The organism is candidate division KSB1 bacterium, from assembly GCA_022566355.1.
Taxonomy (GTDB): Bacteria; Zhuqueibacterota; JdFR-76; order JdFR-76; family DREG01; genus JADFJB01.
Window position 1 is genome coordinate 57,672 of the sequence record JADFJB010000002.1, and the last position, 57,671, is coordinate 115,342.

Below are 57,671 nucleotides of genomic sequence, written 5' to 3' on the forward strand. Positions count from 1 at the left end.
TACGGCTGCTAAAATATGCTCAAAAGTATAATCTTCTTCCAAGCCATGTTTTGGAAAGAATGCTGTTAAAACAAAAACTGATCAAAGAAATGATAAGTCAATCCACTGGAATAAAAGTCAGCCCCAATGAAATGGAAGAGATTTTCAAAAAATATAATTCTTCACCAATTTCTCAATCAGAATCGTTAAATCAGTTATTAAAGAGACCGGAAATACCATTAAACGCATTAAAGCATTTTTTCAAAATGGAAATTCCTGATAAGCGATTAAAAGAAGAGGTCGAGGAGCAAGTTGGAATTGATATTAAATATGAAGGCTATATTCGCCGTCAAGAAACGATGGTGAACAAATTTAGGAATCTTGAAAAGTACTTTATTCCGGATTCAATACTTTATGGAGAGGTTAATGCACTTTCGGCAGAATCTGTTGAAAAGCTTTCACAATATCGCCCAATATCTTTGGGACAAGCTTCTCGAATTTCAGGCGTCACGCCGTCCGATATTTCAGTGTTGATGATTTACCTTGCAAAAGGTACAATGAGATCTAAAAAAACAACAGAAGAAACAGTTGTTTCGTAGCGGGTTTGTTCTTTTAAATATGTTTCACGTGGAACAAATGAAGGAGCCTCTGCTTGTAAAGAGCCAACTAGAGGCGCTTGACAAAGGTATGGGGCTTTTAAATATTAATTTCTCATCCAAACAAAGAGATCAATTTAAAAGCTATTTAGAACTCTTGTATTTGTGGAATAAAAAAATCAATCTTTTTTCACAGCACGATTCAAACAGATTGGTTGAACGGCATATCTTGGAGTCTGTAGCTTGGACAATCAATCTCGAAAAAATGATAAATTCCCCGGTTATGGATATTGGTAGCGGGGCAGGGTTTCCTGGAATTCCAATAGCGATTTTGTTTCCGAATGTTGAGCTTGTTTTGGTTGAATCTAAGAAAAAAAAGGCAATCTTTTTAGAAGAGATATCCCATAGATTAGGACTAAATATTACGGTTTTTCCAGATCGCATAGAAGAACTTAACAGTCAAGTTTTTCATAAGGAACGCTATCCTTTGGTATTAGCAAGAGCCGTCACTTCATTAACCAAACTTTTCCAATGGGCCAATAAGCTGCTTCAAAAAAAAGGTAAGCTCGTGACTTTTAAAGGCGATCAACTAGAACAGGAAATGACAGATTTGAAAAGAGACCATTTAATAAAGAATCCTTTTTCAACAAAAATTGTTAAATACCAAACGCCCATTAATTTAATAAATAAACCCGAAAAGCAAGAGCGCAGGATAATCATTATTCAAAAGGAAAACTAGGTTTAAAGCGTGGGAAACGAAGTCTACAACGAATTGGTGGGATTAATCACGGAAGCCAGAAATCCAGTTTCGATGAAAATCGATGAAGAATCTATTGAAAACATCTTAAGAATTATCAATTCTGAGGACAAGAATATACCTGCCGTTATTGAGAATGAAATTCCATACATAAAAAAAGCGGTTGAACTTGTTGTTGATGCTTTTAAAAATGGCGGCAGGCTAATTTACATCGGTGCGGGAACAAGTGGTCGGCTTGGTGTTTTAGATGCTTCCGAATGTCCCCCAACCTATGGCACCCCGCCGGAAATGGTGCAAGGAATTATTGCCGGTGGCTATGATGCATTGGTAAAATCACAAGAAGGATCGGAAGATCGAAGGGATGATGCAAAAGTAGATCTCAAAGAAAAAAGGGTTAGCGAAAAGGATGTTGTTTGTGGAATTACAGCAAGCAAACGAACCCCATACGTCATCGCCGGAATTGAATATGCTAAAAGCATAGGCGCAAAGACCATTTTTGTAACTTGTAATAAAAGGGAAGAGGTTAAGCTTACAGTTGATGTCGCTGTTTGCCCGGTTGTTGGGCCCGAAGTGATAATGGGTTCTACACGGATGAAAGCCGGAACGGCCCAAAAGCTAGTATTAAATATGATTACAACGACAGCGATGATACAAATCGGTAAAGTGTATGAAAACATGATGATTGATCTGCAAATGAACAGCAAAAAGCTTGAGGAACGATCAAAAAGAACCATCATGATTGTAACAGGGGTTAGCTACCAAGAGGCGGAAAAAATTCTTCGTGAAGCAGGTGGGCACGTTAAAACAGCAATTGTAATGCTGTTAACCGAAACAGGAGAAGCCGAGGCGAAAAAGCTGCTAACCTTATCAGACGGCTTTGTAAAAAAAGCAATCAATTTGGTCCGAAATAAAAAAGGCTGATCTGTTTTGCTCCAGAGAATTAAAAAAACTTTATATAATTCAGCCCAGTTTAATCAAGCCATTAAAGCGATTGGTAGAAATCACAAAACAATAATTGGTGGTTTAAAGGGAGCATCCGTTTCTTTTTTCACAGATTATTTGGTTACAGAAGATCATAATCATATAGTTATAATTACTTCGGATCACGAACGAGCCGAAGAAATCTGGGGCGATCTAACTTCAATTTCCGCTGGTGAGGACATCCTTTATTTTCCATCGAGAAAAGAAAGCAAGCAAAGAATAAGTATTCCCCATGAACAAATTGGTCTTCAGTTAAACACGATTAACCAACTTTTGGACGGGACCCCAAATAAAATTGTAACAACGATTTCTGCGATTTCTGAGAAAATTCCAGGATCTGGCAGTTTGCAAAGTCAAAGGATTGTTTTGGAAACAAGTCAGGAATATGAACTTGAATTTCTAGTAGAGGAATTGGTCGAATTCGGATATGAACGAACCGATCTGGTTAGCAGTGTTGGTGAATTTAGTGTAAGGGGGGGATTGATTGATGTGTTTGCTTTTGAATCTGTTTGTCCGGTTCGTATTGAATTCTTTGGCGATGTTGTAGACACCATCCGAATTTTCGATGTCACTACGCAAAGATCAAAAGAGAAAATCCAACGGTTTTCAATTTTACCGCCGCCGGGCAAGAACAATGGACAATATGCTGAAGCACAAAATGATCTTTTGGATTTGTTGCCGGAAAAAACCATTTTACTTTTAGATCAACCGGAATTATTCGAACGGGTGTTCATAGGGTTGAAAAAGCCGATGGACAGGGATGAGAGTATTCAAGAATGGCAGGAAGAAGAAGTAGACAAACAATGGGAAAAAATTCAAGAGAAGTTTGAAAAATTCAAGACAATTCTTCATCCTCACCTTGGTTCACAAGACGGAGTTGATATCCATTTTCGAATGCTCGGCATGAATGATTATCGCGGTAATATTCGGGAGTTGCGAAAAGATATTAACCAATTCTATGGAGGGAAGCCGGCACACGTTTTTGTTTTGCTAGAAGAAAAATTTGAAGTAGAACGCATGCACGATCTTCTTCAAGAATTTGAACAAAACATTCATATTGGTCAGGCGGTTCTTCATAGCGGATTCCAATATGCAAACGAAGGCATATTTGTTATAACGGAAAAAGATTTATTTGGTCGTATACCACGCAAGCGGAACTGGGGTAAATACCGGGGCGGGACGCCGATCTCGAAGTTGAATACATTATCTCCGTCTGATTTAGTAGTTCATGTTGATCATGGGATCGGCAGATATACCGGACTGGAAAAAATAACAGTGGCTAATGCGGAAAGGGAATGTTTAAAAATTCGTTATAGAGATGGCGACTTACTTTTTGTTCACATAGATCAATTATGGCGGATTAGTAAATATTCCGGGGCGGAAGGAATGGTGCCTAAATTGAGCCAGTTAGGCGGCAAGGATTGGGAAAAGATAAAAGAGAGGACACGGAAATCGGTTGAAAAAATGGCCAAGGATTTGCTTCAATTGTATGCAACCCGAAAAACCAAAGAGGGGTTTGCCTTTTCTACTGATTCTTTATGGCAAAAGGAATTGGAAGCATCCTTTTTATACGAAGAGACACCAGATCAACTGAGCACCATTGAAGAAGTTAAAAAAGACATGGAATCCAGAGCTCCAATGGATCGATTGATCTGTGGTGATGTTGGGTTCGGTAAAACCGAAGTTGCTTTACGAGCCGCGTTTAAGGCGGTTTTGGATGGAAAACAAGTTGCCATTCTGGTTCCGACAACTGTTCTTGCTCAACAACATTATAGTACTTTTTGTGAGCGGCTTTCTCGATATCCTGTAGAAGTTGGTTTGCTATCCAGGTTTAAAACGACCAAAGAACAGAAAAAAGAAATAGAAAAATTAAAATCCGGCAAATTAGATATTGTTATCGGAACCCACCGTCTTCTCTCAAAAGACGTTGAATTTAAAAATCTAGGATTATTTATCATCGATGAAGAACATCGATTTGGTGTCAAGCAAAAGGAAAAATTAAAATCAATTCATAAGCTTGTGGATGTTTTATCATTGTCCGCAACCCCAATCCCGCGAACTTTGTATTTTTCTATGGCGGGCAGCCGCGACATGTCTGTCATTAATACGCCACCCGATGAAAGATTGCCTGTGATTTCCCAGGTTTTACCGTTTGACAAAAAAATTATTAAGAGCGCTATTTTGGAGGAAATTTATCGTGGCGGACAAGTCTTTCTGGTTCACAATGCTGTGCGGTCAATATATTCAATGGAAAACCTGATATTAAAATTAATTCCGGATATTCGAATCGCGGTCGCTCATGGGCAGATGTCACCTCATGAACTTGAGAAAGTGATGACTGATTTTGTTGAAAAAAAATATGATTGCCTCATTTGTACAATGATAATTGAATCGGGACTGGATTTACCGAATGTGAATACTTTGATTGTAAATCGAGCCGACAAACTTGGTTTGGCCCAACTATATCAAATCAAAGGAAGAGTAGGAAGGTCAAACCGGCAAGCATTTGCCTACTTCTTAGTTCCTCCAATTAAGTACCTTACACCAAGCGCACTCAAACGGCTCCAAACGATTGAAGAACATTTTGAGCTGGGAGCGGGTTTGCAAATTGCTATGAAAGATTTGGAAATCCGAGGCGCGGGTAATCTATTGGGTTCGGATCAAAGCGGGTTTATCAATGTGATCGGATTTGATCTGTATTGTAAATTACTCGAAGAATCAATTTCGAATCTAAAGAATGAAAAAATAGAAGTTGCAGAAAACGGACATTTAAAAGATGTTGTTATCGACGTTGATTTTGATGCTTATATTCCTGACGATTATGTCTCAATTGATTTTGAAAGAATAAACATCTATCAACGATTAAACATATCCAAATCAAAAGATGATTTGTTTGAATTGGACGAAGAACTAAGGGATCGTTTTGGTCAATTGCCTAAACCAGTTCGTACTCTTCTTGAGATAACTAGGCTTAGACAACTTTGCGCATCGTTGGGAATCGATAAGTTTAAAATTAGAAATCGCACCCTAACTGCTTATTTTTCAGATAGTTATTACACAAAAGCAAAGCAAAAATCATTACAGCAAATTCTTTCATTAATTCAAGCATCTTCACCGGAAAAGCTACAATTTTTGCATGGGAAGAAATTTGGTTTTAAATTTCAATTAAGAAGCACTGACGAAACGTCACTAAACGATACAAAAGAATTTTTTAAGAGGTTAGAACAAAATACTGTATAAATTTTATAAAGGGTAGGTGTATGAAAAAGAACTGGATTTTGTTGGTCATTTTAAGTGTGTTCATCGGAATGTTTTCCGGATGCAATTCTAAAAAAACACAAATCGTAGCCAGGGCTGGGAATAGTTTGATAAGCCTTGAACAATTTGAAAGAGAATATCTAGAGTCAAATTCAATTCGATCTCTTCAAAATGCTTCAGGGGATGACAAGCAAAAATTTCTTGATAAAATGATCGACAAAGAAATGAAACTAATGTTTGCCAAACAAATGAATATAGATAAAATTCCGGAAGTGAAGGATCAGATCGAGCAAGCGAGACTGCAGGCGGCATACATAGCGGCATTGGAGCAGCTTGTTATGTTCAAAATCATAAAAGAAAAAGAGATTCGGGAATTTTATGATCGTTCTGATAAAGAAATAAGAGTGCGACATATTCTTTTGGATCTACCCTCAAAGGATGACGCGGACTCTCTCACAAAAGTTGTCGAAAAAGCAGCTGGAATTATCCGGGAGCTTCGATCTGGTGGTGATTTCACTGAACTTGCCGGGAACTATTCAAAGGATGAATTTAGTTCGAAAAAAGGGGGAGATCTTGGTTTCTTAAAATGGGGAAGCATGGACAATAAATTTATGACCGCGGTGCTAAAATCCGGGAAATATCAAATCTATCCCCAACCAATTATTACCTCCAAAGGCGTTCATATTATTCAGGTTACCGAAAAGCGACCTGTTTTACAAAGGCCATATGAGATTGAAAGAACTGTTATCGTGCGAAATCTGTTTAATCGAAAAAGAAAAAGCGTAACGGCAGAATTCGAAAAGTTCAATCAAGAATTGGACAAAAAATATAACGTTGTTATTTTTGAAGAGAATATTCAAAAAATGCTCACTTTTATTTCAACGTCACCCAATGATTCTTTATTGCTAGAAAATTATGGAGTGAAAAATCCGGATTATTCATGGGTGTCATATGAATTGCGTTTCTTGCCACTTGCTCAATATGACAAGGAAACAAAAACAATGATCGGATTTTTTGAATTAATGTTCAATCAACAACGCGCACTAAGGCCCCAAGAGATCCGCACCGTCGAAATTGCAACAAAATTTTTACAGGACAAAATAAGATTTGATTTAACTTCGGAGATTGGTATCCGTCATGGCTACCTGGAAATACCAAATTACCGAAGACAATTAGATAGCCAGGTTTCTCAAATTATAACCAGATATTTACAGAATAGTTATATTAATAAAATTAAAAAGATTACGGATGAAATGGCGGAAGAATATTACAATAATCAGCCGGAAAAATATAAAATTCCCGCAAAAGCGGAAGTTCAAGAAATATTTGTTAAGGATTCTACCGAAGCCCAATTGATTTATCAATTGGCAACGGCCGGAAATGATTTTGACGTATTGGCAGAAAAATATAATACCCGGGCCAGGTCTAAAAATAAAAAAGGCAATCTTGGCTATCTTACTGAAAATAGTTTTGGAGAATTGGGTAAAACTGCTATAGAATTAAAACCCGGGAAAATTGCCGGTCCGTTAAAGTTGGATAATGGATATTCAATTTTTAGGGTTTTAAGTCATGAAAAAGAACAGATGCAATCATTTTCAAAAATAAAAACAAAGGTTCGTTCCGACCTGGTAAGAAATCTGCGAAAAATCAACCAGGAAGAATGGGAAAAAAAGATAAAAGGTATGGTTCGTGTGCGGGTTTATGAAAAAGTACTAGAACGTGCGCTAAAGCAGCATACTTAAGTACAAAGAAGAAAATGAATAAAAGTATTATTAATAAGCTCAAATCAATTTTATTAATTTCAACAATTTTGTTGTTCTTGAAATGCAATAAACCTGTCGATACCAGCCCGATGGTAGCTCAAGTTGGAAACACACCTTTGACACTCATTGAGATACAGAATCAACTGGGAAATAATGGTTCGGAATTGATAAGCACAGATTATTTGCAATCTTATGTTTATCGCTGGATTGACAATGAATTGATTTACCAGTCAGCTATATCTAAAGGATTTGACAAACTTCCCTTTATTCAAGAGGGATTGCAAAAATTGAAGCGAGACTTGGTTATCAGTTACTATATCGAAGACAAGATGTCGAATTTACCGCCGATTTCCGAAGAAGACATAGCTGAATACTATCAAGAAAATCAAGCGAGTTTTCAAAGAGATTATGTAGAATTTAGATATTACTATTTGATTTGCAAAGACAGGCAGACGGCACAGACTGTTAAAGCGGCATTAACCAAAGGAGAAGCGATTGAAAATGTTGTCCAGAAAAACTATCCGGAAAACATTTTCAACAATCAATGGGACAGCGGTTATATTCCAATTGAAAATGTAATTTTATCTTTACAAAGAAGCATTGCTCGCCAACAAACAGGGAGTTATATTGGACCGGTTGCAGGAGAGGGCGGGCATATTTTATATCAATTGGTTGAGAAACACGAAAGGGGTAGTTTCCGTGATATTGAACTTGTTAAAAATCAGATTATTCAGCGTTTGCGGGAAAGAAGGTATCGTGAAAGATTTAAGGAACTAATGGTTTCGCTTAAGAGTAATAAGAAAATTGAATTAAATCTGGCAACACTAGAAAAAGAAGTAGTGCCTGATACAACCGTAAAAAAGCTTGAAGGATCTTTATGAAACGAATAACTTTATTTTTTTATTTGTTTTTGTTTTTCGCAAACCATTCAATTGCCCAGGACAAACTTTTAGATGGCATTGCAGCGATTGTTGACGAAGAAATTATTTTACATTCGGAACTTACCCAATTTACCATTCAATTGGCCTTACAATTAAAAATTGACCTTCAAAAAGAACCTGAAAAAATTGACGAACTTAGAAGAGCCACTTTGGAAAATTTGATAACACAGAAAGTATTATTATCCAAAGCGAAAGAAGACACGGTTATTGTCGAAGAACAGCAGGTGGAGGAAATCCTAAATAACCAGATTCAACAATGGACACAACAACTGGGTTCCATATCAAAGGTAGAAGAATATTTTGATATGCCCATTGGAAAAATCAAGAGGCAATTCCAGGAAGATGTTAGGAATCGCCTCATGGTTGAAAGGACGCAGCAAATGTTTGTTCAAACAATCACAATAACCAGACAGGAGGTTGAGAGGTTTTTTAGGACCATGCAAGACAGCTTGCCGGAAACAAATGAAATGGTACATATTCGAGTTCTGTTGCGAGAAGTTCGCGCCGGTGGCAAGGGCAAAGAAGAGGCCTTTAAGAAAATCTCAGAGATACGTGATAGAATAGTAAACGGGGAAGACTTTGCTACATTGGCTAAGGAGAATTCTGAAGACCCGGGTTCGGTTTCTGCTGGTGGAGAATTGGGTTTGATTCAACGAGGTGATTTTGTTCATGAATTTGAAGAAACGGCCTTTAAGTTAAAACCGGGAGATATTTCAGAGATAATTGAAACAAAATTCGGACTTCATATCATTAAGCTAATTGAGAAAAGAGGAGAAAGGATAAATGTTCGTCATATACTCATTCAATTAAAGGCAGGCAGTAGCGACGCTGAGAAGACGAGAGCTTTTCTAGCTGCAATCAAGGATAGCATTCAAACAGAAGACGATTTCATTAAAATGGCCGAGAAATATTCTCATGATGCAACTTCTAATGATAATGGCGGCGACCTTGGATGGTTTGAGGTCGAAGGCTTACAAATACCTGAATTTAAAAAGGCACTCGAAGGCCTTGAAATAGGAGAAGTAAGCCAACCCTTTTTGACTGAATTTGGATATTTTATTATTCGTTTAGATGAAAAACGTGAGGGAGGCAAATTAAATTTAGAAGATGATTGGCAGCAACTGGAGCAATTTGCACTTAACCAGAAAAGCAGTAAAAAAATGCAAGAATGGGTGGAGGATCTAAAAACTAAAATTTATATTGAACTTAAAGAGCGGGTAAATTAAGAAAGGATTCTTATTTGATAACTTTAAGGGTTTATCGCTTTCACAAGGCTCCTCTAACACGTGGGGAGCCTTTTTTGTTTTTTTAAAAAATGAATATCTGTTGCGTGTTTTAGGAAAAAGAGGCAATTTAATAAAAGTATAAAATCAAATTTAAATCTAAAATCAAAAAGCGATAAATGGAAATCATTGGTTGGGTATTTTTTGTGTTAGGAATGTTGATCGGTTTGGTTGTGATCCCATTTGGATTTGCCGGAACGTTCATAATCGTTGTAGGCGCGTTGATATTGGGGCTGGTCACCCAGTTTAGTGAAATCACAGGTAAATTTCTTGGATTACTCCTTGGCATATCCATTGTAGTAGAATTATTAGAATTTTTTCTGGGTGCGGCAACTGCTAAAAAATATGGTTCTTCAGCATGGGGAATTTGGGGTTCTATAATCGGTGGAATTTTTGGCGCACTTTGGGGAACAGCGATTTCCCCAATACTTGGCACTATTTTTGGTGCTTTTGTTGGAGTTTACCTGGGTGCATTCCTTTTTGAGTACTTCCGTTTTAAGGATGCTAATAAAGCGAAGAAGGCTGGTTGGGGAGCATTCCTAGGTGCGCTAACAGGAAGATTTCTGAAATTCATAGCTGCAATTGTAATGATTGTAATGGTTGGGTACAAAGTCATTTAGTCCAAACATTTATAAAATAATAATGTATAATCCTATTAATTTACAATATTTTAGAACTGTTTTTATGTTAAGTCTAATTTTAATTGTTCATACAGAATTAAGCTTTGCACAAAACATCAACGAGGGTAGATTAACCATCGCCAGAGTCAAATACAGTGGCGGCGGTGATTGGTATAATGATCCGTCGGCTGTCCCGAATTTATTGTCATTCATAGAAAAAGAGACAGGAATTTTTGTCCGGAAGGATGAGGTAAAAATTTCATTGTCAGACGAGAAACTCTTTTCTTTCCCCATACTTTTTATAACAGGCCATGGAAGAATTCGATTAACTGAGGTTGAAGTAAGAAGGCTGCGGGAATACCTTACTCATGGTGGATTTTTATATGCAGATGATGATTATGGCATGGATAAATTCTTTCGTAGAGAGATGAAAAAAGTTTTCAAGGGTTATGAATTTGTTGAGTTGCCGTTTAACCATGAAATTTACAGTGCTCATTTTAATTTTACTAATGGTCCACCCAAAATTCATGAGCATGATGGCGGACCTCCCAAGGGATATGGACTTTTTTATGATGGACAAATGGTTGTGTATTACACTGTAAACACCAACATTTCGGATGGTTGGGTAGATCCAGCCGTCCATAAGGATCCTCCGCAAATTCGTGAGGCTGCTCTGAAAATGGGAACCAATATCATCTTGTGGGTTTTAATGCATTAACAGTTAAATTTAAAGAAAGGGTTGATCATGACGGATCACGATAAAAGTTATGAGTCAATTCTCCAATTTGTCTCGAAACAACGACGAAAAAAGGTCTTCATTCAAACACTGCAGGGGATATTCTATCTTGTTGGCTTTCTGGTTTTAACTTTAGCCATTGCCTCTTTCCTGGAAATTGTTTTTCATCTAAATGAAACAGTTCGACTCGGAATCGTTTCCGGGCTAGCATTCGTTGGAGGACTCATTTTTTTAACCCGATTTGTTTGGCCGCTTGTCAACTATATCTCCAAAACCAAAGCATATAGTTATGATGAATTAGCGAAGGAATTGGGAGCTCACCATGAAAGGTTGCATGACGAGCTTTTAAACAGCCTACAGATTTACCGAGATGTGAATGATAATCGCGCTCATTATTCCGTAGACCTTATTGCATCAGCTCTGAAGAAAACGTTAAAGCGATTAACACGGATTGACTTTTCTCATTTATATTCTTTCCGGAATATAAAAAAAGCTTTGCATGTTTTTACTGCCCCGTTGTTGTTATCCGGTGCGGCTTTAATCATCTTTCCGGATTCCTTTTCAAATGGATTAAATCATATACTTCATCCCACAACTCGCTTTCGAGCCCGTCCTGTAGAAGTTTTAACCGTATGGCCTGGTGACACAACAAAAGTTGAAGGTGACGATGTTAAAATCTCCGTGAAAATCCAGGGCACATATACAGAAGCGGTTAATATATCTTTGCGACAAGAAAACAGGACGACCACGGAAAACAAAAAGGTTTTCCCAGATTCATCCGGCATGTATCGGTTTGAAATCAAAGGCATTCGAAACACAACTTATTATTCCGTAAAAGCTGGCGAAGAAATTTCCCCCGTTTATAAAATTAATGTTCAAAAAAGACCGTTTGTAAAAAACTTAAAACTACAATTGATTTTTCCATCCTATACTAAAATGCCAGCCAGGTACCTGGAAGATAATGTCGGTGACGTTATTGCCTTGGCCGGCACACAAGTTAAAATTCATGCGTCGATTAATAAAGCTGTTCAATCCGGGCAATTAGTTATGAATCGCAAACAGCCAAGTCCTTTGAAAATAAATGGGAATGAAGTTCGTTCAGCGTTTGTCGTTCGTAATGAGGACACATATAAATTGGAAATATTGGACAACTTTGGCTATAGCAATTTAAGTCCGATTGAATATAGTATTCGTCCGATAACTGACCAGTTCCCGGTTGTAGAAATTCTAATACCTGGAAGGGACGTGGATTTAAGTGAAGAGCTTAAACTTCCAATTTCTATTGAAGCAGAAGACGATTTTGGATTCAGCAAATTGAGACTTTCTTACCGGGTTGAGTCCGGTATCCCAATGCCCGTCTCGAATGATACCTCATTTCAATATCTTGATTTAAGTACCGACAATCAACAAGACACAAGACTTAATGTAGATTATCTATGGGATCTATCGGATATAAATTTACTTCCTGAAGATATTGTCTATTACTACGCAGAAGTTTGGGATAATGACCGGGTTAGCGGACCCAAACGAAGCATATCCAGAATTTTCACCGCCAGGTTTCCATCCGTCTACGAAATATATCAAGAAGTAGCCAGCACACAGGAGGAAGATTTAGAAAAAATGGAAGATATTTTGGCCGATAGCAAGGAGCTGAAAGAGAAGCTTGATGAAATCGTACGCGAGCTACTGCAGCAGAAGCAGATTGATTGGCTTAAAAAACAGGACCTTGAAGAGATAGCCACAAAACAAGCTAAGTTACAGTCGGAAGTTGAAGACATTCAGGAAAATCTTCAAGAAATGATCGACAGAATGGAAAGCAATCAGATGTTGAGTATAGAAACTCTTCAGATGTACCAGGAGTTGCAGGAGCTTTTCCAAGAAATAATGACGCCAGAACTTCAACGAGCGTTGGAGAAATTACGGGAGGCATTTGAGCAGTTGGATGAGAACAAGCTGAGACAAGCCATAAATCAAATGCAACTTTCGCAAGAGAGAATACAAAAAAGTTTAGAGCGTACAATAAACCTGTTAAAACAAATGCAGCTTGAACAAAATCTGGATCAAGCTGCCAAGCTGACTGAAAACCTGGCCGAAAGACAGGAAGCATTAAATGAACAGCTGGAAAAAGGGCAAGAAAACGAATTGGCAAATATGCTTCATCAGCAGCAGAACTTGGAAAAAGATTCCCAAACTTTGGATCAAATGCTCTCCACCCTAAAGCAAGACTTAAAAGAACAAGCTCAATTTCAGTCGGAGATAATGGATTCCTTAATGCAAGAGATGCAAAAAGTAATGCAGGAAATGAATCAATCAAGGCAACAATTGCAGAAGGGCAATATGCAGCAGGCTTCAAAATCCGGGAAAATGTCAGAACAAGAATTACGTGATATGTTAAAACAACTTCAGAAATTGAAACGGGACTTTACGCAATCTCGAAAGCAGGAATTCATGCAAGAATTTACAAAAGCGACAGAAGACCTCCTTCGGCTCTCAAAAGCACAGGAGGATTTAATGAACCAGACAAAAGAGCTATCACCGTCGAGCCCACAGCTTGGCCAGGTTGCCGAAAGCCAACAACAAATGATGCAGCAAATGGGTCGTATTGCGAATCAAATGTATGAGTTATCTCAAAAGACATTTTTTGTGACCCCCGAAATTGGGCGCGCAATGGGAAAATCTATGGCCGGTATGCAGAGCGCTTTAAAAAATTTGGAGGATAGAAATACCGGCGGAGCACCAGGGCAGCAGGCACAGGCAATGGGAGGAATTAACGAAACCATCATACAGGTTCAGGGCGCTATGCAATCACTTCAGAACGCTTCCTCGGCAAGCGGTATTGATGAATTTATGCAACGCTTGCAGCAAATGTCGGGCACACAACAAGGAATCAACGAGGAAACCATGATGTTGGGACAAGGGAAAATGTCAGCGCAGCAACAGGCAGCAATGGCACGTCTTGCGGCTGAACAGTTCGCGCTTAGAAAATCTTTACAGCAACTTCAGCAAGAATTTGGCAATAAATCCGAAATATTAGGACGTATGGATGGTGTTGCCAATGAAATGGAAGAAGTAATTAAAGAGTTGCAACGCAAACAAGTAGCGCCAAGAACCATTGATCGACAAAGAAGAATTCTATCCAGGATGTTGGATGCACAGAAGTCTTTGAAAGAAAGAGAGTATAGTAAAAAGAGAAGATCCAGGTCAGGAAAAACCTATTTTGTTCGTAGTCCGTCCCAAATTGATGAAAAGATCAAACAACAAAAGGATCGGTTTTTAGAAGATCTATTGCGGGCACGGAAAGCAGGATATAATGATGATTACCTAGAGCTCATTAGAAATTATTTTCAGGCATTAATGGAAAAAGCGGAGAGATGACGTGGAGGGTCGTTTTTTAAATGGAATTTGCCAGGCGGCATTTATGGTTTGTTTGGTTTTAATTTTTAATAGTGCCGGCATGGCGCAAAACACAAATCAATCAGACCGCGGACAATACAGTCTCGGTCAACAATATGAAGCTATCGGTGATTTTGATCAAGCTCTTAAAATATATTTAGCGCTCCTGGAAAAGTATCCAAGGAATTTTACCTATTTCGATGCTGCAAGAAAATGCTATGTTAGCCTGAAGAAATATGACGAATTGATACAACTAATCGAAACAAGAATCGAATTGGAACCGCACAATTTTCAATATCAAATTCGTTTGGGAGAGACATATCTGCAAAAAGAAGACAAAGAAAAAGCTTTTTCAATTTGGAATCAAATGATCAACAAGAATAATAAGAATGCATCGGTTTATCGTATGGTTGCCAATACGTTAATACAAAACCGGTTATTTGATGATGGTATTGAAATTTACCAAAATGGACGCAACACGATTGGAAAACAAGGCTTGTTTTCACTTGAGCTTGCCCAGTTGCACGCCTATCGTTTTAATTACGATAAAGCGACAGGGGAATACATGAGATATTTGCGGTCGAATCCCCGTCAATTATCCTATGTGAAGGCGAGAATCGTATCTTTTAAAGGGAACAATGAAACCTACGAACAGGTAACCTCAACCCTGAAAAGATGGATTTCATCAGAGTCTGAAAACCAGGATTACCAAAGACTCATGATCTCTTTTCTTTTAAGTTATGAAAATTATAACGATGCTTTTTCGGCTGTGAAAAAACTAGAACAATTACAAAACAAATCGAAAGAAAAAGGCAAAACCGGCTCAGAGTTATTCAAGTTTAGCCAAATTGTTTTAGCAGAGAATCAATATAACCTGGCCGAGAAAGCTCTGAATCGAATATTGGAAGAATATTCTAATTACCCGGACAAAGCTAGAATCGAATATGAGCTAGCTCGAACCTTATATCTGCAAGGAAAATATAAACCGGCATTGACTGCCTATGATCGCGTGGCTATGAATTATCCCAAATCGATTTGGGCCATTGAAGCCATATTAACCAGCGGAGATATTTATTTAGATGTTTTGTTTTTGCCGGACAGCGCGGTTCATAACTTTAAAAAAGTTTTAGACAATTATGCGAAGTATCAGAATCGTATCCATACATTTATTAGACTCGGTGATGTTGAAATTGCGAGGGGGAATTTATCGGAAGCGGAAACTTTTTATTTACAAGCGGTTAACACTCCGTCTGGAAAAAATCAAAGAGTTAAAGAGAAAAACAATTCAAAAATTGAAGGACAGCTAAAGCTGGCGGAACTGGCTTTCTACCAGGGAGATTTCAAAAAGACACGAAAACATATTGAGAATATTTTAAAAAGGCCCGTAAGCAGCAGCAATGCATTTGTGAATGACGCCTTAGAATTATCCATTCGGTTGGACAACAATGAACAAAATGCTTCAGAAGCTCTAAAGTTATACGCCGAGGCTATTCTTTTTAAAAAACAAAACAAACTCGATGAAGCCAGCCAAAACTTTTCGAATGTTGCAGATTCATATCCTCAAGCCAAAATTGCCCCCCAAGCCAGGTTTCAACATTCTAATTTAATTAGAAAAACCGGGGATTTTCTTTCTGCTATCATGGGGTTTCAAGCATTGATCAGTAAATACCCAGATAATTCGCTTTGTGATCTGGCGCTTTTTGAGATCGGAACAATTTATGAAAACGATCTCAAAGACACTTCAAAAGCGATTGAGAATTATGAGACCATTTTGGTGAATTATCCGATGAGTATGCTTGTAGAAAACGTTCGGAAAAAAATCAGAAGTTTGGAAGGAAACCCGTGAAAAAACAGTTAGCCATATTACTATTTATACTGGTTCTAGACCCCAGCCATGTCTCAGCTCAAAAGATATTAATCCACATGGATTTACAGCAATCCGATCATCTTAAAGCTTATGGGATTGCATTTTGGACCCTTGAAAAAGGAATTAATGTTGAGTGGCTGTTAAACTATCGGGGGGGATCTTTTTTGATCGACCATTATCCTGAAATAGAAAGAGAGTTAAGACTTAGAGGAGTAGCAAGCGTATCTGTGACTGGAAGTGATGTGGCAAGGATTTATGATGCAATTGAAAAAGGAAACATGGAAGTTGTGCTGTTAGAAAAAGTACCCCGGATAGCTGTTTATTCGCCGCCAAGCAAACAGCCATGGGATGATGCGGTAACATTGGCACTGGCCTATGCTGAAGTACCATATGATCAAATCTGGGACAAGGAAGTTCTTCAAGGGGAGCTTGAAAATTATGACTGGCTTCATTTGCACCATGAAGATTTTACCGGGCAATACGGAAAGTTTTACGCAAGCTTTCGCAACACACCCTGGTATATTGAAGAAGTTCGAATGAATGAAACCATGGCGGCAAGCCTTGGTTTTAAAAAAGTTAGCACATTAAAAAATGCTGTTGCACAAACCATAAGAGAATCTGTGGCGCGGGGAGGATTTCTTTTTGCAATGTGTTCCGCAACAGATTCCTATGATATTTCATTGGCTGCTTCGGATACGGATATTGTATCTGAAGTGTTTGATGGAGACCCAATCGCACCTAATAGCCAATCGAAACTGAATTATGCCCAAACATTAGCTTTTGAGAATTTTAAACTTGAGATGAATCCTTTTGTCTATGAGTATTCTGATATCGATATTCCCTCAAGTGTTAATGCTTCCTTGCGTGGTGCCGATGCGGATGCGTTTACACTTTTTGAATTTTCCGCAAAATATGATCCTGTTCCGGTTATGTTAACACAGAACCATGTAAATGTAATAAAAGGATTTATGGGTCAAACTACCGGCTTTCGCAGGTCCCGAATCAAGAGTTCGGTGGTGATTTTGGGGGAGATTCCGGAGACAGAAAACATCAAATATATTCACGGCAATTTTGGGCGGGGGACATTTACTTTTTTAGGCGGCCACGATCCGGAAGATTATCAACATGCTGTGGGCGACCCCCCAACCCAACTTTCCTTGCATAGGAACTCTCCCGGGTATAGACTGATTCTGAACAATGTACTTTTCCCGGCGGCAAAAAAGAAGAAACGAAAAACCTGATCCTTTCTGTTTTACTTTCATATTATTAAATAACCGTTTTATTTTTTCACATTCTGATTTTTATAGATTGATTCGATGAAATTATAGGTTTTGGTGTAATCAATTACCTCCAGGTTGCAATTAGAAATGAATCCAAGTATATTTGATTTTTGAAAAGGAATTAAACAGAACTGATTGTTACGGATTATATGGCAACTCAAATTTATATAACAATGGGGGACCTTAACGGAATCGGACCGGAGGTAACTATTAAGGCCATTTCGGAACTATTTCCAAGCCAGAATGTGGTTTTTACGATTGTAGGTTCCGGAAAAGCTCTTGAGTTTTATTCAAGAACATTAAGCGCAAAACTAACAATAGAAGAGGGCCAACCAGGGAGCGATCCTTTGAAACTACATTTTTTAGAAGTGGATTCGGAAGATATGAATACCATTGAGCCGGGTCTTGTAAAAGCTGAAGCGGGAAAAGCAAGTGTTCAATTTATTCAAAAAGCACTCACGTTGATTGAAAACAACGACAAAGCAGCCTTGGTTACTGCGCCAATCAGCAAGCAAGCAATCTGGGCAGCGGGAATCGATTTTCCCGGCCATACGGAATTACTGGCAGACTGGTTTAACACTGAGAATTACACAATGATGCTTATTTCGAATGAATTGAAGGTTGGCCTGGTTACTACACATCATCCTATTCGGGATGTTTCCGATTTATTATCTTCCGATTTGATAATGAAGAAATGCATGACAATAAACCGCGATTTACAAAATCGATTTCAAATTAGAAACCCCCGCATTGCTTTGGCTGGTTTAAATCCCCACGCAGGTGAGAACGGTCAGCTCGGAACGGAAGAGGAAAAAATTATCAAGCCGGCCATCGAAAAATTAAAGCAGCAAAATGTATTTGTTGAGGGCCCGTTTTCATCAGACACTTTGTTTATCCCCCAAAAATTGCAGCAATATCACGCGATTTTGGCTATGTATCATGATCAAGGTATGATTCCGGTAAAAATGCAGGGATTCGGAAAGGCCGTTAATTATACGGCAGGACTCCCAATTGTAAGGACTTCCCCGGATCACGGAACAGCGTTTGATATCGCAGGAAAGGGGCTTGCGAACCCATCAAGTATGATAGAGGCGATAAAACTTGCGATCACATTGGCCGGATAAAAAAATGACTGGGGTTGCACCCTATGAAAAACTAGCCCTTATTTACGACCAACTGATGAAACATGTTGATTATCGGAGCTGGGCTAATTATATAAATAAATTAATCACGAAATATCATCCTAAGACAAAAACGATTTTAGATGCAAGTTGTGGAACGGGAAATTTATTGGCGATGTTGAGAAGGTATCCTTATGATTTTTTGGGATGTGATTTTTCCCTGCCAATGCTAAAACAGGCCAAAGTAAAAGGAAAGATAGAATCAATTCCAATATGGCGTTGTTCAATGGTTGATCTGGCCGTTCAAAAAAAAGTTGATGTAATTCTGAGCTTATATGATAGCGTAAATTATATCATGGAAATTGAAAATATTATAAAGTTTATTTCTAACGCTGAAGTTGCTTTACAAAACGGAGGATTGTTAATTTTTGATATTTGTACAGAACGAAATGCAATTAAGTATTTCTATAATTATTATGATCACGATTCCCAGAGAACCTTTAAATATGATCGCTGGAGCCATTACGATCAGAAAACCCATATTCAGCATACAGAGTTTAAAGTGCATTTTTACTCTGAGAAGAAAACATATTTAGAGAAACATAAACAAAAAATATACTCTATACGAGCCATTCTTGATGCAATTAATTCGACTTCTATGAAGCTCATAGATATTTACGATGGTTATACATTTCAACCGGCTAATTCAAAATCGAACAGGATACATTTTGTTTTAAGGCTCGATTATTCATAATGCTACATTTATATAATGTAACATATCAATACACGGGTGGTTACGGAGTAAAAGGAATCACCTTTTCGATTCAGAAGGGTGAATTCGCTTTTTTGGTTGGGCCATCCGGGGCTGGCAAATCGACGATTTTGAAATTGATAAATCTTGAGTGTCCGCTACAAACGGGACATATCATTTTGGATTTGGTGAATGCTACGAATGTGAGTCGAAAGCAAATTCCGTTTTTTCGACGTAAAATCGGAGTGGTTTTTCAAGACTTTAAGCTATTGCAAGATAGAAATGTATTTGAAAATGTGGCTTTTGCCATGCATGCTATTGGAACTAGACGAAAGAAAATAAAAAGCAGGGTTCTTGAAGTTCTAAAAGATGTCGGTCTTACACATAAACGACTGAAGTTTCCCCAGGAACTCTCCGGTGGTGAACAACAAAGGATAGCAATAGCACGGGCGATTGTGAATGAGCCATTTATCTTGTTGGCCGACGAACCAACCGGAAATCTTGATCATGATATCACAATGGAAATTCTTAATTTACTTAAACGGATAAACACCATGGGAACAGCAGTTCTAATGGCAACACACAACCAGGAATTGGCGGACCAGTTACGGAAAAGATCAATATTTATTAGAAACGGAAGACTTGAACTGTGAGTTGGTTTTATTCCTTAAAAGAAGGCGCTTCTGCACTACGAACTTCCAAGCAATCGAGTGTATTGCCAATTATTACCGTGGGGGTTTCGTTGTTTTTTGTAGGTTTTTTCGCATTTGCGATTGTGAAAGGCTCTCTTCTTATTGGATATTTTAAGAGTCTACTTACCATGGAACTCTTTCTTAGAGATGGAATAACAGAAGAAACGACAGCTGAAATTCAATCTCAACTAGTCAAATACCCGGAAATAGCCCAATTGCGATTTATATCCAAAGAGCAAGCATTAGAAGAATTTAACCAAGATTTTGGAAGTAATATTGAATCTGTATTAGGTGAAAATCCACTGCCCTCTTCTTTTAGAATATTAATAAAGTCGGAGTACCAGGAAGAAGAAATAATAGAAAAAGTTAAATCGCAAATTGAAACCATAAGCGGCATCGACGAAGTCGTTTATCGTTTTGATTTGCAGAAATTGATCTCAAAGTATATTCGGGCAGCTATTTTGTTCGTTTTAATTATCGGTAGCATTTTAGTTGTCAGTTCAATTATACTAATTTCCAATACAGTTAAGCTTTCAATTCTTACTCGAAAAGATTCCATTGAAATCATGAGCCTTATTGGTGCAAAGCAATCATTTATTCGTGGGCCATTTTTGATTGAGGGAGCATTGCAGGGTTTAATTGGTGCGATTTTAGCGATTTTAGGAAACATAATTCTTGTCAATATCATAAGAATATATTTCCCCCAATTGATGATGGATATTAAATACATAGCACTTTCAATTTTATTTTTTGGGGTACTATTTGGCAGTTTGGGAAGTTGGCTTGCTATTCGAAAAACTTTAAGGTGAAACCGAGATGATAAATTTTCGTAACTTGCTTGTTTTCTACTGAATAGGAGGTTTTAATCTTGACAACCCTGTTAAAAATTAGTAATATTTCCATTTGGATTTATTGAATAAATAAAAAGGTAGATATTAACCGTGGTTACTTTTACAAATCGAGAAGAAAACGTGCTCAAATATATCGTCGAAGATTTTGTAGCGACCGGTATTCCTGTTGGTTCAAAATATTTATGTAAACAACACGATCTTTCATTTAGTTCTGCTACAATTCGCAATATTATGGTGAAGTTGGAAGATCTAGGTCTTGTATTCCAACCGCATGTTTCCGCCGGGCGAATTCCTACGGATTCCGGATATAGAGTTTATGTTGATTGTTTGATGTCTATAGAGCAAATATCTCAAATTGAAAGGCAAAGAGTCTTAAAAGATCTGCGCAAAGTAGCTAAGGATTTTCATCAAATGCTTGAAAAATCATCGAAGATTCTTGGTGAAATCTCTAATCAATTGGGGATTGTATTGATGCCGAAAATGTTTAATGGAGTTTTTATAAAACTTGAATTAGTACCTATTTCTGAAAGAAGGATTTTGCTGGTAATATCCATTAAATCCGGATTACTGAAAACAGCCACATTGGAATTGGATTTTGATGTGACTCGTGAAATCCTGGAACTAACCACTCAAATCTTAAACGAAAGGTTATCCGGTTTAACACTAGATGAAATTAGGAAAACAATTAATAAGCGTCTGAAGAGTGTAACGACGGGTCATCTAGGTTTATTAAGTTATTTTAAAAAATCGGCAAACAAAATATTCGATTTTGATGATATGCAAGAATATTATTTTGGTGGAGCCAGAAACATTCTCAGGCAAAACGAATTTGCCACTACTGAAAAGTTTGATAATCTTATGGAATTTCTGGAAAGCAAGAAAAACACAATTCATTTCTTTACCAACCTAAATAAATCAAAATCATGTTGTGTTTCAATTGGTTCAGAAAACAGTTATGCCAAATTAGAAAACTTTAGCTTTGTTGCGTCGGACTATAATTATGGAAATGTAAAAGGTGTTCTAGGCATCATTGGTCCAACAAGAATGGACTACCCAAGAATGATTTCAATTGTAAATTATATGTCGGATGCAATCTCAAAATTTGCATCTAACAGAGTGCTAAGGATTAACTAGGAGTATTATCGTTTTATGAAAAAACACGAAGTACCCGAACAGGAAACCGATAACAATTCTAAGAAAAGTACGGTTTCCGGGAAAGCTGCAGGCAACATAAAGAAAAAGCGGCGAGAAAGCACAGACAAACAATTGGTTGAACAGCAAAAAAAAATACAGCAGCTTGATGATGAAAATGCAGAATATAAGGAGAAATATCTACGCTTGGCAGCTGAATTTGATAATTTCAGAAAAATGACACTTCGTGAAACAGAAAAAAGAACTCAGAATGTAAAGGATTCTGTAATTTTAGACGTATTATCTATCATTGATAATTTAGATCGCACAATCGATGCAATGAGCAATAAAAAGAAAAACGACCCTGTATATAAAGGGGTTCAACTGATTTATTCCCAGGCAAAGAAATTGCTGGAAAAGTATAGTGTCGAGGAAATAGGTTCGGTTGGAGAAGAATTTGACCTGGATCTGCATGAAGCAATGATGATGGTGGAAAATAAGAATTACCCTGCCAATGTGGTTGTTGAAGAACATCTGAAAGGCTATAAGATAAACGGACGGGTTTTACGTCATGCAAAGGTTGCTGTTAACAATGGTTGACACTCGTTAAGTATTAAAGATTCACAAAAACATGAAGTTTCATTAGATGACAAATAAAGATTATTATGACATTCTTGGTGTACGACGAGAAGCAACCGAAGATGAGCTAAAAAAGGCATATCGAAAATTAGCAATGGAATATCATCCCGACCGGAATCCTGGTGATTCCAGGGCAGAAGCTAATTTTAAAGAAGCAGCTGAAGCTTATGAAGTTCTCGGTAATTCTGATAAACGCCGGATCTATGATCAATATGGTCGTGCAGGATTAAAAGGAGGTATGGGTTCTGGCGGCGGGATTGATTTTGATTTGTCCGATGCTCTTCGAACGTTCATGGATGGTTTTGGCGGTTTTGGAGATATTTTCGGTATGGGTCAAGGACGATCAGGCAGAGGAAGTCCTGCAAGTGGAAGCGATCTTCAAATTCGTCTTAAATTGTCACTCGAAGAAATATACGAGGGTGTTGAAAAAAATCTACGGGTAAAAAAATTAGTCACATGTGATAACTGTTCCGGAGCTGGTGCGGAACAAGGCAATGGCGCAAAAACATGTTCAACCTGTCATGGAAACGGTAAAGTCCGACAAGTGTCGAGATCTATATTCGGTCAATTCGTAAATATAACAACTTGTCCCACTTGCCATGGTGAAGGGGAAATCATTTCGACTCCTTGCCGTAAATGTAAAGGTGATGGTAGAATTCGAGAAGATTCTACAGTTAAGATCAGAGTTCCGGCAGGAGTGTCGACAGGCAATTACATTACAATGAGAGGCGATGGAAACATTGGTCCCAGAAATGGCCCGACCGGAGATTTGATTGTCATATTTGAAGAAAAGGACCATGAGCTTTTTGATAGACATGAAGATGATGTTTTATTTAATTTACCCGTTGGATATTCACAGTTAGTTTTAGGTGATGATATTGAGGTACCTACTTTGAATGGTAAGGTAAAACTAAAAATACCGTCTGGCACTCATTCCGGTAAAATATTTCGATTGCGAGGCAAAGGCATCCCCAAATTAAACAATTACGGTCAAGGAGATCAACTGGTTCAGGTTTCATTAATTACACCAAACAAAATATCCACAAAAGAAAAACAATTGATAGAAGAGTTGTCTAAATTTGAAGAAGACTATATAAAAAAAGTATCTAAATCCGAACCGAAAAAGAAAAAAAGGTTTTTTTAGTAAAATTTAAATAAAAATGTTGTTCATTTAAGTAAAAAGTAATTGTATTTTAAAGGAATATTGTTTTTAATAATAAGATTAAATTTAGATTCAAACACTTACTTGAGAATTTTGGCATATCGCGGTTACAACTTCAAATTACTATAGTCCTCCTATTTGGACTTGCTTTTGGAATTCTCATACCCAACTTACCCGATTCTCAAGAAAAAGATCAATCCCTTCAAAACTGGACAGAAGAGGCAAATTTATTAAAGCTGAAAGTTACTGAAATTGAAAGTTTATGGTATGAACAAAGGAATGGGCCCACATCAAAGCCTACCGAGTTGTTTAAGGATAAAATCAATATCAATACGGCAAGTTCGGAAGAATTTGCCAGGTTACCTGGAATCGGTCCGATTTTAGCCCAACGGATTGTAAATCACCGTAATGAAAACGGCAAATTTGCTTCACTCGAAGATTTAACTTATGTTAAAGGCATTGGCAGTAAAAAGTTAGAAAAAATAAAGTCCTTCCTTGTGTTTAAATGAGATTACTACTTTGATGAACTTTAATTTTACTATTTTGAGAAACGGAAACTTACCTGAGGAGGAAAGATGATCCATCAAAAAAGAAAGGGCTCACTCATATACGAAATCTTGATCGTTATCCTGTTATCGTTGCTTGTGGGTACAATTTTGTACCCAAAATCTGTTTGGGAGACAGTAGAACAGGAAACAGATTTGTGTAGAGAGAATATGAAAAAAGTCCAAAATGCAGAAATTTTATATCTTCAACTTCATGTTTCACAGAAATTTGATTCTTCAATTGTGAATGTGATAGAATATTTAAAGAACGATTCCGCATGGGTAGCAGACACTACGATGTATGCACTGAGAGATTCATTTTTCGTTTCCACAATTAAAGATTATCTGACCACGTACGAAGAAGTAACTGATTCTACTGCAGCAGATTCTGCATTAAAATTGATACTTTCCAGATCTGACACATTATCTAACCCGGAAACAGTTGATGCTCTGATTGAAAAATCATTGGAGTTATTACATCTATGCCCATCTATTGGAAAACCGTATCATATTGGATCTGTGGATACTTCAATAATTAAAGTGTTGAAGGTTTATTGTCCATTGGATTCAACAAACATCGACAGCTTGAATGAGCGATTTACGTTTAGTTTTCTCGGAGGTGGAAAAATTGGAAATCATGGTTATATTGACAATGGTGAGACTTCCTGGAAGGAAAAAAAGAAGTGAAAATATTAATCAAGTCTTTTAATTAAAAGGTAGGTGTAAAGTATTATGCTAGGATTTTCTTTGCTTAAAAATTCTTTTCAGTTTGTTGAAATCGAAAATACCAACGGAAAACCAGTCATTAAACGGTTTGCTAAGCGACCGGCTGCTATCCCTTTTACTAATGAGAGCTTAATAAATAATGCTGCTCATAAAACTTATAAAGAATTGATTGATGAAGCTATTAAACAGTACGAGTTAAAAGGGCCAGTCATGGTGGCTCTTGATAATCAATTGGCATTTGTCAAAAAATTTTTAATAGATCGCGAATTGCGCCATGATCAAATAGAAGAGTTTATTTTATGGGAATATCGACAAATATTCCCGGATCAATCTTTAAAAGAGTATCAATTTGTTTATGAAAAAATTTCAAATGAATTTTTTGGTGATAAAGATGCTGTCGTTTCCGTAGTGTTTCGAAAGGATATTACTCAAGCCGTAATTAATTTATTTGAAAATCCCCAAATTGAATTAAAACATCTGGATTTAGATTTGTTTTCTGCGTTGAATGGTATTAAGCATATCTATAAGATTGATGAAAAGGATTTTGTGGTTTTAGCCGATATTCGTAAGGATACATTAAAATTACAGTTTGTCCGTAAAGGGCAATTCTTTGATTTTTATAAGATTACATTTAATTCTGAAGACAATGAACAATCAATCGCATCATTCGAATCCGATGAAACCTTATCCCGGCTGTTAAACAAAGAAATTCGCAGGAAATTGCTGGAATATCATTTGGATGAAGAAAAAGCGGTTGATTCTCTCTACCTTTTTGGTGAAAAGGCCTCACCAGATTTAGCAGATTATATGACAATAAGTCCATCTCGGGAAGTCGTTTTGGTAGAACCCTTCAAAATGCTGGAATTGGATCCGGAAATTAGTGATTTATCAACCAATGTTCCTCTTTCAAGTGAATATGCTATTAGTATTGGTTCTGCATTGCGATCCATCCCTGAATAAATACTGAGGTATTTATGTCTACATTAAATCTTTTGGAAGGAAAAGATCTTTCCAAAGAAGTAAGTCTGGAACCTGCTCCTGAATCTGTTTTGGAGGATCAACAAATTCAGCCACAGGAGGTTAAAGAGCAACCTGTGATAGCTGTAGAGAAAATCGAAGAACGTCCTGAATCTGAAACATCACATGAAAAAAAACAGCATGAATTTAGAAGATCTTCTCCATGGCCGATAGTTATGGGGGTTGTCGGAGGTTTGATTATTTTGTTGACAATTATTTTTTATCCCCGCGGATCGAGTGATGAAAAAACAAAAGATCAAACCCAACAAGAATCCTCTCAACAAGTGACATCACAACCACCAGGGATGGAGGAACCTGAGGGTCAACGGGTTGGAGATCCAGTGGATGAAAGTAGTACACCTGTTAGCATGTCTGAAGAGGACACAAAAACTGTAAGCACCAGAACGCCTGTTGCTGTTGCTCTTGATAATAAACGTCAACAAACTTTTGCGGGAATGATATTTTTGGATAATGTTCTTTCCTCAATGCCATCTGGAGTCAAATTGTCTTTTTTCCGGTATGCTAATGAAGATTATTTAGCTGAACTGGTATCAGAATCTGAATCACTTTTTTCGGATTTGGAGAACAGCCTGGATAGGTCTTCGGCAGAAACTTTATCAAAAGCATTATCCCAGGAAAAACAATTTGGTGCCTCCACGGTCTTAGTTCGACAAATACAGGGTTCGATACCTTCGAGTAGTACTTCTATAACAGCAACAGGATTACTTGAAGAAAGCCAAATTCAGTCAGGCTTAACCGCTAAAGCAAATCAAAGTAATTTGCAAATTCGGCAAATTGATATTTCTTCGGAAATATCAATCGGTAATACGATACGAAGACCCGTAACGGTTAAATTAGCCGGACAGCAAATCGCCGTGGTTTTATTTATCCGGGATTTATTAAGAAGTTACCAGAATATTGGTTTGAATAAAATCACGATTACCCAGGCTACCAGAGATTTATCCGATTCCCAGGTCAACTCTGTCCTTGATCTCGATGTTTTTTCGAAATAATCCTTAATTACCATAAATGAGAGTAGTTGCCGGAAAATGGAAAGGCGTTCATTTAAAAGCAGGTAAATTCGAAGATTTACGTCCAATTACTAACCGGATAAAAGAATCTTTATTTGGGATTCTCGGAGATCAAATCATTTCAACTAAAATATTAGATTTATATGCTGGTTCCGGGTCTATTGGAATAGAAGCACTCAGTCGTGGCGCCAGTCATTGTATATTTATTGAACGGTCACATAAAGTTGCTGATTTACTACTCAGAAATCTTCAGAAAATAAATATTGAACATAACAATTATGAAGTAGTCACTGCGGATGTATATAAATCCATTCAAACATTGGTTAAAAGGCAAGCTGAGTTTAACACAATTTTTTCAGATCCTCCATTTCGAACTCCAATTGCAAATCGTCTGTTGCATGCTTTATCTAAGACTAATTTGTTGAAGACAGACGGAACTTTGATTTTACGCCATCATAAAACAGAATTGATTTCAGACAGAATATACAATTTTGAATCAGTGAGAGTAAAAGCATTCGGAGATTCAATTGTGAGGTTTTTGAGACAGGTACTATGAAAAAGAAAATTGCCATTTATCCCGGAACTTTTGATCCAATTACAAATGGGCATATTGATATTGTGGATAGAGCAAGAAAAATGTTTGATGAAGTCATCATTTCGATTGCTCAAAACCCTAAAAAAACGCCTTTGTTTTCTGTGGAAGAGCGAAAAGGAATGATTCGGGAATCGATTGTTTCTTTGGAAAACATCGAGGTTGATGCTTTTGAGGGATTATTGGTCCAATATGCCAGCATGAGAAATGCTGTCGCAATTATCCGTGGATTAAGAGCTATTTCAGATTTCGAGTATGAGTTCCAGATGGCTATGATGAATCGTAAGTTGCGGGAAAATATTGCAACTGTATTTCTCATGCCACACGAAAATTATATTTACTTAAATTCATCAATTGTTAAAGAGGTGGCCTACTTCGGAGAAGATGTTTCACATCTTGTTCCTGAAATTGTTGTAAAGAGATTAAAGGAGAAATTTTCAAATAATTCAAATTCAGTACGTAAAATTTAATTCTTATCGAAATATAGCGAACAAGAAAAATTATTTTGAATACTTTTGAATACTATAGAAAAAAGTTGTTAATAGGGGTTTTTCTTAAATTAATGTAAAAACAAATCAAAAAATTAACTGAATAAAAAATGTGAATTTATCTAAAAGACTTTCAAAAATAGAACCTTCTGAGACATTGGCAATCACGAACCGAGTTCTCGAAATGAAGACGAATGGAGAAGATGTTATTGGACTTGGAGCAGGAGAACCGGACTTTGATACACCGGTGCATATCAGGCAGGCAGCTATTGAAGCAATCAATGCTGGCCACACTCGTTATACCCAGGCAACGGGGATTCCGCAATTGCGGGAAGCGATTTCATATCGTTTTAAGCAGGATAATGGAATAGATTATGGGCCTGATGAAATCATTGTTTCCTGTGGCGGGAAGCATGTATTGGCAACGGCTATTCTGGCAATTTGTAATGAAGGGGATGAAGTTTTAATTCCCTCTCCATATTGGGTCAGTTATCCGGCTATGGTATGGCTCTCCGGTGCAGAACCTGTTTTTGTTCCCACCAAGCCTGACAAAGAATTTTCTTTTGATGTGGAATTATTAAAAAGATCAATAACAGAAAAAACAAAAGTCTTTATGTTTTGTAACCCAGTAAATCCAACAGGTGCTGTTTATGGTGTAGATCAAACTGATCAAATTGCCGAAGTTTTAAAGGATACAAACATCATCATTATAACCGATGAGTTATATCATTCGATGATATTTGATGACATTAAGATCCGGTCTTTGGCCACCTATCCTGAATTGGAGGGAAGAGTTATTTCAGTAAACGGAGTTTCAAAAGCTTATGCTATGACCGGATGGCGAATTGGATATGCCGCGGGGCCACACAAATATATCTCACAAATGGGAAAAATTCAAAGCCATATGACATCGAACCCGACATCCATAGCCCAATGGGCGGCACTCGCTGCATTGACCGGCCCCCAGGATTGTGTTCGAGAAATGACAGCAATCTTTAAACAAAGAAGAGACTTTGTTTATAAAAGTCTTATGAAAATAAAGGGAATCGGATGTCATCGCAGCCAGGGAACCTTTTACATATTTCCTGATGTATCTAAGTTTTTTCCGGCACATGTAAATGATTACAATATTGAAAATGTGGTAGATTTGTGTAATTACATTCTTGAAACCCAAAAGGTAGCATTAGTACCGGGCAGCGCATTTGGTAGTCCAAAACATTTAAGAATTTCTTTTGCAACTTCTATGACAAGCTTACAACAGGCAATGGAAAGAGTTCATTCAGGATTACAAGATTTGTATGAACATAAAGAAAACTAATGGATTCCTTCGTTAAGTCGATATAAAATAAGGGAAAAGCCACTTTTTGGAACAGTTTTTGTGATATTATAGTTTGCAGTTAACGAGGAACCTCAAATAAGCAGTTTTAATGGTCCAATATTATTCAATGCATCAAAATGAAACAAGCCAAAGGTATGTAGCCCTGGGAGAGTAAATATGCAACAAACAAAACATTCCAATTCAATACGTTTTGAAGATAGAGAATTTCTTGTCGAAACGTGGTATGATTCGGAAGAACTAGATGTAGTAACTCAGATAACGGAAAATGGCCATATTCTGGATACCTATAAGTTACGAGTGAATGAAAACACTACGGAAGAAGAGACTCAATCACTGACTGAGGAAACTCATAAGAATATTTCTGTGGATTGGGAACTATTGTTTTATATGTACAAGAAAGTGAAAGGTTCTAACCACGTACAATCACTAAACAAGCTCGGATTGGTTTTCGAAATAAGAAACCTACTGACCGAAGCGATTGATTGTTTTCAAGATGCATTATCGATAGACGAAGATTATATAGAGGCCAATATTAATCTTGGCAATGTTTATACGAAGGCTGGATTATTTGACCAAGCAATCGAGTTGTTTAACAAAACCATCGAAAAAACTCCCAATTACCCCGATCTGCATTATTCACTTGGCGTCGCCTATCTTAAAAAAGAAGATTTTATTAATTCGATTAATTCTTTAGAACGTGCAATCGAAATAAATCCGTCTTATGATATCGCTCACTTCATGCTAAGTAAGGTATATTTATCGAGTATGAATGGTGAGCAACACACTTCTGATATGATACCCAGTCCTCTAAGGCAAAAGAAAATATTAGCTCATTTACAAAAGGCGGTAGATTTAAATCCGACTTTCGATCAATTCGAAATCCGAAAATCCATTGAAGAAATCCAAAATGGAAATTTTGAAGAAGCGATTCAATTAGTTGAGGAAATAGATTTCTTAAACCAGGATCAACAAAGCAATCATTTTGATGAAGAGTTTTATATCCGATTTATGTTTGGCGGTAAAGGCAAAGACGTCCAACTTCTCTCTGATTATATTGATGTACTTAAAGAGAAAATAGAAGAAAATCCGGGGTTTCCGGACCTTCGCAATAATTTGGGTGTTGCCTATCTAATTCAGTGTAGAAATATTTTTTTGAAAGCGATGGATCAATTTCGAACAGCGTTAAAAATCAATCCTTCTTATGTTGTTGCTAAAAAGAACTTGAAATTAGCGGAGAATGAGGGAAAGGGGTTTATTATCTTATTACGAGCACTGTTAAAATAAACCCGGAAGTGAATTATGAAAAAATGGATTTTTTTTATTTTTGTCATTGTTTTAGCCTTTGTACTAAAAGTTGCAGCACAAGAAATAGATAGCGTTTGGGTTACTCCTTTAAATTCAAAAATAGGGACGTACACACTTTACGAATTAACATTTACTTCTCCCGATACCATAGGTCAAAACGCCAGATTTTCTCTTACTTTCCCTCCGGAGTTTGATTTATCTATGGTTTCTTTGGCTGGTTCAAATACAATGAATGGTGGGTTTAGTGTGACGGTCAAAGACTCTATTATAGAAATAGGTAGAAAAGGTGAAGGTAAACCGGTGAATCCCGGCAATAAATTAAACCTTTTATTTAGTGTTGTAAAAAACCCGGATAAAGCAGATAACAATTATTTAGTGTTGTTTCGCATTTTAGACATCTTTGGGAATGCGGTTTCATCAACACAAAGCAAACCGGTTGTAATTGTAAATTAGATCTCTGAATTTAAAAGAAATTTCGGATTGGACACAAATGTACGCAAATTCATGGAAGAAGTTTAAAACCTTCTTTTTTGTAGCATCAATTGTTTTTGGCTTTTCATCGAATGTTTTTGCCCAGGATGTAACGGCTCAGAGTACTGAAGCGGGGATTATGACAAATTATACATTTGATCTTACTATTGCCGGTACGTTAGATTCTGCGGCAACTTTTACTGCTGTATTTCCTTCCGGATTTGATGCGTCAAACGTAATCATCGCTACTAGTTCTACCATGGATGGTGGATTCGATGTTACATTTGCATCAACCACCACGGTGAATTTTAAACGGGATGAAACAGGAACAGATGCAACCGGTGCTGGGCATAACGTGATCATTGGTGTTGTTAAAAATCCTACTGCAACAGGTGTAACTGGAACTATTGTTTTGAGTGGCAGTGCGAGTGCGAATGGTACTGTAACTATAACAGCAGGAAGTTTAACAAAACTGGAAATTCGGGATACAGCAGGTGGTGGTGGAAGTGTCCTTACATCTTGGAGCATGACTGCTGATGACAGTAAGACCTATCATGCTCATGGTTATGACCAGTTTAACAATGATCTGGGTGATCAATCTGCAACGTGGAGTTCAACGGGGACTTTAGCGCCGACAGTTTCAGAAACAGCAACCAGTACAACTTTTAGTCCAACTACGGCACCGGCAGAGGGCGGTATAATTGCAACTTCTGGAAGTGTAACTGCTTCAGTTGCTGTTACCGTAAGTGTTGGAGCAGTAAATACTATTGAAATTGTAGATGATGGCGGGACAGCCTTAGGAACTCAAAATATTACGACAGATGATGATCTTGCTTTATATGCCAAAGCACAGGACATAGATTCTAATGACATTGGATTTGTCAGTGTTACCTGGAGCTCTTCAGGATTGACCCCTTCCGTAAGCGGCAGTGGAACGAGCACAACTTTTAGTCCTACAGATGATTCAAATGGTACGATAACAGCTACTCATCCCAATGATACCGATCAAATTACAGTGAATGTTTCTGTAGGAGCACTAGCGAAACTCAGGTTACGTAGTGCGGCAAATAATGGCGGCAGTGAGTTATCAGCCCAGGCGATGGTTATCGGTAGCAGTTTACAGATGTTTGCGGCGGGTTATGATTTAGATGACAATTATATAGCAGATCAGGCTTCATCGAGTTGGAGTACGACAGGCACGTTGACTCCCACGGTAACCGGCACGGGGACAGACAAGACCTTTACCCCGACGACGGCACCGGCAAGCGGGACGATAACAGCGACAGCGAGTGGAAACTCAGCGAGTGTAGGCATAACAGTAAGCCAGGGCACAGTAGCGTCTATATTGATTCGTGATCAGTCCGGTGGACTAGGGAATGAAGTCGGAGCAGTGGCCATGACGTCAGATGAATCACGGACGTTTTATGCAGCGGGTTATGATGCCCAGAGTAACTTTGTATCGGATGTGACGGTGACCTGGAGTTCGGGTGGAACATTGGCTCCAGCGGCGAGTGGCAGCAGTTCGAGTTTTACGTTTAGCCCGACGACAGCGCCGGCGAGTGGTACACTCTCAGCAGATGATGGCAGCGGCCATACCGATGATACCGGCACGATCACAGTGACAGTTGGGGATCCAACGAGAATAAAAATATTGTCCGAATCAAGTGGTGAAAAACTTGAAGTTACTTCAGTTGTAATGACACCAGAAGAAACCTTACCAGTTCATGCATCGAGTTTTGATGCTGAAAATAATTATATAGAGGATGTGAATGTAAACTGGAGTGTAAGCGGAGATATCGGAACATTAAGCAACTCTTCTGGTTCTTCAACAGTATTGACAGCAACGACTAAAGGTTTTGGCCTGATTGCAGCAGTTCATGCGAGTTTGATAGGTGATGTGACTGGAACCATTGAGGTACAGGCAGGCAATCTTAACCACGTCCTAATCATGACTAAATCCGGTGGTCCACCTGCCGGAGCTTTGGAGTTTGGCAATATCACAATTACAGCGGATGATTCCATAACCCTTTATGCAGCAGGCTTTGATGCCGGAGATACATATTTGGGGGATGCAAATGTGAATTGGTCTTCTACTGACCTTGATCCCGTAGTCAATGCTTCGGACAAATCCAGTGTGGTTTTCTCACCAGTACAAGCGCCTAAATTCGGTTTAATTTCCGTAACCGTGGTTGGTGCACAAGGTGATCAGACCGGGACTATTAGTGTAAAACCAGGAAACCCTACCGGTACTATCGAATTAACCGCAACCCCACCCGTGTTACCGGCGGATAATACAAGCAAATCAATTATTCAATCCAATGTAATCAGGGACAATGATCTGAATCCGATTGAAGCAGGTACGTTGGTTACAGTTGCCACGGACCTTGGCACAATCACAAACCCACAAGATTTAGATCCACTACAGCCGGATATTCAAATTGCGGCAAATTCTTCAGGCATTATTTCTTTTGAACTTCAAGCTGGAATTCAGGGAGGGACAGCATTTATAAGAGCAAACAGTTTTAACGCTGCGGGAGACACAAAGGTACAAATCACCAATTTACGAATTCTTAAAATATCAGCTCGAAATTTGGTCAGCCAGGGTCAACAGGATGTAATAGTAACAATGACGGTAGAAAACATTGGCAGTGAGCAGGTTATCAATAGTACGGCCTCACTGTTTTTTATAGGTCCGGCGCCTGATTTTACAAGCTATGATGGAGATTATACAGGACGTACTCGAAGTAATTTAGTAATACCTGCAAACACTACAACAACCATCGATTTTACCATTGGTGTTAATAATGATGCTACAATCAATTCAGATATTACCATCGATGGAAATGTAAGCGGCTCTGTAAATTCGGTTACAGTTTCAACTCAAGGTGCAGACACTACTGATATTTGGCGTGTGGAAACCCCTGCCGATCTAAGAATTCTCAGTGTCTCAACAAATCCCGACACTATTTCCCAGGGCCAACAAAAAATGCAAGTGGAAATGAAAGTGCAAAACCAGGGGCAAGCGACTGCAGATATTTCAAATGCTACCTTAGCTTTTCGAAGTGGAGCGACAAATGTGGATAACCAGTATACTGTCAATGCAGACGGAGGGAATCCGATATCCATTATAGGTGGGGAAATAGGAACTTTCGAGTTTGAAGTGGATGCTACCGGAAGCGCTGACCTGGGTTCTATTACAATAGACGGATCCATTTCGGGTGTTGACCGAAATTCTAATGTTGAGATTAATGATACAGATGCAGACACATCGGATAGTTGGGTCGTTGTTAAGGCATCGGTTATACAAATTGTTTCGCTTCAACCATCACAATCCGAAGTTACTCAAAATCAGACTCGTGATTGGGATGTTTGGATGCATGTGAGAAATAATAATAATACCGGTGGTTCTACCGTACGGTTTGATAGCGCGCGAATCACAATTTTTCTTGGCACTGAAGTTACACATGAATATTCAATAAGTACTCCAACAAGCTTTTTTAGCGGTGGACAAAATTTAACAACATTAAGCCCGGCAATCATTGATTCTGTTCGATTCATAATTCAAAACACCGGTTTTACCCGAGGGATTGCGACAATACAAGGGGAACTGTATGTGACGGATTTAACAAGCAATGAAACAATACCTGCCAATACAAATGGGAACTCTGCGAGTTTGACAATTCAATCTCCGGCTATTTTAAGTGTCTTTTTTCTTCAATTAACACAAACGTCCGTAACGGTAGGTCAGGAAACAAATTGGGATGTAATTGCAAATATCCAAAATGACGGTGAGAGCACAATAAGAATAGACACCTTGGTGGCTAAAACTTTTTTGGAGTTTAAATTCCAATCCAATCCCATTAATGATTTTGTTATTATCCAACCGCCGGGTTTGGATTCGGGTGGATTTGATTTAATCGGTGGACAATCATCAAGCTTAGTTTTTACAATCGATAAAACCAGTAGTGACACTACCGGTTTATTTACGGTCAAAGCTAAAGTTTCAGGAACTGAGGTGAATAGCGGCCGTGAAATTAATGATGAATCTGATCCAAAATTCTTTATTATAGAAGAGCCGCCTGAAATTCTAATCAGTTCCACAACAGTAATTGCTCCAAATACTCCGGACATTAATACCGGTCAGGTATTTCAAGTAAAAGTTACGATAGTAAATGATGGTGGAGACGCAGTTAAATCGGTATTTGTTGGTTTAGAGCGCGATAGTCTTGGCCAATCAATTTTTAGTTCACCTTTTCTAATAGGAACCATTCCGGGAGATGGGCAATCAAGAGTCGCCACCTTTTCAATAACAGCCTCACAAGCTGTGGGTATGTCCGAAACATTTACAAGCGCCATTTTAAGCGCCAAGGAAGAAAATACCGGGAATCTGGCAACCATATTACCTTCTGTGGATTCAACAGCAACCATCAACATTGAAAAACCGGCAGGTCTGGATATTGTATCGGTAACCCCATCTCAGGATACAGTGCTAGCTGGACAAGGGATTCCTAATTTTTGGGATGTTATTGTCGTGGTGCAAGATACCGGCGGAGCCAGCATTACTTTTGATGAATTCAATAAGGACGATCTCGTCTTTCGGTTAAACGGTGAAATTCAGGATGATTATACTATAGATTCCCCTGAAAATTTAAAGGGTGGAGATCGAATATTAGAAACGGGTGAGCGGGATACATTGATTTATGTCGTCAGAAGCACAGGCGGTTTAAGCGGAACGGTAGATATTTCTGTTTCATTATCAGCAAAAGATGACAATGATGAATCTGTGCTGGGAGTTACTAAATCAGGTTCAGTTGTAGTTAAATCCGCTGCGATTGTTCAACTGATAAAAACAGAAATAGAAGCCCCTCACCTGTTAGACCAGAACAATGCTGAAGTAAACCGAGGCGCCATCTTCAAAGTAATAGCCACTGTTGAAAATAAAGCGAGCGAAAATGTAAAAGATGTTTGGATGAGTATCATCAGCACCGGTGGATCAGAATTAATCGATACGTCTGTATCTATTCCATTTATTCCTGCTCGCGAAAGCCGATCAGCTGAATTTGAGATTAGAGCAGATTCCCAAGTAAACCCTGGAGAGACGTTTACGGTCAGGATTGATAGTGCAAGATCACAATTAAGTAATCAGCCCGCTTCTATTCAAGAACCCTTTGATGCAACCGCAATTGCGGTCATTGAAAATCCGGCAGTGGCAACGGTTGATTTATCGATTAACGATCAGGATGGATTACTTTCAGTTGAGCAAGCAGTAGAAGTCAGTGTATCCCTTGTCAATAATGGTGGCTCTCGCCTCGTTGGCACAGGACGCGTTGAGTTGATTATTCCGCAGAATTATGAACTTATTTTTGGAAATGACACAAGTTATGTGGCAAAAGATACGGTAGATATAGTATTTGGCACACAGGTACATTGGAACCTGGTTACACCGAAATTTAGCCAGGGTCCAGACATATTGATTGCCAATCTTCTTGTAGCGCCTAAAGATGAAAACACGGATCAAGACGCAATTATAACACCTGGATTTGACGAAACAATTATTGAAACCATCTCTGGCCAATTATTAACAGAAGAAGAGATTATAGACCCGGAAGGAGCCAAAGATGGTATTGTTTCTACCGAACAAGAATTTGAATTAAGATCAATAATCCAGGCTCCTGGCAACTTTAATAAACGTAAAGCTACGTTAATTTTGCCATCCCCATATGAAGTTATCACTACTAATTTAACTCAGGACTATGATGATCAGGATGAAATAATTTGGCATATTAAAGCTCCTGCAAGTATCGATCAGCAAAAACGGTATCTAATCATACAAGCACAAGCCACTGATGAATTCGGCACAACAGTATTTGCTGTTCCCGATAGTGTTGAGGTTGAAACTGTTAAACGCGCCAATTTACGTGTTACTGGTTTCATTTCTGAACCTCAGGGTGCGTTGGACGGGACACTCTCAGCAAATCAACCTTTCACAATAAGAGCCAGAATTGAGAACTTGGGAAAAGCAAGGACCGAAGGGGCTGCTTCGGTTAGTTTAAACCTGGGATTCTCAGGAGTTACTGTTCAGGAACCACTTGATCGGCCGTTTGTTTTTGATCCCGACAAAGTTGAATCTGTGGTTGATTGGCATGCAACAGCGCCAAATCAAGTGACTCCGACATCATGGATAACAGTGTCTATCGATACAATTCCGGATGATGAAAATACGAACCAATTAGCCCAGGTTAGTCAAGATCAATTTCAAATCCAGGTTCAAACGGTAAAAGCAGGTGATTTGTCAGATAGTCTTTGGATTAGTTTTCCAGAAGGTGCAACAGACAGTGTTTTATCAACAGACCAACAATTTAAAGTACGAGCATTAGTGACTTTCTTAAATGCCGAAGAGGTCACTACTATATTAACTCTACCACCGGGCTTTGATACTGAAAACAACTCCAGACTTGTGTTCGTATCAGGAGCCATTGTTTCGTGGGATGTAACGGCTTCTTCGACAGGTGTACAAAATCAAGTACTTGTAGTTCAAAGCCACGCTAGAGATGAAAATGATAGCAACCGTGAGATTTTCAGCGTAGCTGACAGTATCGCTTTAACGGTTGTTCAAAAAGCAAGAGTGCAGGTAGTCGCAAGAGTCACGGATCCTTTTGATGCTAAAGAAGGAATTGTATCAACGGAACAAGAATTTACTATTAGTGCGACTGTGGAAAATGCGGGTGCAGCAGACCTGAAAGGAGAATCCCAGCTTAGACTGGTATTGCCGGCTGGGTTTTCAACTGTGAATGATACCGTCACTATCAAAGAAACTTCAAACCAAATGGCAAGTTGGAGAGTAAAGGCACCTGTCTTACCTTCAGCAATTCCACAAAATATCACAGTATTTCTTGCCAGAGCACCCAATGACGAAAACACGAACGATCACGCAACTGTTGATATTTCAGTGGATAATGTCACATTAACAGTTGAACAGAAAAAATTAGAGATTGAATTAAATTCATCAATTGCCCCAGGTGCGTTTTTAAAAGGCGCAAAAAATGTTGGAGTATTGGGTCTCAATTTGAGAAACAGCGGTGGGCAAGGTTCGAGTTCAATTATTATTTCAAGAATTAATTTATATGTACGGGATGAGAATAATGAAAACCTTCCACCGAATTCTATTTTTTCATATATTTCGGTAAGGAATAGCAGAGACACAACGGATATTTTTGGGGCAATAATACCTGGTTCCGACAATCCAATGACTATACCGTTAGATCTGTTAAAGCTTAAATTAGAACCTGGTATTCTTAAGTTTATTGGGATTTATGTTGATATCTTACCTACTGCGAATACGACTAATTTTTATGTTACGTTTCTATTCGATGACGACATCGATGCTATTGACGAAAACACCCAAAAACACGTTTTCCTGGTAAATCAAAGTGGCGAAGACCTTGATATTCTGACGCTTAGATCAGACAATACCGGGATCGTTGAACCCAGTTTTTCTACTTTTGGAAATTATCCTAATCCATTTGGCAGGTCTGGATCATTCACCAAGTTCTTTTATGTTTTAGAAGAAAAAACAGGTGGAGAGCTGCGAATTTACACTCTTGTGGGAGATTTAGTTAGGGTGTATTCCTTTAGTGAAGCCGACGATGAATTTAGTTCTAAGGGACCTCATGACGGCTCAATTTCATGGGATGGGAAAAATGGCAATGGAGATTTAGTATTGAACGGCGTTTATATTGCCATTTTAACCACAAATAGTGGAAAACAAGCAATGACAAAAGTTGCCGTAGTTAAATAGAAGGTTGCTATGAGAATAAAGGTTAGTTTCTTATTATTTGGTGGTATATTGGTCTGTTTACAAAGTGCTGCAATAGCTCAAAATGGTGGAGTGAATAGCATTTTTCACCAAGGAGTCGGCGCCCGTCAATCAGCTTTGGGTGGTGCGGTGGTTGCATATCCGCAAGATCCAACGACGATTTACTGGAACCCGGCTGGTTTGGAATACCTTCCGGAAAAAAGTATTTCTTTATATTATACCACATTTTTAGGAGGCACTTCCTATCAATTTGTTGGATTTGCCTTTCCAACGTTGTATAATGGTACCTTCGGTGCAGGTGTTACTCGAATATCGGCAGATGGAATTATTGAACAAGGATCAACTTATTTGCAAAATGGACTTGGCGAATTTAGCTCTAACCAATCGGAATTCTATTTGTCTGGTGCTAAAATCATTCGTAACCTAATTTCAGTTGGAGTAAATATAAAACTACAGCATCATTCAATAAATGGGTTGTCCGATACCGGCATAGGTGGAGATTTATCGTTCATGTACCTTCCAGAGTTTGACAATTCACTATTGAGAAATATTCGCTTGGGATTAAATGTGCAAAATTTAGTATCTCCGATACTAAATCCCGGTGATGCGTCGGATAAGATTCCTACTCGATTGTTATTTGGCTTTGCCAAGCCTTTTTATTTAGGATTTGATCGAAATCCGCTGGTACTTTTGTTTAGTCTTGACCAAAACAAACAACAAAGTATGGGATATCATACAGGCTTAGAATATACATATTTGGACAAAGGAATGGTTAGGTTTGGGCTTGATCAGAATGGTTTCGCATTTGGTGCAGGTACTCTTTATAAACGAATCCAAATCGATTATACTTATGGTAAATTGACCGAATCCGCCTTTGGTGATAGCCATAAACTTTCCTTCTCAATTAATTTTGGTAAATCTCGCGAAGAATTATTGCAAATTGCAGAACGGAAGCGCAATTTAGAAATTGCCAGTCAGGTTGAATTGGGTTTAGACCAGGAGCGGCAAAATACAATAGATAGGTTGCTGATTGAAGGAAGGCAAATATATAGCAATGCATCAACCGTTCTTGAATACATGGATGCGATCATTAAATTTAGCCAGGTTTTGGACCTTGACAGCAACAATGCCGAAGCAGAGGAAAGATTGGCAGAATCCGACAAAAGAACTAGTGAACTTCGGCTAGCAGAACAACAAAAGATACTAAGTGCAATTGAGGACTCAAGAGTACAAAAAGAAACAATGAGAACACAAGCAAGAATTGATTCACTTACAAACCTTGGCCAATCCTTATTCAAGTCAGGCGGATATAATGCTGCAATTGAGCAATGGGATAAAGTGCTAGCAGAACGACCTGACGACCAGTTGGTTAAAGATATGATTGCAAGTGCACAGTCGGAATTAACGAAAAATGTGGACAATCTTATTCGACGAGCAGATAACATGGCGAAGAACCAGGATTATGCCGGCGCAATAACGGTATTGGCTGGTGTTCAACTTTTAAGCCTGGGAAACGAAGAAGCGCTGAGACAACTTTCAATAAAGATCAACGGGTTAGAAAGACTCCTCAATGTCTCCAGTTATTATCAATCGGGATTAATTGCTTATACTGAGGAAAAATGGGTCGAAGCATTGAATAACTTTACGAAAGCAAATAGAATTAATAGTAACTACATGAATCTAAAACACTATTATACAGAGGCGGAGCGTAGAGTAAATGCAAAGGATATGGCGATGACGCCTGAAATGGTAACGAAATACAAACAAGGATACGATCTCTATTTGGAAGTTCGACTTCAAGAGGCTATAGATATCTGGGAAGAATTGCTGATAGAACAACATTATAATAAACTGATAATCGAATTGATTGACAATGCTAATAAGCAATTGGAAAAACAAAAAAATATTAACAGGTAATGTACTAGTCTTGTGTTTAAATCAGTTGCTACAGAAGAAATTCAATTCCCTGCTGAGATAAATTCTCTCAAAAAGCTTCGAGATTTTGTAACGCGTATTGGTAAAAAATATAAACTTACCGATAAGATCATAAATTCTTTTAAACTCGCCGTTGACGAAGCCAGCACGAATATAATTCGGCATGCCTATCGCGATAAAAAAGGCCAAATAACCCTTCGAATCATCGTTCGTAAATATGATGTCACGGTCAGCCTCATTGACCAGGGGCGATATTTTGATCCTAAAAATGTAAAAGACCCGGACCTAAAGCGCTATGTTAACATAGGTAAAAAAGGCGGCTTAGGAATTTTCATGATCAGAAAATTAGTCGATGATGTTGATTACAGGCGCATTGAAAGAGGTAATGAACTCAGGTTAACCAATAGAAGAGAACGAAAAAAATCCAAGTTTTCATTACCTTCCTTTACCGGGTCGTTACGGGCCAAATATTTTTCCTTTGCAGCGGTTATTGTAAGTGCGATAATTGTAATTTATTACGTTTTCAATTTTATTACAATCAAAGGTCAAATCCTGGATGATGCTTATATTCGAATGCGTGATAGATCAATTCCGTTTGCTGCGAATATATTGGATGAATATGTAAATCGTAGCGAATTTAATCCTGAGCTCTCAGCAAAAGCACAAGAGTATTGGAATCAGAATCAAAACTTTATAAGATATGTGATTATAACAAATTTGAAGCATAAAATTGTAGGGTCTTCTAATCCCGGGTTGTTCACACCTGAATTAGATAATTTTAATCCGCAAAATCCCAGGTTCAACGTTGATGAGTATATTCAAGTAGCAATGATAACCACGAATCAAGACTCTGTCCAGTCAGAGTATTTTATTGTTCGGCGGCCCATAATACCAAGGCGCTCAACAGACAATAAAGCCATAGGTAATACCTACATCCTTATTCCAACTGAGCCGATTTTTGCAGAGGTAAAAGAAGAGCAAGCCCTGGTTGTGCAATTTTTCTTTTTGGTTTTAGTAATCGCCAATGCAAGTGTTGGTGTATTAATTTTGCTTGTATTTATTCCATTGCAAAAGCTTTCTACTTGGGTAAAAAGTATGGGAGAGGGGGATATCAAAGATCAGGTGGAAATTGATTCTTCCGATGAAATTGGTAAAATCGCACAGGCCTTCAGCGAAATTACAGATAAATTTCGAGAATCTCAAAAATCCCTTGTAGATCAGGAAAAAATTCAGCAAGAAATGCATTTGGCTAAAGAAATTCAGCAAACTCTTTTGCCTGCCGAGTTTCCGGAAATGGAAGGCTATGAAATCGCATCTTACTATGAATCAGCAAAAGAAGTAGGTGGAGATTATTACGATTTTGTTCAAATAGATCGTCATAGAATGGGTGTTGTGGTTGCTGATGTGTCTGGCAAAGGCGTTCCCGGCTCCCTGGTTATGACGATGATAAGAACAGCTCTCAGAACCGAAGCAAAAGGAAGAGGCTCTTCTGCAGATGTGCTTTCAAGGGTTAACCAATTCGTAATGGATGATATTCGCAAAGGAATGTTTGTTACACTTTTCTATATTATCCTGGATTCCAGAAGGAGAAGAATAACATTTGCGAGCGCCGGCCACAATCCCATGATCTTGCATCGGGAGTCTACAAAAAAAACCTATTATCTTAATCCTAAGGGATTCCCGGTTGGAATTTCATTGGGTGAAAATGATCTGTTTAAAAAATCCATAGTGGATGATACCATCCAATTAAGTAAGGGTGATATTATTTTATGCTATACGGATGGTATTACCGAAGCAATGAATTCTAACCGAGAATTATTTGGAGAAGAAAGACTCCTGTCGGTAGTGAGAGAATATGGTCGTTTGAGTGCTAAACAGTTTGTTGAAAAATTGAATGAAGAAATTCTGTCCTTCACAGAAGGTCATATACAAAATGACGACATTTCGCTTGTAGTGATCAAAGAAAACATGAATCCGGATGAAGCGGAATTGGAGCGTGCTAAACAGGCCTACTATAAAACATTGGATGGAACATCCATTAAGGATGCCAGCCAGGAAGTAGGAATCGCGCTCACCACCTTTAATAATAAGTATAAAAAGCAGTTTGAAAAAATGGGGATTGATCGATTCAAGCATGAATTTGAAACGACTTCGGTTGAGGCAAAACATTTAAGTATCGAAGAGCAAACCAAAATCTATGATATTATAAGGAAAACGCCTGTTTGGGGTCCGAAGCGAATTAGTGAGCAATTAGAAACAGAAGAATATGGATTTACAAAAATGTTACCTTGGCGAATCTATGATGAACTGGTTCGAAAACGATTGAATACGAAGCAGCTTCGAGAAGCCTATGTGGCTAGAGGTGATAATAAAAAGCGAATGAAACCGCCAGGAACACCGATGTTAACCCTAGATGGTCGGATTTTAGTCGAAGAATATATGGAACCCCCAATAACTTCTCCTGTTACACCGGTAGAAGTAAAACCAAAAGAACCAGAGAAAGAAGTTGTTGAACAAAAGCCAACTAAAGAAGAAATTGATAAAAAGAAACCGAAGAGTAAAAAAAGAATTCCTCTCGAAGATGCCGAGGTTTCTGATTATGTCCTCAAAGATATTGTAGAATTATTAGATAAAAACATAGAAGACGACTATAGCAAGGAAGTTAAGGAAGCATCGGAAGAGCAAACTGAAATAGAGACAACCAATGAACCGATGTCCATTTCTGCGATAGATGAAAGTAATAGTGAAGAGAATCCATCTGAAGTCGGTACCGATGTAAAAGATTTACTTGATAATTTGGAATATGACGAACCAAAAAATGAGCCGGATGAAGATATAGATTTTTCCGATTTGTCGACGGAGGAATATACAAAAGAATTATTTGATGATCGGTCAAACGGTGACGAACAGGATGACCTGGAGCCAGAAGAATCGATAGCAGAAGTTTCAGAATTAACTGATTTACAAGATGAGGAGTCTTCGGAACATACGCAACGCGTAGAAGAAACAGAAGAAACTGCAAAACAGGTTCTGGAAACCTTATCTGCTAAAATTGAAGGTGATGCAGACATTGATGATTCAATAAGCGCGAGTGAAGATGAAGAATTTATAGAATTAATTTCTGCAGATGCAGACATTGAACAAGTAGATGTAATTGAGCAATCAAGTGAAGAGTCGACCAAGGAATTAACAAAAAATACAATTAATGAGCCAATTGAAGAATCTATTGTTGATAGCAGCGATTCAGAACTTCAGCAAGAAAATAAAAGTGATATTGTCAAGGTTTCAAAAAGTCCCGAAGAAATATTTGATGAATTATCTGTGAAAGTTGACGAGGAAGAAAATAAATTAGAGGAAGTAATTTCGTTAAATGAAACCCCCAAATTGGACGAAAACAAGATAGATGATATATTTAACATGGTTTCGGAAGACGAAGAAATTAGTCTTGATAGCAAAGAGTTTGCTTCAGAATTCCCAAAAGAAGAAAATACAGAGGTAGTCAAAAAGGAAGCTGATTCAGTTGAAGAAAAAAAGCAAAAAATGATTATTGTTGGTGGTCATTATTATATGCAAAAAAAATATGAAAAAGCTATTTCCGTATTCCAAAGAATTATCGATAAGTATCCAAATACCATTGAAGCCTATTACAATTTGGGGAATTCCTATTTTCGGATCAACAAGTGGAATGAGGCGCGGGATGCATATGAAGCAGCCTGTGAGCTTGACCCGACCTTTCTGGATGCAATGGAAAATTTGGGTGTGATATATGCAAATCAAAAGGAATTTCATAGGGCTATCGATATTTGGGGCAAAATTTTGGAATACGACCCCAAACGTGTAGACTTGAAAAAAAACATTGAAAAAGCAGTAAAACTAAATGCGGGATAAAAATAAATTATGATGAAATTATGATACATTATTCAGCTTTAAAATTAATTGATATTTGGCCTTAAATCGGCTATATTTGCGCATTAAATATTAGGATAAAGGAGAGTTATATGGAAGGAATCCAAGTATCCGTTTCAAAGGTTGGCCCTCAAGACAAGATCTCCCAAATAAAAGTCGGAGGGTATATTGATACCACAACATCGGCTGAAGTGGAGCGTGCTCTGGATGGACTAGTGAGAAAAGGTGACTATAATATTATCATAGAACTGGGCAACGTAGATTATATTAGTAGCGCGGGCTGGGGAATTTTTATTAGTGAAATCAAAGGAATTCGAGAGCGGGGCGGCGATCTTAAGCTTGCAAACATGATCCCCGATGTTTATGAAGTTTTTGAACTGCTTGAATTCCATTATATTCTCAGGGCTTACGACACTATTGAAGAAGCCTCCAGAGATTTCAATTTGAATTCTGATAAATCATTACAGGATCCAGACACAATTGATCAAGTAGATGATGCTAACTATGACGATTTAGAAAAACAAGCAAAGCAAGAACCTGCTGCCAAAAGTGTTTCTGCTCCCTCCATAAATTCAACTGAGGATAAGATCAAGAAAATCATTATCGACAATCCCGATTTAGGTTTTCTTGAGATTAAAAAAACATTAAATTCCGAGATTTATAATTTCACGAAAATTGGTGTAATAGATACTTGGAAATACTTAAAAAAAATGGGGCTCACGTCCAAAAAGAAAAGAATGGAATTCTTTAAGAGCAAGGCGTTTCAAACCTAGATACCACTTCTTTTATAGTATTTTTCCCGCGAATCTTAAAAAGTGACAAACCTGGATTTATAGTATCTGGAATTTGTCGCTTTCTCCAGAACCTTGCTAATAGGTTTGAATTTAAGGTGAAAATTTTTATTATTCTGTTAATTTCGTTAGGCCGGCTACTTTTTCCTTAATTACCGGCTACTTTTATTTCAGGAGTGATTGTTGTGAATAATTATCAAAAAATTCAAATACCTGATTATGGTGAGAAAATAACTTATAGTAACGGTAGCCTGCATGTACCCTCAAATCCATGTATTCCATTTATCGAAGGAGATGGCATTGGCCCCGATATTAGGGCAGCTTCAAAAAGAGTTTTTGATTCTGCTATAAAAAAAGCCTATGCAGGTGAGCGATCCATAGTCTGGATAGAGATTTATGCCGGGGAAAAGGCACAGCAGCTTTACAATGAATGGCTTCCGAAGGAGACTATTCAGGCGATAAGGGATTTTGTCGTAGCTATTAAGGGCCCGCTTACTACACCGGTGGGTGGTGGTTTCAGAAGTCTTAACGTATCTCTCAGGCAAATTCTAGATCTTTATGCATGTGTGCGACCCGTTAAATATTACCCGGGTGTCCCAAGTCCCGTTAAGCATCCAGAGAACATGGATATGGTAATCTATAGAGAAAACACGGAAGATGTGTATGCCGGAATTGAATGGCGCGAAGGAACGGATGACGCAAAGAAAGTCATTGATTTCTTGAATAATGAGATGAATTGTTCTGTCAGGGAAGATTCGGGAGTTGGAGTAAAACCGGTCAGTATTACGGGCTCCAAGCGGTTAATTCGTAAAGCGATTCGCCATGCCATCGACTTCAGGCGTGATAATGTCACATTAATGCATAAGGGGAATATCATGAAATTTACAGAAGGAGCTTTTCGTGATTGGGGCTATGAGTTGGCAAAAGATGAATTTCTGGATGAGGTAATCAGCGAAGATGAATTATGGACTAAATATAATGGTAAACCACCGGAAGGTAAAATTGTAATAAAAGATCGCATTGCCGACAGTATGTTTCAACAAATCTTAACCAGAACGAAAGAGTATGATATCATAGCAACAACGAATTTGAATGGAGATTATTTATCCGATGCTTGCGCTGCTCAGGTCGGTGGATTGGGTATGGCACCAGGAGCAAATTTAGGTGATTCGATTGGACTCTTCGAGGCTACGCATGGAACTGCACCCAAATATGCCGGTCAAGACAAGGTTAATCCGGGCTCTATAATTTTATCCGGTGTTATGATGTTACAGTATTTGGGTTGGGTCGAAGCTGCTGAACTCATTGAAAAAGCATTATCGTTAAGCATACAGCAAAAACGTGTTACTTATGATCTGGAAAGACAAATTGAGGGAGCCACCTTGTTAAGTTGTTCCGAATATGGAACCGCTATTATAGAAAACATGGATGTTTGATGAATGCAAATCCATCCCTAAGGATGATTGCTTTTTTAGTTGATTTACTGATTTACGTAGCCATTTGGGTGTTTTTGTTTTTCAATTTACACCTGGGCGACTATCTCTCCTGGTTATTGGCGAGTGGTTATTTACTTGTAAAAGATGGATTATTACATGGTCAGTCCCTCGGTAAAGTACTTGTTAGATTACGCGTGGTTAATGTAAAGAAAGAGCCGATATCCTTGATGGATTCCCTAAAAAGGAATGGAATTTTAGTGATACCCAATTTCGTTCGTTTCCTGCCTTTTTGGGGCAGCTTTCTTTTGATTGTCCTTTATTTGCTTGAGTGCTATTTAATGTACACACAACCGGATGGTAAAAGATGGGGTGACCAATTTTCTCAAACAACAGTAGTCCAGGTATAATAAGAAGATTTATGAAAACCGGATGGACTACTGAATAGTTCGATTTTACTAGGGAATCCCCCAATATGTTGTCAACCGTGAAGAATCTTGTTAAATTACGGAATGTTACATGATGTTGAAATAAATCCCCTTCGACGGATTCAGGACGCAGTCTCTTGAATAATATTTAATTCGCATAAAAATATGTGAAAACAATTTGATTTTTCCACAGTCTTGGTTAACTGGGGTTACAATCGGATAACATTAACACAGATGCATTGCAGTAGAAATTTCTACATATTTATTCTTTATGTTTATCGACGAAGCGAAAATTAATATAAAAGCGGGTGATGGCGGGAATGGCTGCATCAGCTTTCGCAGGGAGAAATATGTGCCAAGAGGCGGTCCGGACGGTGGGAATGGCGGTGTTGGTGGAGATATATGTTTCAAAGCAGACTCCAATTTACACACCCTGTTAGATTTCCGCTATCGTAAACATTTCAAAGCTGAAAGAGGAAAAAATGGTGAGGGAGGAAAGAGAACAGGTGCATCCGGTAAAACTCTAATTGTGCGAGTTCCTCCTGGTACTTGCATTTATGACGATGATTCAAGTGAGTTAATTGCAGACCTTGTGGACAACGAACAAATGGAAATTGTCAGCAAGGGGGGAAGGGGAGGCGTTGGAAACACGGTGTTTAAATCATCCACTAATCAAGCCCCAAGAATTGCCGGTGACGGTAAACCCGGTGAAGAACGAAATATTCGATTAGAATTGAAGATGATTGCCGATGTTGGCCTTGTGGGTTTTCCTAATGTAGGAAAATCTACATTTCTTTCACGGGTATCGGCTGCCCATCCTAAAATCGCCGATTATGAATTCACCACGTTAAAACCTAATTTAGGCCTGGTTCGTGTTAATGAATTGGAAAATTTTATGATGGCTGACATTCCAGGTCTATTGGAAGGCGCTCATATTGGTAAAGGGTTGGGATTGCAATTTTTGCGACATATTGAACGTACCCGGTTATTGCTTTTCATGCTCGAGGCGACGAGTGAGAATTTTTCAAAAGATTTCGACATTTTACTAAATGAATTAAAATCGTATAGCAAAGAATTAGTTCGAAAACCTATCCTGGTTGCGATCACCAAAATGGATTTAATTCAGCAAGAAAAGATAGAGATTCCCAAAATTAAAGGACACAATGTCTACCCTTTATCATCTGTAACAGGAACTGGTGTTCAGGAAATCCTTAATGTTATTTTGACAATGGTAAAAGAATTGGATTCATGAAACACCAAAAAGATGACGAGTTACATGCTCTACTTCGGCTAATATCAGTACCCGGATTAGGCTCTTTTCGTATCAGGAAATTAATTTCCAAATTTGGATCTCCGAGTGAAATATTTAGTGCAGGATTGCCAGCTTTAATGTCATTAAATGGCATAGACAAAGTAATCGCCACGAATATTATCAAGAAGAACAACACAAAATTTGCAGACGAGCAACTAACAAAATCTAAAAGATTAGGCATACAAATTTTGCCATATTACAATGACAATTACCCGGAAAGCTTAAAATCTATTCCGGATCTTCCGGTAGTGCTTTACATTAAAGGTGAGATTTCGTCGGAGGATTATTTAGGAATTGCCATCGTAGGTACGAGAATGCCATCGGATTATGGAAAATTAGTTACTGAAAAATTAACGATTGGCCTGGTTAAAAAAGGCTTTACAATTATCAGCGGTCTGGCGCGGGGAATTGATACCATTGCACATATAAATTGCCTGAAACAAGGTGGCAGAACCATTGCTGTATTAGGAAGTGGATTAGACATTATATATCCTCCTGAAAACAAAAAACTGGCTGAATCAATTATTGAGAAAGGCGCCGTGATATCAGAATTACCGTGTGGCAGTAAACCGGATGCCGTCAACTTTCCCAAAAGAAATCGTATCATCAGTGGCCTTTCTCTTGGAGTATTGATCACTGAAGCAGGAGTAAAAAGCGGCGCGTTAATTACGACTAATGCGGCCCTTGAACAAAATCGTGAGGTGTTTTCAGTTCCCGGAAGTATATTAAGTCCCAAAAGTAGTGGCACGAATCAACTATTAAAAGAGGGTGCGAAATTAGTACAAAATGAGGAAGATATTCTGGAAGAGTTAGACAGCAAAATCCGCCATTTTTTACGAGAAAACCCGAAATTCAAAGAGCCGTTGCCGGATCTTTCAGAAAATGAAGAAAAATTGTTAACCCTTTTGTCAGACCAACCGAATCATATCGATTTAATTGTACAAAAATCAGGATTCTCTATACCGGAATCGCTTTCGCTGTTATTAACTTTAGAGCTTAAAGAATTGGTTAAGCAATTACCGGGTAAATTGTTTGTTCGGTGCTAGGAGGATAAACCGCATAGACGTTAAAAGCGCGAAGATGAAGCAAAATGTGTCAGTTAACCCGAAAATGAATGATAACTTATTCCCCAATATTACAATAAGTTCTAGCCTCAGTTAGATCAGAAACGTATTGAAATCGAAAAAAAAAACACTTATATTTAATCCCGCTCTTTTTAAAAAGGATCTAAAAAGGAGAGGTGCGAGAGCGGTTGAATCGGGCGGTCTCGAAAATCGTTGTAGGTGAAAGTCTACCGTGGGTTCGAATCCCACCCTCTCCGCCATTTTAATTTGACATTGTTTATTGAAATAGGCTTTGAAAGCTTCGGAGGGCTAGTCCTAATTGGTAAGGCGGCGGTCTTGAAAATCGCTGGGCGCAAGCCCTTGGGGGTTCGAGTCCCTCGCCCTCCGCAAAGAACCAAAAACTGGAGAGGTGGCCGAGTGGCTTAAGGTGGCGGCCTGCTAAGTCGTTGTAGGCGAAAGTCTACCGTGGGTTCGAATCCCACCCTCTCCGCTTATCCAAATCCCAATATTATCGGCATGTATGAATTAAAACAAATTGATGTGTGGTCTTTGGTAAAAATCGTTTCAATCCTGTCTTTTGCCCTGGGGCTCGTTATAGGTTTTATTTATTTATTGATGATTTTATTTATTTCACAGATCTCATCATCATTGATGGGTGATTTTGATCCTGAGATGATGCAAATTGGTGGATTTGTTGGATTTTTTATGGTGTTTTTTATTGCAATTTTAACCTCCCTTTTTTATACAGTTGTTACGGCTATTTTAGCTGTCCTTTATAACGGCATTTCCGGATTTACCGGAGGCATCCGGATTCGAATGACGGTAGCGGAAGTGGAACAGAGCTCACAACCCAATGTCTGAACTTTCAGATAATAAATCGATTCGAGTAAGATTTGCACCCAGCCCGACCGGTAGTTTGCATATTGGTGGAGCCCGGACAGCTCTTTTTAACTGGTTGTTTGCCAGAAATAACAAGGGTGAATTTTTCCTGCGAATTGAAGATACGGATAAAAAGCGTTCATCCGGGGAAATGGTTGATGAGATTATAGGAGGGTTACGGTGGTTAGGGTTAAATTTTAACGGAAACATCGTTTACCAATCTTCACGACTTGATATATACCGGAAATTTGCTCAGGAATTGTTGGATAATAACAAAGCTTACCAGTGTTATTGCGAAAAACCTGAAGCAGAATCGGTGCAGCCCGGTGATGAATCTTCCGAACCGAGCATATGTGAGTGCTATTTATTCACATCAAAAGAAAGAGAGGAGCACTTAAACCAGGGCATAAAGCCCGCAATCCGCTTTTGGGTTCCGGAAGGATCTGTTTGTTTCGATGATCTAGTTTACGGTTCCTTGGAATTTGAAAATGCTGAGATGGAAAATTTTGTGATCTTACGCGCTGATGGGACACCTACTTATCATCTTGCAGTTGTGGTAGATGATCATGATATGGCCATCTCGCATGTCATTCGCGGAGAAGATCATTTAACCAACACACCGAAGCAGATTTTGTTATATTATGCTCTTGATTGGCATTTGCCGGAATTTGCACATTTGCCTCTCATCCTGGGGCCAGATAAAAAAAGATTAAGCAAAAGACACGGTGCGTCTTCGATTGAGCAATACTCTAAATCAGGCATATTGCCTGAAGCTTTGGTAAATTATATTGCACTTCTGGGTTGGTCTCCTGGAGAGGATAAGGAAATTATGAGCGAAAATGAATTAATAAATTTGTTTTCCTTGGAAAGGATTTCAAAAAAAAGTGCGGTTTTTGATTCGGTGAAGCTTGAATGGGTGAATAGTGAGTATATTAAAAAACATAAAACAGATGAATTGGTTAAGTTAGTAATTCCTTATTTGATTGATGCTGAATTGATAACCGAAGAAGAAATTCCGGCAAAATTAGGTTATCTTAAAACCGTGGTTGATATTTTTAAATCGCGGATGAAGACCATGAAAGACTTATCCAGGTTGGGCAAGTATTTTTTTAAAGATCCGGAAAACTATGACGGCAATGCCTTGAAAAAATACTGGACCCAGGAAACCAAAAACTATCTTGATGAATTCAACAAAGAACTTGCTCAAGTTGTTGACTTTTCAGCCGAAAACATTGAAACCGTTTTACGTGAGTTTTGTACAAAAATCGGAATTCCAGCTGCAAAATTAATACATCCAATTAGAATTGTCATTACCGGTTTTGCCGTTAGCCCGGGTTTATTTGAGATGATAGAGGCGATCGGAAAAGAAACTGTAATGCAAAGGATAGAAAAAGGCATAGAAACCATTTGAATGTTTTGGGGAGTCGTCTAATGGCAGGACGATGGACTCTGGATCCATTGGTCGGGGTTCGAATCCCTGCTCCCCAGCTAAGACTTTAGACGCGCCAGTGGCTCAATTGGATAGAGCATCTGACTTCGGATCAGAGGGTTGAGGGTTCGAGTCCTTCCTGGCGCGCTAATAAAAACAGGACTTAAGCCTGATTTATTCAGGCTTTCGTTTTTGTTGTAAAAAAATGTTACCACTTTTCATGAAAATCCTTTTAATAATTGAATAATCTTCCATACAAATAATTCCGCTTCCGAGATCCCATTCACCCAAAAATTGAGGGTAGGGTAAGATATATTAATTAACCCGGATAATTCATAGCCACCAAGACTCAAAGACACAAAGCTTCAAAAAATAAAGGTTAAGAAAGGTTGATTTTTTATATTGACCGAAAATTGGTTCATAGTAATCTTCTTTATAACTTTCATATTCTTATTGACTTAGAGTCTTGGTGGCAAAAATTCATGAATAGTGCAGGTTAATTAAGGAATTTTATAAAGCTGATATGTTACGCCGGAGTTATTAATAACACGTCATTTGTTGTATTTATAAAAATATTTCTCGTCGTAAACTCCTCGAAATGACAGCATCGAGGGGTCAATATCTCCACCAGGGTGTTGTCGCACCCTTTGGTTTTTTCCGCAGGATGTACTGGGCAATCTCTTTCAGTCGTTCGGCCTGTGTTACCGGTCCGCTCCAGCAATGAGGCTCACGGTCGCCATACATGAAAAATCCCGGGTATTGTGGATTCGTGGTTGTTTTCATCCATTCTTCCATGAGGACCACTGCTTTATCCAGGTAATACGTGTCCATATCACCGGTGTAAATGTGCAGCTTGTCAATCAATTTAGGCCCTACATCAGACCAGTTCTTTTGCAGGAAGTAAAGCAAATCGTAGTTTTCTTTCCAGTATAAAGCAACCTCTTTGTCGATCACACCGCTATACTTGTCGAAAAGTGGTTTGTAATAACCATCCTCACCTACCGGTCCATAAACCGCTGACCAAATGTCCATCTGCCTTCCCGATCTGCCTTTGGTACCGCAAACCAGTTCGAAATGATTTTTTTGTTCTGCTGTCAAACGCACCTGTCCGAAGATATCACGGATATTTGGAGTGGGAGTGCGATACCACTCGTATTGTTTATAAAACGCATTTTCATCCTCATAGATGTCGATGCCTTCATAGCTGGCAAATGTAACAGGGTCCGGGCAGTATGCCCAGGTGCCGCCAAAGAAATCCGTCTGGAAAAATTGTAGCGCCAACGCTTCCCAACCGCCGGTGGAGCCTCCGGTGAGGATTCGGGCATAGGGCTCCCGAATAATTCGGAATCGCTGTTCAACTTCCGGGATCAACTCCTGCATGATAGCATCGCCATAAGGCCCCACGTTGACGGAATTGACCGCATAGGAATCATCATAATAAGGATTGGGATGCTGAAAAGTAACCACGATCATCCTGGGGAAATTGTCTTTGATCCACTCATCGTAAAGATCGCTTCCTTCCCTGAAACGTAGTGGAGCTGACAAAGAAAAATGACCCTGACGGTAGATCACGGGATAGTGAATTTTCTCCTTCTCGTAATCCCGCGGTAGAAGGACAGTGGCCCCGAGATAAATCGGACGTCCCCAAAATTGAGTAAGCATAGAACTTTCAAAGCGAAACCGTTTAACCCACTTTGAGTCAGAAGGAATTTGAACAGGCGGAATGACCATGTCAGCTTGTATTTTTAGGTGATATCCTTTGTCGGGATCTAGGTAAAGTTGCTTAACTTCGCTGTATAAGTTTCCCGGTGAAGCATTCCAGCGCTGCCCTTCCCATTGGTCGTCATGCATCCAAACCACATGGCCATCCGCACGGCGAAATTCAGAATAGATGTTGACAAAAGCCTGGACATAATAATCACCCACGGGTATGTTGCTTAGACTGGCAACTGGTGATCCTAAATCGGTTTCGTCAATAAAAGCGGACTGTCCCGGGGATAGCTTTTCAACATCGCGGCCAAAGAAGGGGGTACCCCGAACCTGATTAATCTGAAGCCTTGGCTCAGGATTATTTTTACGAGAGATCATAATATAAACTCGCCCGGTGATCGGTTTATCATAGACCGAGGTTGGAACTGAGATTTCAAACAATAGCTTGGAATTCGTTTGAGCTATTGCTGATAAATTTAAAAACAGTACATTGATAAAAATCAAATAGAATATTGTAGAGAATAATTGGTTTGATTTAAAAATTCGCATGCAATTGACTCCTTTCAAATTCAGCCACAGATTTACACAGACTCAGCCACAGATTTTACATAGACCAAAAAAAACACGTCACTAAAATGCTTCATTAATGGTGATATAAGGTCCTGGTGTTCCGCCTTTAAATCCAAAATCGATCCTGATATTGATGCCTTCCGAGCTGCTCCACAAATAGCGCAGTCCCAAACCAAACGAACTCTTTGCATCTTCCAAATCCAGGCCGGAAATTTCATCAGCCACCTTACCTAACCCTAAAAACCCCACTAAACCGAAACGGCCAAAAACTCGTTGGCGAAATTCGGTTTGAAAAACCAGGGCATTTTTGTCCCGGTACCTGCCTTCGTAGTAGCCCCGCATGATATTTTTGCCGCCTAGCCTGGAAAGGAATTGAAATGGCGGGTTACCGGTGATAAAACTGGCAAATCCCTGGAACACCAAAACGCTTGAGGTGCCTAGAGAATAATATTTTCGCAAGTCTAAAATATAACGGTTAAAGTTAAAATTGCTGCCAATTCCACCACTAAAAAAAGCTGCAGAAAACTGGTGGAAAGTACCATGGGTCGGATAGAAAATATTATCTCGCGTATCCCGGTTTACCAGGATACCGGCGCCTGACACGGTTCCACCGGCACTGCCGGGAATAATACCCAATGCCAACAGGCCGCCTGCATCTGTTTCGCTGATAGATTCGTCCCAGAATTCGTAAAGCAATCCTAAGTTTAATCCCGGACTAACTTTTTTGTAGAAATTCAGGAAAAAGGCAAATGTCTTTGGAGTGAAGTCTTCCTCCATAGAATCCGTAGTCTCAGGGCCAATGCCGTAGAATTTATCCGGAAATTTCTTATAGCTGACATCTCCATTCAAGCGATAGGTCTCCTGCTGCCAGTATAAATCGACAGCAACACTACCGATTATTTGGTTTTTCTGGGTAAAAATGAAAGTGGGTTGAATGGTGGATGGGCGAGACTTTGCCGAATCGTTATCTCCGCGATAATAATAAATCATCGATGCACCGCCGGCAAATTTGGTTTCCGGGGTGTAGAAAATGGCCGGGATAAAAATGAATCCGCTTTTTTTACTGTCCTCCGGAGGATCGTCGTTGGTTCCGGAGATTACAAAAGAAGTATTAAAGATCATCGCTAATAGTACGAACAAAGAACAAGTTGATTTTTGGTTATTGAAATTCATGTGGTTCTCCTCAAACTATATTCAATTAGTAATTTAGTAACAGTCGCTGCATCATTGTTCCCTCCTAACGGAAGGTTTGCATCGACAATATTGCAAAAATATCATTTTTTACTTAATAGAAGTTAGCAGAAAAATAGTATTAGATATTACTAGTGTTTATCTCGTTCCTGGTTCGATTCTATTATGAACGAGCGGGGTAGGTTTCATGGACCGTTTCTAGAATTAACTCAGCAACCAACTCATCATCGTGCCTCAAATTATAAATTTCACTGTGAGATGGATGATCTGGTTCAGGTTCATGAAGAACTTCAAGATTTCGTCCATCTAGACTTTCTTTTATGACTATATCTCGGACTTCACCAACATTTAGGATCGCTATTTTTGCACTTGCACCTATACTTAACTTTGCGGAGTAAATATTCCGAATTTCTGCTAGTACGCTCTCCCTGTTTGGACTGTTTAGAAATTCCAACCAATTTACAGATAAGTTTTCTTCATCGGATCTCAACATGAAAGCAGCAGGCTGAATTTGACCATCTTCTACTTGCATAGGTTTACAAAAGCGTGAAATATGATCACGGTCAGGTATCTTATCACCTTTCATCTGAGATCAAATCCCATAAACAATGAGACTCTATCACCTCATCCAAAACATCATAGGTTGTTGTTCCAGAAAACCTATTTCGTCTTTGAGGATGCTTCTTATTCGGTTCGAATATTACAAAACGGACATCCTTATTGGGTAAAAAATGCACGCTGAATAACCTCCTCTTTTCATCCTTCCATGAAGCATATATGTTATAATCAGGCGTTAATGAAATAGCTGGTGGTTTTAGATTTGTATGTAAAAGAAGAAAACTGTAAAAGTAGCGAATAGAGCCAAGAGTAATACCAGTACAGTCTAAATCATCTTCCTTAGCATCCATAAACAATAAGAGAAGTCTATTTGCCAATTTCTCACGATTAAGAATAGATTTGGATGTTCTTATAAGATAAATAACATTATTTACATCATTATCATTGCTATCTAATAATACTGACTGTGTATGTGGATGCCTTTCGTTACCAAACAACTCATTTATTAGGTTTTCCCGACCACCATGGGTTACGGCTGTCCAGCAGCGATATACATTAGATACTTTTTGTTGTTTATCTACTGGAACCCATGCTTCAGCAATTAACTCACTACTCGGTTCGTATATAAGATCTACATCACTATATGCTTTAGATAAAAAACTTTTATATTTTTTTGGTGAATCAATTTTAGGCATTTTTTTCACGTTCCCAAATTTTTTGAATTTCAGAAGTTGTCAGGTCTGTAAAACCGCGAACTATCCATTCATGTGCTAAGTCGAACCATTCGCGAATAGACTCCTTACTTTTTGATTTAGCGATCCCTTTCGTTTTCATTTCCAAAACAAACAAAGGAACTTTATCTTCAGTCCGTATAGCTTGTTTAAGATCAACAATCAGGTGTCCCTTTTGTTCCTGGAAAGGATACTCTGTATGCCAAGCAACTTTTTCGGGGTTCGGTAAAAAGCACTTCTTGTTTTGCTTCCAAATCAAATCTGAAAAGATTTTTGGCAGATCATCAATCGTATCCCATCCTTGCCCTTTGGGAATATGGTTGATGTAGGTAAGCTCGTATTCGATTGGCTCTAGATCACCGAACTTAAATTCGCTAAAAAAATCTAAAATAATTTCCAGAACCTTCTCGAAACTTTTGATGACATGACTATATCGAGGATATTCGTTTTCTCTGCGGCGCCAATTAAAGTAAAACCGATCAATTTGAAATTGAATCAATTGATCGTCTGATTTGCTTATAAACCATACTCTAGGTATCGGTACACCTGTTGCCTCATCAATTAAAATCTCACCTTTACTGGTAGCTATTTGTGAGACATGTT

Annotated in this window: 43 protein-coding genes and 5 tRNA genes (2 of these 48 cut by a window edge); 43 read left to right on the forward strand and 5 right to left on the reverse strand. The window is 38.5% G+C overall.

What is annotated here, in order from left to right:
• From mnmG to IIC38_00990, 43 genes are all read left to right on the forward strand, one after another.
• Positions 1-578 carry the 3' portion of a tRNA uridine-5-carboxymethylaminomethyl(34) synthesis enzyme MnmG gene (gene mnmG / locus IIC38_00780; protein MCH8124496.1) on the forward strand. The gene continues 1,339 nt to the left of window position 1, outside the view, so 578 of the gene's 1,917 nt are visible here — the last part of the coding sequence; the start codon falls outside the window, past its left edge; its stop codon occupies positions 576-578.
• A gap of 37 nt (positions 579-615) precedes the next feature.
• Positions 616-1,314, forward strand: a complete 699-nt coding sequence (rsmG, locus tag IIC38_00785; GenBank protein MCH8124497.1) for a 16S rRNA (guanine(527)-N(7))-methyltransferase RsmG — start codon at positions 616-618, stop codon at positions 1,312-1,314.
• Positions 1,315-1,323: 9 nt separating this feature from the next.
• On the forward strand, positions 1,324-2,253 hold the full coding sequence (murQ, locus tag IIC38_00790) for an N-acetylmuramic acid 6-phosphate etherase (GenBank protein ID MCH8124498.1): 930 nt from the start codon (positions 1,324-1,326) through the stop codon (positions 2,251-2,253).
• A gap of 6 nt (positions 2,254-2,259) precedes the next feature.
• Positions 2,260-5,553: a transcription-repair coupling factor gene (gene mfd, locus IIC38_00795; GenBank protein MCH8124499.1), complete on the forward strand. Its 3,294-nt coding sequence runs from the start codon at positions 2,260-2,262 to the stop codon at positions 5,551-5,553.
• A 20-nt stretch (positions 5,554-5,573) separates the two neighbouring features.
• Positions 5,574-7,313 carry a peptidylprolyl isomerase gene (locus IIC38_00800; protein MCH8124500.1) on the forward strand — a complete coding sequence of 580 codons (1,740 nt, stop codon included), beginning with the start codon at positions 5,574-5,576 and terminating at the stop codon, positions 7,311-7,313.
• 14 nt (positions 7,314-7,327) lie between these two features.
• Positions 7,328-8,215: a hypothetical protein gene (locus IIC38_00805; GenBank protein MCH8124501.1), complete on the forward strand. Its 888-nt coding sequence runs from the start codon at positions 7,328-7,330 to the stop codon at positions 8,213-8,215.
• Positions 8,212-9,501: a peptidylprolyl isomerase gene (locus tag IIC38_00810; protein MCH8124502.1), complete on the forward strand. Its 1,290-nt coding sequence runs from the start codon at positions 8,212-8,214 to the stop codon at positions 9,499-9,501. Before IIC38_00805 ends, IIC38_00810 begins: the two co-directional genes overlap by 4 nt.
• A gap of 176 nt (positions 9,502-9,677) precedes the next feature.
• Positions 9,678-10,178 (forward strand): DUF456 domain-containing protein, encoded by a 501-nt coding sequence (locus IIC38_00815; protein MCH8124503.1) that lies wholly within the window; start codon positions 9,678-9,680, stop codon positions 10,176-10,178.
• A 64-nt stretch (positions 10,179-10,242) separates the two neighbouring features.
• Positions 10,243-10,896 carry a DUF4159 domain-containing protein gene (locus IIC38_00820; GenBank protein MCH8124504.1) on the forward strand — a complete coding sequence of 218 codons (654 nt, stop codon included), beginning with the start codon at positions 10,243-10,245 and terminating at the stop codon, positions 10,894-10,896.
• A 27-nt stretch (positions 10,897-10,923) separates the two neighbouring features.
• Positions 10,924-14,289 carry a hypothetical protein gene (locus IIC38_00825; protein ID MCH8124505.1) on the forward strand — a complete coding sequence of 1,122 codons (3,366 nt, stop codon included), beginning with the start codon at positions 10,924-10,926 and terminating at the stop codon, positions 14,287-14,289.
• 1 nt (position 14,290) lies between these two features.
• Positions 14,291-16,153 (forward strand): tetratricopeptide repeat protein, encoded by a 1,863-nt coding sequence (locus tag IIC38_00830; protein ID MCH8124506.1) that lies wholly within the window; start codon positions 14,291-14,293, stop codon positions 16,151-16,153.
• Positions 16,150-17,415 carry an asparagine synthetase B gene (locus IIC38_00835; protein ID MCH8124507.1) on the forward strand — a complete coding sequence of 422 codons (1,266 nt, stop codon included), beginning with the start codon at positions 16,150-16,152 and terminating at the stop codon, positions 17,413-17,415. The genes IIC38_00830 and IIC38_00835 overlap by 4 nt, the downstream gene beginning before the upstream one ends.
• Positions 17,416-17,603: 188 nt before the next feature.
• A complete protein-coding gene (gene pdxA / locus IIC38_00840) occupies positions 17,604-18,578 on the forward strand; it encodes a 4-hydroxythreonine-4-phosphate dehydrogenase PdxA (protein ID MCH8124508.1) in 975 nt (324 codons plus the stop codon).
• Between the two features lie 4 nt (positions 18,579-18,582).
• Positions 18,583-19,329: a class I SAM-dependent methyltransferase gene (locus IIC38_00845; protein ID MCH8124509.1), complete on the forward strand. Its 747-nt coding sequence runs from the start codon at positions 18,583-18,585 to the stop codon at positions 19,327-19,329.
• Positions 19,329-19,979, forward strand: a complete 651-nt coding sequence (gene ftsE, locus IIC38_00850; protein ID MCH8124510.1) for a cell division ATP-binding protein FtsE — start codon at positions 19,329-19,331, stop codon at positions 19,977-19,979. The genes IIC38_00845 and ftsE overlap by 1 nt, the downstream gene beginning before the upstream one ends.
• Entirely contained in the window at positions 19,976-20,827 is an 852-nt protein-coding gene (locus tag IIC38_00855) for an ABC transporter permease (GenBank protein ID MCH8124511.1), read from the forward strand. Before ftsE ends, IIC38_00855 begins: the two co-directional genes overlap by 4 nt.
• A gap of 132 nt (positions 20,828-20,959) precedes the next feature.
• Positions 20,960-22,003 carry a heat-inducible transcription repressor HrcA gene (gene hrcA, locus IIC38_00860; GenBank protein ID MCH8124512.1) on the forward strand — a complete coding sequence of 348 codons (1,044 nt, stop codon included), beginning with the start codon at positions 20,960-20,962 and terminating at the stop codon, positions 22,001-22,003.
• A gap of 15 nt (positions 22,004-22,018) precedes the next feature.
• Positions 22,019-22,600, forward strand: a complete 582-nt coding sequence (locus IIC38_00865; protein ID MCH8124513.1) for a nucleotide exchange factor GrpE — start codon at positions 22,019-22,021, stop codon at positions 22,598-22,600.
• A gap of 46 nt (positions 22,601-22,646) precedes the next feature.
• Positions 22,647-23,783, forward strand: coding sequence for a molecular chaperone DnaJ (gene dnaJ, locus IIC38_00870; protein MCH8124514.1), 1,137 nt, complete (start codon positions 22,647-22,649; stop codon positions 23,781-23,783).
• A gap of 59 nt (positions 23,784-23,842) precedes the next feature.
• Complete coding sequence (locus IIC38_00875; GenBank protein ID MCH8124515.1) at positions 23,843-24,310, forward strand: helix-hairpin-helix domain-containing protein; 468 nt, start codon at positions 23,843-23,845, stop codon at positions 24,308-24,310.
• Between the two features lie 66 nt (positions 24,311-24,376).
• Positions 24,377-25,033, forward strand: a complete 657-nt coding sequence (locus IIC38_00880; GenBank protein MCH8124516.1) for a hypothetical protein — start codon at positions 24,377-24,379, stop codon at positions 25,031-25,033.
• 60 nt (positions 25,034-25,093) lie between these two features.
• On the forward strand, positions 25,094-26,032 hold the full coding sequence (gene pilM / locus IIC38_00885; GenBank protein ID MCH8124517.1) for a pilus assembly protein PilM: 939 nt from the start codon (positions 25,094-25,096) through the stop codon (positions 26,030-26,032).
• Between the two features lie 14 nt (positions 26,033-26,046).
• On the forward strand, positions 26,047-27,102 hold the full coding sequence (locus IIC38_00890; protein MCH8124518.1) for a hypothetical protein: 1,056 nt from the start codon (positions 26,047-26,049) through the stop codon (positions 27,100-27,102).
• Positions 27,103-27,118: 16 nt separating this feature from the next.
• Entirely contained in the window at positions 27,119-27,676 is a 558-nt protein-coding gene (gene rsmD / locus IIC38_00895; GenBank protein MCH8124519.1) for a 16S rRNA (guanine(966)-N(2))-methyltransferase RsmD, read from the forward strand.
• A complete protein-coding gene (gene coaD / locus IIC38_00900) occupies positions 27,673-28,182 on the forward strand; it encodes a pantetheine-phosphate adenylyltransferase (GenBank protein MCH8124520.1) in 510 nt (169 codons plus the stop codon). Before rsmD ends, coaD begins: the two co-directional genes overlap by 4 nt.
• A gap of 202 nt (positions 28,183-28,384) precedes the next feature.
• Positions 28,385-29,518: a pyridoxal phosphate-dependent aminotransferase gene (locus IIC38_00905; protein ID MCH8124521.1), complete on the forward strand. Its 1,134-nt coding sequence runs from the start codon at positions 28,385-28,387 to the stop codon at positions 29,516-29,518.
• A gap of 177 nt (positions 29,519-29,695) precedes the next feature.
• Positions 29,696-30,823 carry a tetratricopeptide repeat protein gene (locus IIC38_00910; protein ID MCH8124522.1) on the forward strand — a complete coding sequence of 376 codons (1,128 nt, stop codon included), beginning with the start codon at positions 29,696-29,698 and terminating at the stop codon, positions 30,821-30,823.
• 15 nt (positions 30,824-30,838) lie between these two features.
• Positions 30,839-31,297, forward strand: coding sequence for a hypothetical protein (locus IIC38_00915; protein ID MCH8124523.1), 459 nt, complete (start codon positions 30,839-30,841; stop codon positions 31,295-31,297).
• Between the two features lie 37 nt (positions 31,298-31,334).
• Entirely contained in the window at positions 31,335-39,113 is a 7,779-nt protein-coding gene (locus IIC38_00920; protein ID MCH8124524.1) for a hypothetical protein, read from the forward strand.
• Between the two features lie 9 nt (positions 39,114-39,122).
• The gene (locus IIC38_00925) at positions 39,123-41,048 is read left to right on the forward strand and encodes a PorV/PorQ family protein (GenBank protein MCH8124525.1); all 1,926 of its coding nucleotides are present in this window, start codon (positions 39,123-39,125) and stop codon (positions 41,046-41,048) included.
• 12 nt (positions 41,049-41,060) lie between these two features.
• Positions 41,061-44,954 carry a SpoIIE family protein phosphatase gene (locus IIC38_00930; GenBank protein ID MCH8124526.1) on the forward strand — a complete coding sequence of 1,298 codons (3,894 nt, stop codon included), beginning with the start codon at positions 41,061-41,063 and terminating at the stop codon, positions 44,952-44,954.
• Between the two features lie 110 nt (positions 44,955-45,064).
• Positions 45,065-45,745 (forward strand): STAS domain-containing protein, encoded by a 681-nt coding sequence (locus IIC38_00935; protein MCH8124527.1) that lies wholly within the window; start codon positions 45,065-45,067, stop codon positions 45,743-45,745.
• Positions 45,746-45,948: 203 nt separating this feature from the next.
• Positions 45,949-47,199, forward strand: coding sequence for an isocitrate dehydrogenase (NADP(+)) (gene icd / locus IIC38_00940; GenBank protein ID MCH8124528.1), 1,251 nt, complete (start codon positions 45,949-45,951; stop codon positions 47,197-47,199).
• Entirely contained in the window at positions 47,199-47,606 is a 408-nt protein-coding gene (locus IIC38_00945; protein MCH8124529.1) for an RDD family protein, read from the forward strand. The genes icd and IIC38_00945 overlap by 1 nt, the downstream gene beginning before the upstream one ends.
• 289 nt (positions 47,607-47,895) lie before the next feature.
• On the forward strand, positions 47,896-48,876 hold the full coding sequence (gene obgE, locus IIC38_00950; protein MCH8124530.1) for a GTPase ObgE: 981 nt from the start codon (positions 47,896-47,898) through the stop codon (positions 48,874-48,876).
• A complete protein-coding gene (gene dprA / locus IIC38_00955) occupies positions 48,873-49,982 on the forward strand; it encodes a DNA-protecting protein DprA (protein MCH8124531.1) in 1,110 nt (369 codons plus the stop codon). The genes obgE and dprA overlap by 4 nt, the downstream gene beginning before the upstream one ends.
• 188 nt (positions 49,983-50,170) lie before the next feature.
• Positions 50,171-50,260, forward strand: a tRNA-Ser gene (locus tag IIC38_00960).
• Between the two features lie 43 nt (positions 50,261-50,303).
• Positions 50,304-50,387, forward strand: a tRNA-Ser gene (locus tag IIC38_00965).
• Positions 50,388-50,403: 16 nt separating this feature from the next.
• A tRNA-Ser gene (locus tag IIC38_00970) sits at positions 50,404-50,490 on the forward strand.
• Complete coding sequence (locus tag IIC38_00975; GenBank protein MCH8124532.1) at positions 50,466-50,861, forward strand: DUF3566 domain-containing protein; 396 nt, start codon at positions 50,466-50,468, stop codon at positions 50,859-50,861. The genes IIC38_00970 and IIC38_00975 overlap by 25 nt, the downstream gene beginning before the upstream one ends.
• Entirely contained in the window at positions 50,854-52,290 is a 1,437-nt protein-coding gene (locus IIC38_00980; GenBank protein ID MCH8124533.1) for a glutamate--tRNA ligase, read from the forward strand. The genes IIC38_00975 and IIC38_00980 overlap by 8 nt, the downstream gene beginning before the upstream one ends.
• A gap of 6 nt (positions 52,291-52,296) precedes the next feature.
• Positions 52,297-52,367, forward strand: a tRNA-Gln gene (locus IIC38_00985).
• A gap of 14 nt (positions 52,368-52,381) precedes the next feature.
• Positions 52,382-52,455, forward strand: a tRNA-Arg gene (locus tag IIC38_00990).
• Positions 52,456-52,923: 468 nt separating this feature from the next.
• Here IIC38_00990 and IIC38_00995 read toward each other — a convergent pair.
• From IIC38_00995 to IIC38_01015, 5 genes are all read right to left on the reverse strand, one after another.
• The gene (locus IIC38_00995) at positions 52,924-54,567 is read right to left on the reverse strand and encodes a hypothetical protein (protein ID MCH8124534.1); all 1,644 of its coding nucleotides are present in this window, start codon (positions 54,565-54,567) and stop codon (positions 52,924-52,926) included.
• Between the two features lie 81 nt (positions 54,568-54,648).
• On the reverse strand, positions 54,649-55,761 hold the full coding sequence (locus IIC38_01000) for a BamA/TamA family outer membrane protein (GenBank protein ID MCH8124535.1): 1,113 nt from the start codon (positions 55,759-55,761) through the stop codon (positions 54,649-54,651).
• Positions 55,762-55,942: 181 nt separating this feature from the next.
• On the reverse strand, positions 55,943-56,365 hold the full coding sequence (locus IIC38_01005) for a hypothetical protein (protein ID MCH8124536.1): 423 nt from the start codon (positions 56,363-56,365) through the stop codon (positions 55,943-55,945).
• Complete coding sequence (locus IIC38_01010) at positions 56,355-57,032, reverse strand: hypothetical protein (protein MCH8124537.1); 678 nt, start codon at positions 57,030-57,032, stop codon at positions 56,355-56,357. Before IIC38_01010 ends, IIC38_01005 begins: the two co-directional genes overlap by 11 nt.
• Positions 57,025-57,671, reverse strand: the 3' portion of a protein-coding gene (locus IIC38_01015; protein MCH8124538.1) for a TIGR04255 family protein. It continues 160 nt past the right edge of the window; the window shows 647 of its 807 coding nt (coding positions 161-807); its start codon lies off the right edge, out of view; its stop codon occupies positions 57,025-57,027. The genes IIC38_01010 and IIC38_01015 overlap by 8 nt, the downstream gene beginning before the upstream one ends.

Bases quoted from the DNA above. Each gene is read 5' to 3' on its own strand.
- rsmG (MCH8124497.1), top strand. From the start codon at position 616: ATGAAGGAGCCTCTGCTTGTAAAGAGCCAACTAGAGGCGCTTGACAAA.
- IIC38_00800 (MCH8124500.1), top strand. From the start codon at position 5,574: ATGAAAAAGAACTGGATTTTGTTGGTCATTTTAAGTGTGTTCATCGGA.
- IIC38_00805 (MCH8124501.1), top strand. From the start codon at position 7,328: ATGAATAAAAGTATTATTAATAAGCTCAAATCAATTTTATTAATTTCA.
- IIC38_00810 (MCH8124502.1), top strand. From the start codon at position 8,212: ATGAAACGAATAACTTTATTTTTTTATTTGTTTTTGTTTTTCGCAAAC.
- IIC38_00815 (MCH8124503.1), top strand. From the start codon at position 9,678: ATGGAAATCATTGGTTGGGTATTTTTTGTGTTAGGAATGTTGATCGGT.
- IIC38_00820 (MCH8124504.1), top strand. From the start codon at position 10,243: ATGTTAAGTCTAATTTTAATTGTTCATACAGAATTAAGCTTTGCACAA.
- IIC38_00825 (MCH8124505.1), top strand. From the start codon at position 10,924: ATGACGGATCACGATAAAAGTTATGAGTCAATTCTCCAATTTGTCTCG.
- pdxA (MCH8124508.1), top strand. From the start codon at position 17,604: ATGGCAACTCAAATTTATATAACAATGGGGGACCTTAACGGAATCGGA.
- IIC38_00845 (MCH8124509.1), top strand. From the start codon at position 18,583: ATGACTGGGGTTGCACCCTATGAAAAACTAGCCCTTATTTACGACCAA.
- ftsE (MCH8124510.1), top strand. From the start codon at position 19,329: ATGCTACATTTATATAATGTAACATATCAATACACGGGTGGTTACGGA.
- IIC38_00865 (MCH8124513.1), top strand. From the start codon at position 22,019: ATGAAAAAACACGAAGTACCCGAACAGGAAACCGATAACAATTCTAAG.
- dnaJ (MCH8124514.1), top strand. From the start codon at position 22,647: ATGACAAATAAAGATTATTATGACATTCTTGGTGTACGACGAGAAGCA.
- IIC38_00880 (MCH8124516.1), top strand. From the start codon at position 24,377: ATGATCCATCAAAAAAGAAAGGGCTCACTCATATACGAAATCTTGATC.
- IIC38_00890 (MCH8124518.1), top strand. From the start codon at position 26,047: ATGTCTACATTAAATCTTTTGGAAGGAAAAGATCTTTCCAAAGAAGTA.
- rsmD (MCH8124519.1), top strand. From the start codon at position 27,119: ATGAGAGTAGTTGCCGGAAAATGGAAAGGCGTTCATTTAAAAGCAGGT.
- coaD (MCH8124520.1), top strand. From the start codon at position 27,673: ATGAAAAAGAAAATTGCCATTTATCCCGGAACTTTTGATCCAATTACA.
- IIC38_00905 (MCH8124521.1), top strand. From the start codon at position 28,385: ATGAAGACGAATGGAGAAGATGTTATTGGACTTGGAGCAGGAGAACCG.
- IIC38_00910 (MCH8124522.1), top strand. From the start codon at position 29,696: ATGCAACAAACAAAACATTCCAATTCAATACGTTTTGAAGATAGAGAA.
- IIC38_00915 (MCH8124523.1), top strand. From the start codon at position 30,839: ATGAAAAAATGGATTTTTTTTATTTTTGTCATTGTTTTAGCCTTTGTA.
- IIC38_00920 (MCH8124524.1), top strand. From the start codon at position 31,335: ATGTACGCAAATTCATGGAAGAAGTTTAAAACCTTCTTTTTTGTAGCA.
- IIC38_00925 (MCH8124525.1), top strand. From the start codon at position 39,123: ATGAGAATAAAGGTTAGTTTCTTATTATTTGGTGGTATATTGGTCTGT.
- IIC38_00935 (MCH8124527.1), top strand. From the start codon at position 45,065: ATGGAAGGAATCCAAGTATCCGTTTCAAAGGTTGGCCCTCAAGACAAG.
- IIC38_00945 (MCH8124529.1), top strand. From the start codon at position 47,199: ATGAATGCAAATCCATCCCTAAGGATGATTGCTTTTTTAGTTGATTTA.
- obgE (MCH8124530.1), top strand. From the start codon at position 47,896: ATGTTTATCGACGAAGCGAAAATTAATATAAAAGCGGGTGATGGCGGG.
- dprA (MCH8124531.1), top strand. From the start codon at position 48,873: ATGAAACACCAAAAAGATGACGAGTTACATGCTCTACTTCGGCTAATA.
- IIC38_00980 (MCH8124533.1), top strand. From the start codon at position 50,854: ATGTCTGAACTTTCAGATAATAAATCGATTCGAGTAAGATTTGCACCC.
- IIC38_00995 (MCH8124534.1), bottom strand. From the start codon at position 54,567: ATGCGAATTTTTAAATCAAACCAATTATTCTCTACAATATTCTATTTG.
- IIC38_01000 (MCH8124535.1), bottom strand. From the start codon at position 55,761: ATGAATTTCAATAACCAAAAATCAACTTGTTCTTTGTTCGTACTATTA.
- IIC38_01005 (MCH8124536.1), bottom strand. From the start codon at position 56,365: ATGAAAGGTGATAAGATACCTGACCGTGATCATATTTCACGCTTTTGT.
- IIC38_01010 (MCH8124537.1), bottom strand. From the start codon at position 57,032: ATGCCTAAAATTGATTCACCAAAAAAATATAAAAGTTTTTTATCTAAA.